Raw genomic sequence first — 57,671 nt, forward strand, 5'->3', positions numbered from 1 at the left:
ATCTGCTGCTCCATTAATCAATGTTGCTTTAAGAAGGGCTGCAGTTGGGATTATTGACTCGTTTTCCACATAGTATTGTCTTACAAGTGCTACAGTACCGGCAGTTAGTGGTGTTGCCATACTTGTACCACTCATAATGACATAGTCAAAAGACGAGTTTACAACATGTGAATTTGTCGATACAACATAAGTTCCTGGTGCAACTAAATCGGGTTTAATTCTTCCATCATCGGTTGGACCACGGCTACTAAAGGATGCAATTTCAGAAGCGTTATCTGATTTTGTTCCTCCAAAAGAATGTAAATTTTCTGAAGCTCCTATTGTAAGACAATTCTTCGCTGTTGCTGGTAATCCAATCGTATCACTTGTTGGTCCATCGTTTCCTGCAGCAAATAAGATCAACATATCTGGATTATTCCACATGAAGCTATCCACACTTTGGGAATCAATATCATAAGATCCATAGGAGCTTGAATTGTTGGTTCCCCAGCTGTTGCTGTGAACTGTTACATTAGATGAGTATGCCTGTTCAAAAATAACAGAAAGGTCGAGGGGAAGAAAAAGACCGGATGTATTGTTATAAGTTGTGTATAATGCCTGGAAAACCAGACTCGCATTAGGTGCTGCACCTGCATAGACACCACTGGAATTAGTTCCATTTCCAATGGCAGAACCTGCAACATGTGTCCCGTGGCCGTCCGGATCCGAAGCGTCAGAATCAAAAAATGGGAATATCTTGTCAATGCGTCCCTGAAGATCATAATGCATTGATGAGTTGTCCTCCCCAATATCAATACCAGTATCTGCAATTCCTATTATTTGTCCACTTCCACTCAATCCATGGGTGCTACGAACATTGTCCACATTAACATTCATTATGATTGTGGCATTGTTGTTTAAAAGAACAGGTGTTTGGTATTCTCCGATCCATTTTACTTCTTCAATAGTTGCAATATCATAAACTTTTGAAGAATCAATTGTTGCACGTATGTATTTTCCTTCTTGGGCATTTACTTGTCCTCCAAACATTTCAATTTCCATGGTCATGTTTGAATTATTCACGGAGTCAAATAATACAACATTAATTTCAACGATTCCTGCACGTGATTGGAGATTTGGGGAAATTTTGTACAATGGTAAGTATGGTCCTATCCATTTCACAAAAGGTAAATTGACGATTGTTTCATAGTTAGACTCAGGAATTCTTACAAGATATGCATTGTTTGGTATATACCCATGCAGGGTTGCATCTTCAGCTTCAATTGCTTGTTTATATTCCGATCTTACATGCCCTTCAAACTGGACAAGGTAATAATCACTTTTCAATATAGGATCGTTGGAATTTGATTCAATGGCTGCAGTTTGAGCAAGTCTTGCTGGAATTTGATTCTCTGTATTAATATGAGCATTCTTAAGCAAAATCAAGTCTGAATCATCCGCAATTTCAGCATTGTCTGACTGTAGAGCTTGCACTGGAATTAGGCTCAAAAAAAGTAAAATACACAATCCAAGAACAAGAATCCCGTTTTTCATATACAAACCTGACTTTTGCATTATCTTTGTAATATAATGTATTTAAAATTGGTTCTACTAAGCTAGATTAGGCTTTTTCCCTGTGTCTCAGATAAGCAAAAGTCGCCATTCCGGCAATTGCTCCTGCGGGTATTCCCAGAAATAATGAGAAAAATATAATATCTGAAAATACTTCGGTAACAGCCGTTCCTATTACTAAGAACACGGCTATTGAAACCAAAATGTTACGTATTTTAACTGCAGCAGAATTCATGGCTCTATAGAATTTGTATCTATTTTCGTAAGCAATCCAGTTTTCCTTAAACCCAAAGAAAATTCATGCGTGGTTATCCTGAACTCACTTTTCTAATTTGATATGATAACGAACGCTTATTTAGATTTGCCGGAGAACCATTTTTCAAGAATCATCGGCCAGAGAAGCAGGAAAATCATAAGGCTTAAGATCAGGATAAAGATAGCCCCTGCAGCAATGTCAACTTCAGAATAGCTTCTAGCCGGATTCCTGTAAACCAATGTCAATACGACAAAGAGCAGGCTAAGGAGTATCGCAGAGATAAAGCTCAACATTGGAGCCCGGTTTGTATTTATTTGTGTTACCATGTCTTCAACGCCCCCTGAGTTTATTTCTTTTCATCAGCAGGGAATTTGTCATTACTGACACGGAGCTCATTGCCATAAAAGCAGCGGCGATTGCAGGGCTTATCAATACCCTTTCGACAAACGGGAAAAGGATTCCCGCAGCAATTGGAATGCCGATTGTGTTATATCCAAAAGCCCAGAAGAGATTCTGCTTGATTTTCCTCATCGTCAACTTACTCAGGGAAAGAGCGTTTAAAATATCATTAACGTCATTCTTAATGAGTACGATATCCGCAGATTCAACTGCGACATCTACTCCGGCACCCATTGCAATTCCCACGTCCGCCTGTGCGAGTGCAGGAGCATCATTGATACCATCTCCGACCATTGCAACCTTTTTTCCTTCTTCCTGAAGGCGTTTGATTTCGGCAGCCTTGTCGGCGGGCAGGACTTCCGCAAGCACTCTTTTAATACCACCCATTTTCGCAATGGCATTAGCCGTCTTACTGTTGTCTCCGGTAAGCATCACTGTTTCAATTCCCATCCCGGTAAGAGATCGGACTGCTTCAGGTACTTCTTCCTTAAGGGTATCTGCAACTGCCAGGATTCCCTTAATCTCGTTTTCAATAGCAAGTATCATTACAGTCTTACCTTCATTTTCAAGGGCATCAATGGAAGATTCCACCTCGGTTATTCCAATTGATTTCTCATCCATGAAACGACGTGTTCCGATAAGCACTTCTTTGCCTTTCCATGTTCCACCAACGCCTCTCCCGGAATACGCCATGAAATTTTCAACCTTTTCAAAACTCACTTTTTCTTCTTTTGCACCATTAACAATAGCTTCTGCCAATGGATGTTCGGAAAGGTTTTCCACAGAAGCCGCTGCTTCCAGAAGCTCTCTTCGCTCTATTCCTGAAAAAGGCTTAACATCTGTCAATTTTGGTTTTCCTGTAGTCAGGGTACCAGTCTTATCAAAGACAATAGTATCAACTTTTGGTGTATCCTCGAGGCTTTCCCCGCTTTTAATCAGGATTCCACGTTCTGCTCCCATCCCTGTTCCTACTATGATGGCCACCGGAGTTGCAAGTCCAAGGGCACAAGGGCATGAAATCACAAGCACTGTGATTGCCGTGAGCAGTGCAAAGAGGAAAGGACTGCTCACGCCTGTAAGTGTGGATACGTCAAATCTCCAGTAGCCAATAAAATACCAGAAGAAGAAAGACACAAGGGCAAGGGACATTACAACCAATATGAAGTGACCAGCTACCACATCAGCCAGTCTCTGGATCGGTGCCTTGCTGGTCTGGGCTCTCTCAACAAGCTTTATGATTTGTGAGAGGGCAGTTTCAGCTCCCACTTTTGTAGCTCTGAATTGAAATGAACCGGTTTTGTTAAGTGTGGCTCCTATGACTACATCATCAATTACTTTCTCAACCGGAATGCTCTCACCGGTAATCATGGATTCATCAACAGCAGAACTTCCTTCCACTATGACGCCATCAACCGGAATTTTCTCGCCTGGGCGGATTTCCACGATATCACCAGCCTGCACTTCTTCCACCGGAACTTCTTTTGCTTCACCATCCACAATAATACGTGCGGTTTTTGCCTGAAGGCCCATAAGTTTACGAATGGCGTCCGATGTTTTTCCTCTGCTTTTTGCTTCAAGGTAGCGTCCGAAAAGAATGAAGGTAATAAGCATTGCAGCAGAATCGAAGTATTTCTGCTCATAGCCGGCACCGAGATCAAATAATGTTGCTGCCGTACTTGCAATATATGCAGCACCTGTGCCTGCAGCTACCAGCAGATTCATATCAGCAGATCCGTGGCGCAGTCCCTTGAAAGCTCCCGTGAAAAACTGTCTTCCCGGGAAAGCAAGGGCAAGGGTTGCCAGTGAAAACTGTACAATATCATTAGCAAAAATATCAGGGACAAGAAAATCAATACGGAGCATGTTTTGCATGGCTCCGAGCATTAGGGGAAATGTAAGAATAAGTGCTGTAATCAGATTAATTCGCTGACTCCGAATTTCTTTTTCACGAAGATCTTTTTCCGAATCCTCTATTACAACATCAGACGCAATAGTAGCTTTGTAGCCTATGTTCTCGATTGCACGGATAAGATCTGCCGGTTTTACGATTGATCCATCATATGTGGCTTCTGCTTTACCAATAGAAAAATTGACAGTTGCTTCTATTACGCCCTCTTGCTTTAGAAGGGCTCTTTCGATATTGTTTGCACAGGAGCTGCAAGTCATTCCTTCTATGTTAAATGTAACCGTATCGTGGCGAACTCCATAACCCAGCTTCTCGACCGTTTTTCTCATTTCCTGCAAACTTGTCTGGCTTTCATCAAAATTAACTGAAGCTTTTTCTGATGCAAAATTAACTGCAGCTCCTTTCACACCTTCCATTTTCAGGAGCCCCTTTTCTATCCTCTGGACGCAGGCAGAACACGTCATTCCAGATATATCAAACGAAATCTCTTTTTTTGCTTCAGGCTGATTATTACTCTCACTTTTTGGAGGCTGATTCTCTGTTTCAGTAGCTATAGCTATCTCCTTATCTTCCACAGAGTAGCCGGCATTTTGAACAGCCTGTTCGAGCATTTCAACTGATACGAGAGTCGAGGCAAATTCCACTTCAGCAGTATTTTTCTCCAGACTTACGTCTGCTTTCTTAACTCCTTTCAGGGAACTAAGCGCTTTCTGAATGCGATCACTGCAATGTTTACAGCTCATCCCCGATATGTGGAGAATTACAGTTTCCATATCAATCCACAGTTTTTATGCTTCATAACCAGCATCAATAACTGCCTTTTTCATGGAATCAACAGACGTTTTGGAAGGATCGTATTCCACATCTGCTTTACCTTCTTCAAGATTAACTGATGCAGATTCCACACCCTCGAGTTCCTTTAAGGCATTCTCAACAGCCATTTTGCAATGTCCGCAGGACATACCTTTAACTTTCAACTCAATTTTCTCCATAATAAAACACCACTACCTATTATCTTCCATTACTTTAATATATGTTAGCCATACAATAGCAACCTTTAGGGACATTAAAAAACGATATTTATATTTCAATTTATATATTTCTAGTGAGACCATGCAACCGATAGCTGAACAGATTCAGGACCTCAAAGAAGAGTTAAATGCCGTTATACTTGCACATAATTACCAGCGATGTGAGATCCAGCAAATGGCTGATTTTGTAGGCGATTCACTGGGATTAAGCCAGCAGGCTGTTAAACAGGATGCAGATGTAATAGTCTTCTGTGGCGTTGATTTTATGGCAGAAAGCGCTGCAATCCTTTCGCCTGATAAAACCGTCCTCCTTCCTGTAAAGGAAGCACACTGTCCGATGTCAGCAATGGCTGAAGCTCCTGCTTTAAGGGAAGCTAAAGCCAAACATCCGGATGCTGCTGTCGTTTGCTATGTAAATTCCTCCGCGGCTGTCAAAGCGGAAAGTGATATTTGCTGCACTTCATCAAATGCAGTTGAAGTGGTTAATTCACTTGATGCTGACGAAATCCTTTTTGTTCCTGATATGAACCTCGGCAACTATGTCTCCAGGTTTACAGATAAGAAAATAATTACATGGGAAGGACACTGTCCGGTTCACCATCAAATGGTCGCAGAAGATATCCTTCTTGCAAAACACGAACACCCTGATGCCGAAGTTCTGGTTCATCCGGAATGTCGTGCAGAAGTCATTGACCTTGCAGATGCAGCTCTTAGCACATCAGGTATCCTGAAACATGTAAGTGAATCTTCTTCACTTGAATTTATCATAGGGACAGAAAACGGAATGCTCTGTGGGCTTGAAGCACAGAACCCGGATAAGATGTTCTACATTGCCTCTCCATTTGCTGTTTGTGTCAACATGAAAATGATCACACCTTCTATTCTTCTTGAATCAATGGAAGAGATGAAACATGTGGTCACAGTACCTGAGGATCTCAGGACAAAAGCAAAATTGGCTCTTGACAGGATGCTGGCAGTAGTCTAATATTCCAGTAATCTATCCACTTTATTTTTTTAATGGCAATTTAAGGAGCTGAGCCTGGCTTTTCAGAAATCAAAATATTTCACCCGGAAATTATTATAAGCCAGTAAATAGAACCTTCATATATGCCACTTAAAGTTCTTTTTCTCAACTGCACACTGAAACGCTCGCCTCAAGTATCGAACACAAGAGCATTGATTGACAAAGCTGTATCCCTTTACGGGGAATTGGACATTGAAAGTGAAATCGTCCGTGTTGTTGATCATAATGTAATGTTCGGCGTTTCCTCCAATGAAGGTCCTGATGACGAGTGGCCTGTTATTCTGGAAAAGATAAAAACCTGTGATATTCTAATTATTGCTTCTCCAATATGGTTTGGAGTAAGATCTGCTGTTGCTCAACTTGTAATAGAAAGGCTTGACGGCACATACGAAGAGAGTAATCCTGAAACCGGTCAATTCCCACTTTATGGGAAGGTAGGCGGTGTATTGGTTACAGGCAATGAAGATGGTGCACATAACGTGGCAGCTCATACACTTTTTAATCTCACTCATTTAGGGTGCACAATACCTCCGAACGTAGATTCATACTGGGTTGGTCCTGCCGGCCCCGGTCCCAGCTATCTCGAAGCAGGTGGTGAACGCCATCTCTACACAAACAAGACTGTGAGATATATGGTGCACAACACAGCATTTTTCGCAAAGCTTCTAAAGGAAAATCCTATTCCAATTAATCTCAACCAGCTTATTGAAGAAGCAAAAAAAGAAAGTGACTAAAAAGGATAATGTGATGCAATCAGGCATCACATTGCATTTTTCCCAATCTGGGCAATTGTGTTATCTATGTCTCTCTGAAGCTCATCAGGAATACCACTGATTCCCACATCAAGGAATCCACGCACTATCATTCCGACCGCTTCTTCTTCGGTAAGGCCACGTGCCATGAGGTATTCCACCTGTTCTCGGGCAATACGTCCTACTGCTGCCTCGTGGGATAATTCGATGTCATCCACATTTGCTTCAAGAATTGGAATTGCACGTTGTGTGCCTTCATTACTCAGGACAAGCCCATGGCATTCAAGATGACCTTTGGATTGTGGGGCATTCCCAATCATTTCACCTCTTGCAGTTATTATGCCACCTGTGGTTATTGTCCTTGAAATCAGCTCAGCCTTCGTATTTGGAGCGTCAAAAATCACACGGCTCCCAAGGTCCAGTTCAGATCCTGGATGTGCCACTGCTATTGTGTTAAAGCGTGCAAAAGCTCCTTCTCCGGTAAGACGTGCTGTAGGGTAGCTCTGGATTGATTTGACAGCTTTGAGTGACACATAGTTGTTTATGAAAGTGGCGCCTTCCTCAAGATGGATAACAGTGCGTGGCCTGACACCAATTTGCTCTGCCCAGTTATGAATCATAGTAAAATTCAGGGTTCCGCCCTTTTTGACATACATTTCGGATATGCCAAGGTGAAGACCTTTCTCAACATCAGCACCGGTCGTGCATCCGGTGATAACATCCAAACGGGCATTTTCTTCGACAATTACAACATTATGTACTGTCTGGGAAACGTCATGTGAGCCCATCATAAGACAGGTTTGGATTGGCATTTGCGTATGGATTCCCTTTGGCGCCCGGATGAAGTATCCGTTGGCATTTTCGAGATAACTCAGTGCAGTATATTTATCCGCATCCACCTGCACAAGATTCCATAGGTAGTCTTTGAGCCATTCATGTTTTTGCTGGGCAAAATGAAGTGGCATCAATTCAATATTTTCATCAGTAACGGAATTGTGGGTAATGGTATTATCAACCATGACCAGACTGCCGATACGACCCTCTCCGCTTGGGACAACTCCCGCATTAAGCAAAGTTCTTTGTGTCTGTTCATCCAGATCTTTTAGGTCTTCAACATAATCCAGATTTGACGGAGCTATCTCGTACTCATCAAGTTCAAAGTTTTCCCCAAATGCAGCGTCCTTGCGGAGGGCTGCTTCCGCTCTTTTCCTTAGAGATTCTTCAGCTTGCATTTGATACACCCTTCATAACCTGTTTCTTTAATGTCGTGGAGCAATTCCCTTGGGTTTCCTGAACACATTATTGTACCGTTGCAGAGTATATATGCGTGGTCTGCTTCAATATAATCCATAATTTGACCGGTATGTGTGATTATTAATGCGGAGTTTCCGTGTTCAATTCGGTCCCCGGCACATCTACAATCCCCATGTATCAGCTCATTGATGGTCTTACCAACAATCTCGATGCTCATGAGATCGACGCCCGATTCCGGCTCATCAAGCAGGAAAAAACATGGTTTTTGTGCAGCCAGCTGGAGCAATTCGGAACGCTTAATCTCTCCACCGGAAAATCCGACATTGACATCCCTTTCCATAAACCTGAGCATATCCAGGGATTCTGCGGTTTCCTCGACGTTTATTTTCTCTTTTGCTACCACTTTCACGAGATCCTTGAGCTTGACTCCAGTCATATTCGGTGGTCTCTGGGTCATTATTCCAAGTCCGCGTTTAGCTCTCTCATCAACTGAAAGATGTGTAATATCTTCACCATTGAACAAAATCTGACCCTTTATTATGTTGTAGCCACTAAATCCCATCAGGGTTCTGAGAAATGCAGATTTGCCCGCTCCATTCGGGCCAAAAAGAACATTGGTGTATCCTTTCTCGACTTTTAGATTTAAACCGTTGAGAAGTATTCTGCCTCCTACTTCAACAGTCAGATCTTTCACTTCTAGCATGTAAGCCTCCAGATAATTGATAGTCTGATCAAATAATGTGAATTTCCGGGAATACGCTTCCAGATATCAACGGTTAACGAACATAAAACAATAAATACTTAAGCCCTTCCATTTTGAAAAGTGGGAGTGGGATGAAAAAATCTGCCCTTTCAGCAATCAAGCAAACCCTATTCCTTATTTGGAAATTGGAATTGTAAAGCTAAATGTGCTGCCTCTGCCAGGCTCACTTTGTACAGATATGTTTCCTCCATGCATTTCTATCAGATTTTTAACAAGGGTAAGGCCTAATCCCGTTCCTTCCGCTTTGGTGGAAGAAGGCACTCCTGCCTGCTCAAAGGGCTCAAAAATCCTTTTTTGTTCTTCTTCGGGGATTCCTATGCCATTATCTGAAACTGATATCCGGAGGAGACTATTCAGGGCTCTTGCTCTTATTTCAATATATCCTCCAGTATTTGTGAATTTTACTGCATTGCTAAGGAGGTTGTATAACACCTGTCTGAGTTTTTTCTTATCTGCTAGAACAAATGGCAGGGAATTATCGAAGTTGATCTTGACATCAAGTTTTTTCTCAGTTGCAAGAGGATAAATCAGTTGGTTGGCCTCTGAGAAAACATCGTTAATATTGACAGGAATCAGGTCAAGTTTAAGCTTACCAGCACTTATTTTGGAAATATCCAGGAGATCATTGACCAGGGCAAGAAGGTGTTTTCCACTTCTTGAAATATTTTTAATATACTTATGTTGCTGATCATTAAGAGAACCAAACTTTTCATCATCAAGTATCTGGGAAAAACCGATTACTGAATTCAGAGGCGTGCGAAGCTCATGGCTCATTTCAGCAATAAACTCACTCTTCGCTTTATTTGCTGCATGTTCTCTGATTAATGTTTCAGAAAGGAGTTGTTCAGATTCTTTTCTTTTTGTTATGTCTTCTACTACTCCTTTAATTTTGGATAAGGAACCGTTGTTATCGAACTCAACAACTTTTCCTTTGATGGAATGCCATTTTATTTCACCATTTTCTAATGTTATCCTATAGTCGAGTTGGAATACGTCCTACTCTTTTTTAATACAGTTTTCAATGGCCGTTGTAAGAAATTCCCTGTCATCTGGATGAATCTGATTTATGTAGAGCTCGTAAGGCATTGGGTTGGTTGAAAAGCGAATTTCATCTTTTATTCCCAACAACCTTTCCAGGGATTCATCGCAACAAATTTCCCATTCCGGGAGTTTGAGTTCCCACCAGCAGAAGTTTCCAATTTTCATTGCATCCTGTATATGCAAATGGTAATCCATCTGATTCCTTTTGGGTGGGTTTAAATCTTCCAGATGATTTAAGAACGATTCCAACAAATTTACATTAAAAGAAGTTGGTAGATCAGGCTTTTTGCTGAAAAGCTGGACATATAGTTTTTCGCCACTTTGGAAAAACACGCTATAATCAAAAAACAATAGTAAATTGGTGGTATCGCCGGAAAGATATTCGCTGTCTTCATATTCTATTTTTGCAACAATACTGTGGCTTTCCGGAAAAACAGCTATTATTCCAGAGGCAAGATCTGGTAAAAAAGCATCAATTTCGCCATTATGTTCTAAAAATTTGTTTACTAGGGTATAAAATGAATTAACAGCACAAATTATGTTTTCTTCATTATCTTTCCCCGAAGTCAGGTTATTCTGTACAAATGCACTTTTACTAAATGAAGAAAGAAAGGATAGTGACTTTATATCCGGAAATATTCCTTTTTCTTTAGGGTTCCCCACCACCATTTTAACCACGTTCACAGAACTTAGTTCGATTAATCTCAAATATATTATGAAATCATGCCATTAATAATGTTTTTGTTATTTTTAGCAAGAGAAAATTTCTTTAGCATAATAGTTCATTCGGGAAATCTATGTATATTCTTCCGACATTTAATTTCTATATGCCAAGGAAAATGAATTTATCTATTTACATTTATGGTGGAAATTGATTTCGTAACAGGTGCAATTTATGGACAAAAAGAAAAATAATGGTCTCATTTTGATGGCGGGAGCTCTTGTAACTATTATGTTTTATTGCTCTTATTGGTTGTATGAATATTTGAAGATAAATCCAAGTATAGATGAATACGTTGCAAGTCCTGAACTAAATTTTTTCGTAATTGTTATCGGAACGCTTATTATTTGGATTCCTTTAATTTACTATCTAACTCCCAAAGAGTAAAGGCGAAGTTTAAACTTTGCCTCACTTTGCACATGGATCTTTTCTATGGGCTTTACAAACTCAAATACTTTCACTTATTTTTAGAAACATAATATGTAGTTTCATTATGTATTCATTATAATGAATATAATTTAAAATAATCTATGTGTATAAAATGTCAAATCAAATTTAGTCATAATTATAGATGACAATATCTGCTTTTTTTCAATTTATTCATAAAGAAATTTAAGCCTCAAAAACTGAAGTCAATCTAATCATTCATCAATGACTAAAATTATGGCAATTAAGAAAAAGGTAGCCCGGCACGGATTCGAACCGAGGTTGCGGGATCCAGAGTCCTGCATGATTGACCACTACACTACCGGGCTGCAATGAAGTGTACTCTACATTGAATAATTTCTATATAAAATTATCGCCAATTAGTCTTCTTCTGAGCCCTGATTCAGGACTGCAGTGAGCCACCAATTGGCCATATCTATGAGATCCTTGCTAAATTGGCTGGATAAGTGGTACTCGCCTTTTTTATTCGTGATAAGGCCGGCACCTAACAGTTTATTCCTCATTGCATAAAAAGAGGAGCGACCGACGTCAAGCTCGTCCATTACGACTTGCCATTCACTTATCTTCAGCGGGTTGCCACTGTGCTGTCTTTCCTCAATCAAATCAAGAAACTTTTGACCTCTTGTAGCAGTAGCATCTTCCTGAAAAATACGCCTCATAAGGCTATAATAGGGATCTCTGGAACGGGTTATTCGTGAAGCAGCATCTGAGCGTACAACTATGGTGGTAGAGGTACGCGGAGCATCTTTTACAGCAACCATGAGAAAATCTCAGGCAGAAACCGGCTCTTTTGATGCCAATACATTTTGAATTAAATCGATATATTCTTCCTTAAGGGAATATACGATTGGAGTCTTGTAGGATTCCTTATGGGAGCGAAGAATTCCAAGTCTTGAGTGTATGTAACCTACCATGGAGGCCACTGCACTGCGTGAAACTTCAAATTCTTTGCTGATGGCTCCGTGGAGTTCATCAACTGTGGACTGCTTTAAATTCAAAATAAGAGATAAAACGTGTCTACGCAACCCACTAACGTCAAGTTCAACAAATTTCTTAAGGCGCGCTTTTATCTTGGATCTTATTGATGTCATTGACGTGTCCATAGAATTGCCCCTCGCTATGTAGTTAATAGTTACTTGACCATTAACCTATTTATATGTTTGTAAAGTAATCATGATGTAATGCAGGAAAATTTAGGGGTGCCTTTAGGAGAAAATATGGAATACAATCCTGAAGAAAACATTCTCTGGATTGCCAATGATCGCTATAAACCTGAAACCTGCGAGATTGGTGACATTGGTAATTGCATTAGATGTGGAAATGAGCTTGAAACTCTCAGTTTTCATGAGGTAACGCCATTCAATGCAATTGCTGCCAGATGTACGTCATGCAATAGACTATTGCTTTCTATTTATGATTCTGATTGGAGTTGGTATAAAGAAGTGGATCTGTCCAGGACTACGAAGGTTGTTGATCAGGATCAAAAACCTACTGATCTGGATGAGCTCTCCGGATTGCAATTATTAGAAGCAATACCCGAAAACGCTTTAAAGACTATTTTTTCCCCAAGGGAGGTGGAGGCCATGTTTTCAAGGGCAAGAGGGGAAAAATATGTTCGTCAATATCTTTATAATGCCCGGAAAAAATACTCTCGTTTTGCAGATGTTTTTGGCATATTGATAGATGTTTGATTCTTGGCAAGTCAACACTTATGTCAGTTGATTGCTGTCCTCTTCATTAAAGTATATTATTAATTATTCACTATCTCAAGTACTTTATATAATATATATTTTTTATTATGCGCTTTCCGTTTGTAAATGTACTATAAATAAATTACATAATAAATAATAGTGAGTTTAAAGGCAACTATCAAAGAATTACGTGTTGTATTAGTCATTTAATCTATTTTGCTTCTCGACAACTTTCAAGACTAGTTATTAAATAATTCAATTTATATCAGTATGTTATAATTATATGGATTTATTTTTATATATTATTTTTTAGAATGAATAGTGTACATTCTCAGGAACAAAAATACATATATTCGCATAGCCAAATAAAATAGCTATTTTCCTTTAGAAAGTGACTTTTTTTAATAAGTTAGTTGACTTCGGCCAAGTGAGTAAACTGACCAAAAGTTGACTTCACTCAACTCATCAAAATCCGAGTAAACTCGACCTTCACAAAACAACAAATTTTAGTCTGTTAGTCGCGGCACTTTTTCGAGTAAAGCCAAAATCCGAAAATAAAATGAAAGTTCTCTATTCCTACATACTATAGTCTATTTCAAATATTCTTGAACTCAACCTATGTTTTTCTTAATATATCTATTCCATAGTTTATGTGAATGGGGTGTATGTCACCTAGCACCCCCACATTTAGTGCAGAAAAATACTGGAAAAGCAAATATTGCACAAAAATTGGATTTTGGATCACATAGTATGTGTAATACTTGTATTTGGTGCTTTATCCCCGGGTGTCTTCATCTAACCTAGGGTCAAATATCATTAAGAAAATTTTAAATTTAATAAAATTTATTCATATGTGTACCTATGTGTTATGCGGAATTTTTGATATGTGTAGTGTAGGGGCTGCGGCCAATATCTGTGTATATAAAAATAGGCACATAAAAACCACTTCGCAAATTATTTTTACAAAATGAGTACACAAAGTTATCTATTTTTATAAATATCTAATTCTAAGTAGGCTTTTATCTCTCGCGAAAACATCGTGATGGGATATATGCATTATGATGTATACGTCATATTATTATGCGGACATAATTATTATATTTTTTCAATAAAATGTAAGAAATATGCTCCATAACATAGCTAATTAATAATCACTAGTATAACATATATTACATATGCCATTCAATTACAATCATTATTAATTAATCACATCTTCAAATATAAATAAACCGTTACTCTACGGCAAGACGTGAGTAACGGATGTCAAGAACGCCATTATTGCATGTTGAAACTGCACTTGAGGGTTCTACAGAACATGGAAGTTCGATTGTTTCTGAATATATTTCATCCGGAAGATCAATTTCAACAAAGACTGTTTCAGGATCCGATTCAAAGGAGACATTTCCTTCATTTTGTCGGGTGTCGATAGTAACATAAACTTCGTCATCGCATTCGACAATGTCTACAAGTGGGTGAAGGCCGTCAACAAACATATCCTTTTTGTCTTCCGGCTCTGATGGTAATACTTTTATTCCAAAAACTGAGGGTTTTTCGCCACCATTCTGGATTACAGAAAATCCATACACAAATGGCTGATCTTCAGATATTTCGGAATTTATTTTCTCAAGGATAAAGCTAATAAATTCGTCAAGTCCATTGAACGAATCTTGTTTATCATCGTCCTTGCGATCGTTTTTATCTATTTCCATTTTTACCACACTCTCCTGATGAACCCAGTAATAAAAAAAGAAAACACAAGTAGTTCGTATTTAGGCGAACATGTTATATAAAGACGATGGTCAAGAAAATGAATATATAAGGTGCTACAACATATGATATTGGGGTTATTTTTATGTCAGAACCAGATCTTTCAGGATCAAAATATCAGATTGCAACTTTTGCTGCAGGATGTTTTTGGGGTGTAGAATCCGCATTTCGTAAGGTTGAAGGCGTTGTCTCAACAACAGTTGGATACACTGGCGGAAGCACGCAAAATCCTTCGTATCAGGATGTAAGTACAGGAAAAACAGGCCATGCTGAATCTATAAGGATTGTTTTTGACCCTGAAAAAGTGAGTTATAAACAATTATTGGACGTGTTTTGGAGCATTCACGACCCGACAACTTCCAATCGACAGGGACCTGATATTGGCAGTCAGTACAGATCTGTCATATTCTATCATGACGCATTACAGGAAAAAGAGGCTATTGAATCAAGAGATACTTTATTGCAATCCGGGAAACATGGATCCAAAATAGTGACTGAAATTGTTTCGGCATCGGATTTTTTCCCTGCTGAAGAGTATCACCAACAATATTTCGAAAAAGCCGGATATTTATGAGCAAAAGTGAGGATGAGGGGCTTTATGGTGCTGCCGATAACGAGACTCTTCTTAAGGGGTTGAAACATCAGGCTTCTCGCTTTAGCATGTTTGATATTATAAAAATAAGGGCCTACATGATTGACAATGTTAAGCATCTGCCTGAAAAATATCAAAAAACCTATTCAGTAGACCTATTTGAGTATCTTTATCGAACATTGCATGAGATAAAGGATGCTGAAATCTCCGACTCAAAAGTGAGTCTTGATCGGGATAAACTAAAAGAAACCAATGCATGTATTGATAAGTTAGCTGCCAACGCAAAACATGATGAAGTAATGTTTACGAACTTTCTCCGGACTGTAGCCCTGTATCTGATCTTCATTGGAAACAAGCCAATTCACCCTCGGGGCATGCAGTTTCCTGGGGGATTGAAAATCATTTTCCGGGATAATGGATATTACTGCCCGGCTAAAGAAAAGCAAAGTGAAATAGAAATGGCCTTGTGCAAATTCTGCATTTGCAAAGACCTTAATGAAATTGAGTGAATCTTAAAAGTTGGCTTTATCCACTGGTCTTTTAAAAAAAGCGCTTGCTACGCCCATGGAATCAATTGGGGTGGCAAACTTGACCAGTTCCCAGCCATCAAGACCCATGGAATTCAGATCCTCTTTTGTTTCTTCCCAGTTCTCAGTTCGTATTTCCTTGATTTCATATTCCCAGCATGCCATACAATTGCACCTCAGATGTTTGTGTAAAATAAGGGTGCATTGGATGGTATATAACAGTTGTTAAAAATTTAATTTGCTTGAAAATCAAGCAAATTTGGTTATAGTTTAGTCCAACATCTGAATGCTAAAGCCTCTAAATTCATTATAGGAGAGGAGAAGTAGCTCTCCACATCCTTCGTAAACAATTCAGTTAAGATTTAGGCCCAGCCGATTTGTTGAAGGGTAATTGTATCGTTCCATATTTTAGTCATATGTTTGATTAAATTCCCTTCAAATTTCATTAAATAGGTATAATCTGCTGCAGCAGCTCTTCCGGTTGGTGGTACAGGACCTCCGGGACCTGTTTGTGTTCCATGGAATATGGCACATGCCGCAACGCTGTTTCGTTCTTCATCCTCCGCAAAGAAGAGCAGTTCATAATGGCCGTCTGGTAATGGTGTCAGCAAATCTTTCATCCAATTAGTATAGCCTTCAACTGTGTCTATTCCCTCAAGCACTGCGGTCTGGGCTGAGAATGCTGCATCTGGATGGCAATATTTCTTGCAACCCTCCCAGCCCTTTCCGGTTTCACATGCTTCGTAAAACTGTCTGGCAGTTTCTAATATTTCGCTCATACTTCAACCTCCATGTTTCCCTAAATTCTACCACATATAAGGGAAACAAAATTTAGTTATTAAAAGGTTGTAGTTCATGGATTATAAACTCATGGGGATAGTATTTTCTAATGCCATTATCTCCATAAATTTCGATTGTTTGCACTCGACAAAAATCGAAACTTCACAATAATATAATTTTGTATAGAAAAGTATAAAGTCAGGCATTAATTACCTGACACATCAATTAAAGTCTCAAGAACATCTTCTGCATGACCCTTTGCTCTCACTTTGTTCCATACATTTGCTACCTTGCCATCTGGATCAATAAGGAAAGTTGTCCTCACGGTTCCCATGTACTCTTTTCCGGCCATCTTTTTTAGCTGCCAGACATCATAGAGTTTGTTAACTTCGACTTTCTCATCCGAAAGTAATGTAATGGTGAGTTCTTTCTTTTCGCGGAAGCGCTGGTGTGAAGCAGTGCTGTCCTTGCTTACTCCTAAGATTACTGCGTTCCTTTCCTTGAATTTGTTTTCAAGGCCTGTGAATGCCATTGCTTCAAGTGTGCATCCCTGCGTATTGTCTTTGGGATAAAAATACAAAACAACCCATTTACCATTGAAATCATTCAGGCAAACCTGGTCTCCATCCTGGTCCGGAAGACAGAATTCCGGAGCTTCCTGTCCTTCTATTATTGAAGATTTACTCATTTAATTCGCCACCATATAACAACTATCTTAAACAAAGAATCCTTTTTATTGTCCATAACATTTGCTGATAATCTGGAGAATTTTCATGGCATCCACACGATTCATTATTACTGTCATAGGTATCGACAAAGTAGGTATTGTAGCAAAAGTAACCGGAATAATGGCAGAACACAGCGTTAATATCGTGGATATCAGCCAGACAATTATGGAGGATCTTTTTACCATGATAATGCTGGCCGAAGCCAGGGAAGAAAACTTTGACTTAAAAGGATTCCAGACGGCCATGCAAAAAACAGGCGAAGAACTTGGTGTTGATATTCGGGTTCAGAATGAAGATGCATTCAGGTTCATGCACAGGATCTAATCGGAGGCTTGCCATGCTTGTACACCCTGAAGAAATCATGGAAACAATCCAGATGGTGAAAACTGAGAATCTGGATATCAGGACAGTAACAATGGGAATTAACCTTCGGGATTGTGTCCATCCTGAAATCTCACAGTTTAATCGGAATATACACAACAAAATTGTAGAATATGCTCATGATCTCGTTTCCACTGCCGAGGACGTTGAAAGCTTGTATGGCATTCCTATTATAAACAAACGTGTTTCTGTGACCCCTATTGCATCCATTGCAGCTAAGTTCAACAAAGAAGATTTCATTTCCATTGCCCAGACACTTGATTCTGCCGCAGCAGAAGTAGGTATCGACTTCCTTGGGGGATTCAGTGCTCTGGTACACAAAGGCATGACTCCGGGGGAAAAAACATTAATCTCTGCAATTCCGGAAGCCCTGGCAAATACGGAAAAAGTCTGCTCTTCTGTAAATGTAGCAACTACCAGGGCAGGAATAAATATGGATGCTGTTGCATTGATGGGCAAGACTATCAAGGAAGCAGCACAGCTAACTGCCGACAGGGGTGGAATCGGATGTGCCAAACTTGTAATTTTTGCCAACGCTCCTGAAGATAACCCTTTCATGGCAGGAGCTTTTCATGGGATCGGTGAACCGGATTGTGTCATAAATGTGGGTGTAAGCGGTCCTGGAGTCGTTAATGCAGCTGTAAGGGAGCTTAAAGATCCTGATCTTGGTGAAATTGCAGAAACCATAAAGAAAACTGCATTCAAGATTACGCGTATGGGTGAAATGGCTGGCAGGGAAGCTTCAAGAAGGCTTGGAGTGGAATTCGGAGTTGTAGATCTTTCTCTTGCCCCCACGCCGGAAGTGGGAGATAGTGTCGCTGCAATTCTTGAAGCAATGGGGCTTGAAAGCTGCGGAACCCATGGGACAACTGCAGCACTTGCTTTGCTAAATGATGCAGTTAAGAAAGGAGGATCTATGGCATCTTCTTATGTAGGTGGTTTGAGTGGTGCCTTTATTCCGGTAAGCGAAGATGCCGGGATGATAGCAGCTGTTGAGAGAGGTTCTCTTGATCTTGCCAAGCTTGAAGCCATGACCTCGGTTTGCTCCGTTGGTTTGGATATGGTGGCCGTGCCGGGAGATACTCCGGCTTCAACTATTTCCGCAATTATAGCTGATGAGATGGCAATTGGGATGATAAATCATAAAACCACCGCAGTTCGGATAATTCCTGCACCCGGAAAAACAGTTGGAGATAGTGTTGAATTTGGTGGTTTGCTTGGAACTGCGCCGGTCATGAGCATTCATGACTTCAGTTCAGAAGAATTTGTCAAAAAGGGTGGGCGGATTCCTGCTCCAATCCAGGCACTCACAAACTGACGCTTATATTATGGTTTGTGCCTTACCAGCAGATCTTTTTTGTTTGTAAGACAGGTAAGAATGCCATTAACGGCATCACCTTTCCTGGAAAAACCCCTGAGATCAACAGTTATGTCAGCATATTTTCGATAGAGCTCGCGTCTTTCCAAAAAGAGTTCTTTAAGCGTTTGATCCTTTAATCCTACAAGGCCTCTTTTGTTTGGATTTCTAATGCGACTTGAAATGTGGGAAAATGAGTCTTCAAGAAGTACGATTGTAGACCACTCCTTAAGGTAAGACATTGCTTTTTCAGAATAGATTGCACTTCCTCCGGTAGAAATAAGATAGTTTTCACCGGGTTTCAGGGATAATATTACTTCCTCCTCTGTTTTCATGAGCCCATCATCGCCGTGTGTTTCAATGAAGGCCTGCAATTGAGAGCCGGTTTTCTTCTTAATGAGTTCATCCACATCAATAAACTCAAGTCCCAGATTTTTAGCAATAATACGCCCTAATGTACTTTTTCCCACACCGGCCATTCCAATCAGGGTAATGCTCATATTTTATGATTAAACGCTCCATACTTAAAATTGTAGCTATAAAGAAATTAATATACGTTCAAAAAGATCAGTCAGCTTTATACATCAATAATGCATATTATAATGATAGCTCTAGGAGGCTGTGGTATGGAAAGAAGTATAATCAATAGCTCAGAGCATCCCAACACTCATGCTGGACATGCATTACAGATGCTGGCAGATTTCAGTGTCGCAACCCCTTCAGGAACAATTCAGGGAAAAGCCGGAGACTATATCCTTAAAGATAACAAAGGATTTGTTTCTGTCTTAAAGAACAATTCTTTCAGACGTCAATATCGCATTGTTCGTCAATAATCACTTTTTATTACTCATTTTCTTTTCCCCTTGAATGCTTCTGAGCGTAAGCTTTTTTGTTTTTACCCCATGAAAATCTGTGAGTTCACTTTCAGTATGCTAGAGTAATAGTTATTAATGAACCAAACCTTTTGAGGAAGGCTTTTGCTCTCAACAGGTGTTAAAAATGGATCGCGACAGGTTACTCATATATCTTTCAATTTTTGTAATAATGGGCCTGTCTGATGCCGTTATTCCCGTACTGCCGGAATTTGCTGATCTCAGTCAGCATAACTCCGGGGCATTTGTGTCTACCCTCCTGTTTTCAGCTTATTTTTTTGGTGCGCTTATTACGATGCTCCCTTTTGGCATCTTATCTGAAAGACTCGGCCACAAAAAGTTACTTCTTGTATCCATGGTTTTAACAGTTACTTCGGGATTTTTGCTTTTTCTTGCCGATAATATAGTATTGTTGATTTTTGCACGTCTTTTAGAAGGTACTGCATGCGGTGCTTTTTTCCCTTCTGCTTTTGCAGTTCTTGCAACTTACAAGAAAAGAAAGCAGTATATAGGGGAATTTTATTTCCTTTTGAATGCCGGTCTGGCAAGCGGAGTTATTATCGCCGGTACACTGGCTTCAATAAATTTCAAATACGGAATTGCTTTCTTTACAATATTATCCATAATCCCGTTTGGAGTCGCAGCATTGAATTTTTATAAAGGGGATCAAATGGCTGCATCCATAAAGAAGGACATTAGAGTGGAATTACGGGATAAAGTTCATTCTTCTTTTAACTTAATGATAAGAGGGCCCTTCATTTACATATGGATAGCAAATTTCGCACTTCTTGGTGCCAATGGTGTGCTCCTTGCTCTTTATCCTGAATATAGTATGCATTTCCTTTCAAAAAATGATTTGGGATTTGCAATTGGAGTTACGTATGTTGCAACCATGATTTCTTCTATTGTATCACCATATTTACCTCTTAAGAATTTAGATCTTGTGCGTATCGGACTGATTGTTGCAGCAATAGGCACCTTCCTTGCAATTTCGATGCCTTTTTCAGGATTTATCCTGCTTGGCCTAGGATCTGGATTTGCGATGGTGGGGCTACCCACAATCCTGTCGTATTTGAGTAATGAACGGGGAATTATCATGGGAGTATACAGTACCTGTAGCTATGCAGGACTTGCGATAGTACCGGTAATTGCGGGATTGTTTATTGTTTACCCTGGATTTGAATTTGTTTTTACTGTTACTGCCCTAATTCTCTTTGCAACAATAGCGGTTACCGGAAAATTCACTTCTCGCTTATAACAAGACTTTTATAGTTCAAATGATTACATCATAATAATAATAATGTGATCTGGTTTCTCAGAAAAATATTGGAGTAAACTTTCGCGAAAGAGTTTATTGAGCTATTATGTAGCTTACCCGGGGATGTTGTATGGTAGAAACACGGCCTAAAATTCTTGTTGTAGATGATGAAAAAGCAAATCTGGAATTAATGGAAGCATACCTGTCGCTTGATTACGATCTAATCTTTGCAAGAAGTGGAACTGATGCATTTGAAAAAGTACACGAAGATCCAGATTTGATTCTTCTTGACGTGTTGATGCCTGAAATGAATGGTTTTGAAGTATGCAAGCAATTCAAGAGATCTGAAAAAACAAAGCTGATCCCAATAGTTCTGGTTACTGCTCTTGAAAAACATGAAAATCTTCAGAAGGGAATTGAAGCAGGTGCCGATGAATTTCTCACAAAACCTGTTGATATGTTTGAACTTAAAATCAGGGTAAAATCCCTTTTGAGAATTAAAAGGCAGCAGGATATCATTATTGAGGAAGGAAAAACCACAAAAAAATACCTTACTCACTTAAACCAGTTGCTTGAAACATCACCAATTGCTATTCTTTCACTTGATTTAGAACAGAATATTACTTTGATAAACAGAAGTGCACTTCGGCTTCTAGATTATGAGGAATATGAACTGATCAATCATCCCCTGTCTCAAATCATGGAGCAGGGTGAAAGAATCAAATTTGAAGATAGGATTCATTTTCCTGTCAATTTCCTCAAAAAAAGTGGAAGTCCAATTTCGATGAATGTTTCCACATCCGTTATAGAAGAAAATCATATGGAAACGGGACTTATTGTAACATTACAGGATATTTCAGCCCTAAGAGGGCTTTTCATAACTCCACATAAGGAAACTTTGAGTACTGGTTCAGGAAAAAAGCTGCTTGAACTCCCAAACGGTTTTATTTTTGCAATGGATAACGGGGATTTCAATTCTGGTTATGAACTTTTTGCAAACCATGTTAAATCCGGATTTGAAGGCTTATGTATCACACGTATAAATCCTTCAAAGATACGTGAAGAATATTCATTGGAATTTACACCACTTGTATGGCTCACACAAAACAAAATACCGAATGTTCCTACGATTGATCCGAATGAAATATTTAAGCTACATCCTACCATTAACAATTTTATTTCGAAGGCTGAAAAAGGAATTGTTTTCATTGACGGGCTCGAATATCTTATACTTGAAAACGATGTAAAATCAGTAATTAAGTTAATGGAACAGATAAATGATACCGTTATGGCATCTTCATCTAAGCTCATCGTACAGGTAGATCCGGAGGCTTTTGACAGGAAAGAGTATCACCTGTTTAAAAGATGGATGAAAAAAGTACCACATGAACATAGCAGTATTGAAAGCTAACTCTAATATAGTCATAGATATACAATTATACACAAGAGGATTACGTTAAATGGAAGTCGAAGTCTCATACATATTGGACCTTCCACAACTACTTACTGTTATGAATAGTGACGACCTTCAATGGCAAAAAGGTCGCGTAAATTTTGAAGACAATGGGATATGGTTTAAAACCGATAATGGATGGGAACCTATTCCCCTTCAGGCAATAGGAATAATTGGAAGAGACTTGCCTGAATCCTTTATTTCAAAAGCACGCAGTGCAACAGGACAACCTTCAGAGTTTGCTGTTGACTATAGTAAGAAAACAACATTTGGTTCCACTTATCTTATATCCACAATTGTATTTGCCGGGAGTGCAGAGGATATCCTCAAAATAAAGACATTCCTTGAGCAAAAACTTGGATACCCACCTTCAAACAATGATCCATTAATGAAAGAAGGATATCTCCAATTGGTCTCACTGATTGCTGGTGGAATTACAGATCAAAAATATCTCTTATCGATATTCAGAGGTAACGTAACCAGCTTAAATGAAGCCCTTGTGGATTTACGATCACTTGGAATGCTTGGCGAAGATAATTTGCTAACTGAAGAGGGTATTAAAAATTTTAATAATTTCAAGGACATTGGCGCCGTTCAGGAAGAAATAAATTCATCTTTGGAAGAAGAGACGGAAGAGAAAGATGAAGAAATTGATTCCGAAGCCTTATCATCCTTTAATGGGGATGCAGTTGGTATTACATTAAATTATGGCAAAACCATAATCAAAAGTGTAATTCATGAGGATGAGCTAACCGCTCTTCTGCCATCCGGGAAAATTGAATCACTGGATCTCAGAAATGAAGGTATCCTTATACTTGATGTGTTTACCGCTTCTGGGCTCCAGATGGAAATTTTTGCGAGAAAGGAAATCATTTTGTCTCTTTATTTAGCGCTGTCAAGAAAAATGGATATCTATGACAGGATTCTTGCCTTATCTTTTGCCAAAATCAGCGATTTTTCAATGTTTTCCGGAATGCTTGAAAGAGAGCAGAAAAACGTGCGAAGCTGTATCAGCAAATTGCAACATTTCGGGTATCTGGGAATGGATGGGAGAATCGAAGCACGTGGATTGGACAGGCTAAGTGGCCAGTTTGCTAATATTCCTGTTCTGGAAAATGACTTTAGTGATATTGATCTGACAAGCCACGACACAATTGAAGATGAAAACGAAATACGGCTTGTTTTTGAGAGACTTGTTAATAATGGCCACATTAAAAAGAAAGTGGAAGATCAGTTTCCGGGAATCACAATTTCTGAATATGATTTTGACAGCCTTGAGTCACCGGAATCGAAAAACCATGATGATAACGATAAGTGGTTAATTTTTAAGCAACTAAAGGAGCAGGGGCGCATAAGGCATGATATTAAGGAACAATTTGCAAATGCCCAGATACCTGCCGGCATCCATTCAGCAAAATATGGTATATTCAACGATGAAGCTGAAAGGCAGGCAATGTTTTCAAAACTCCTGAATAATGGCTATGTTGAGAGAAATGGAAGAGTTGAGCCTAAAGGGTTTAACAAATTAAGGGAAAAATTCACTAATCTGAAAGTACCGGAAGATGTTGGAAAATATTCTGAAACAAGTGATTTTACCCCTGCAGAAGATGAAAGTGAGAAAAAGCGAATGCTTGATCAAATAGGTGGTTTGAAATGAGGTTTATTGATACAGTTGAGGGACTGAACAACATTTTTAATTCCGATATTCCAAAAGGGAGCATAGTTCTTGTTACAGGTGTTGCAGGAGGCTTGAAATCCGGCCTTACTTTTGCTATGTTGTCAAAATACCTGGAAGAAACAGAAGAGAAGGGGCTATACATAACCCTGGAGCAAAGCAAAGACAGCCATCTGAAAAATATGAAAAGCATGGGAATGGAATTGTCTGAAAACCTGCAAATTTCTGATTACAGTGATTACCGTTTAAAATTTGATGAGTATTCAGAGGATCTCCTTGATGTTATTGGAACCAACATCATGAAATATAAGGAACAGGAGGGAGAGAGTCTTTCCTGTGTCGCACTTGATTCCCTTGGAGCTCTTTATTCTCTTATGGGTGTGGAATCAATTGATTTCCGAAAACAGTTGTACCACCTGTTTGAACCATTACGCAGGGAAAACCTCACAACATTTGTTATAGTCGAGACGCATGACACGTTTGGTGGCAAAGTCGGCATGGAGAGTTACCTTGCTGATGGAATAATTGAGCTTGGAATACGTACAAAAGACAATTCGACTAAACGTTACATTCAAGTCAGGAAAATGCGTGCGACCTCTCACAGCATGGACCCGTGGATTCTTACAGTTTCTGCTGATGGAATACAGATTTACAAGGATACTACATAATCATTATATTTTGCAACAAAGCAAATTATTAGTATTTTAATTTTTAATTATAGTTGATGAGTTCAGCTTCTGGAAGAATTGGTAAGTTGCTTAAACTTAGTTTTTTGATTTTTATCTTACTATGGGGAAGTAGTACAACAAATGCTTTAGAAAACCCAACCGAACTTAATTCGAATAATATCGTTTTCTTGATAGTTGATGGTTTGGGAGCATCCTACATTTACCCTGAATACCAACCAAGGGCTCTTGATGACAGCATCCTGCAAAAACCCAACGTCAAAAATCTTTCAATTATCTCATCTGAAAGTATCAGATTTTTAGATGTAAGCACTATCGCACTTTCCGGAAATTCAGGACACAACTCATTGATAACCGGAAATCTGAATGCAGACGAAAAAATGGTTGCCTACCCGAATACGACTATTTATGATGTACTTCACAACCGTGGATATGTTGCAGTTGCTATAATGGAAAAAGGAGATTCTCCAGAGATAATTGCGGAACAGGACATTGTTCTTCATGATACTACCAATTCAATTAATGACGTTAGTATGGAAGTAAAAACAAATAATCCGGATATAGTTCATCTTTCAGGAATTCGGAACATTCTTGAAACACATGCTGAAATTGCTCCTGAAGCTGTGGAAAATGAAAAAGAAGGTAGCATCAGCAGATACTATGCATACAATGAAATTGTTTTTGATGGTGCAGAAGATGTCATTCTGGAAATGGAAAAATCTGAAGTTCCCTATATCCTTACACTAAATGCAGGAGCTATTGACAATGCCGGACATTACAGGGGAAATGAAGGATATGTGCAAACTATTGAACATCTGGATAAAATGATCCTTCCTCTTTATGAGCTCTGCAGAGACAATGGTATTATTCTTGTCATTACTTCTGACCACGGAATTGCATTTCCTGATCCTGACAGCAGGGGCGGCGTGCAGTCCGGAGATTACTTCGAAACAGCTGAAGTAAAAAGAATTCCTTTAATCATCTATTCTCCTGATCTTAAACCCCAAATCATAGAATACCCCGCTGATCAGCAAGATATCGCTCCCACAATGCTTAGTATACTTGATATTCCTGAAAATCCCCACTTTTGTGAAGGAAAGCGTTTTCACATAAAGGAATATGCAACACTCGGAATAACTACGGACACAACCAGCAGTATACGTGTTTTGAATGAAGGAAGAACCCTGTATTCAAGCAATTTAGGATTTAATCATAATTTCAGAAAACTGGAACTGGATACAAGCTACAGGCTTGTAATATTTGACATTCAAGGCTAGGTTCTTGAGGAAACGGATTTTACCCTAAGCAAGGATACGAAAATGCACTTTTCGTTTGAAGATACTGCGCCGGATATCGTTGGGAAAGAAAGGATTGATCATTTTGGATATGCATTAATTGCATTAATTAATTTGACAGGACTAGTGTTGATTTTTAGAATACTGAAAAGTTAAGTTAATCACAAGGTATTTTAAATAGCAAATAAGTATAAATTACAATGAATACTGGTACATTGGGCCCTCAACAATCTTATTCTGAAAAGGCCACTAGGGTATGGCTTGGTTTATGTGACATGGATGGGGAAAACATCCATTTTTTTGCTGATATCCCGGATGTCTTCACAGCACTTGATGGAGGAAACATTGATGTCGGGATTGTTCCGGTTGAAAATTCAATAGAGGGATCGGTTGGGGTTACTCTGGATCTTTTGCTGGAAAAAGATGTCAGTATCATTGGAGGTGTTGTCGTTCCAATCAGCCATTGCCTGATTTCAAAGGGTAAGGTTGAAGATATTCAGGTAATTTTATCACATCCTCATGCTCTTGCGCAATGCAGGCAATTTCTCAGGGAAAACTTTCCTAACGCTGAATTGAGGACTACGGGTAGCACATCACATGCTGCACGTCTTGCAACAGAATTTAATGAAATGGCTGCTATTGCTTCAGAATCGGCAGCATCAACATATGGGCTTGATGTTTTACTTTCAGGTATTCAGGATTGGGATAAGAATGAAACACGTTTTGTTGTAATGGTTGCCGGGAAAAATAAGAAGTGTCTGCAAGTCCCACAGAAGGTACCAAATAACACTAAAACATCACTAATTATTTATCTTGATAGTGATCGTCCAGGTGCATTGTATGAAATCCTGAAAGAATTCGCAACAAGAGACATCAATCTTACAAGGATCGAATCAAGACCATCAAAAAGATCCCTTGGGGATTATTTGTTTTATATTGATCTGGAAGGAACCATTAACGATGCAAATATCAATGATGCGATTAATCAGATAGGTAAGAAAACTAAAAATTTGAAAATGCTTGGCTCTTACGGGGAATATCTGGCCTGAGAGCTGAGAAAGCAGAGGGGATCATATGGAAATGAGTGCAGAGCTGGAGCAGTTTCTCCAGTCTAAACAGCATGCTGTCAGTAAGTATAGGCGTCTGTTACTAATTGGAGACGTAATTGCCCTTACTTTACTGTTGTTTTCATTTCTCCTGTACTTCAATATGGATCAAATTTTTTTCGTATTCAGCAGTCTGGAATCCTTTGCAGACACAAGTTATCCGGTTGGTTCATTTGATATCGGATTAACCACTATTGTCTTGCTTTGTTTTTCTTTTCTTTTGTCTTCTATAGTCACGTTTTTTTGGAGCCGTCGCTCAAACAAACAAATAATTGTAAAAACAATTGAGGATAAATGTCCACCTCTTAAAGAAAGGCTCAGGACTGCTTATGACAACCGCGAACTTACAAATGTAATTGCAGTAGACCTGCTAAAATCAGTCGTAAAATCTACTGAAACGGTGACCAATTCGATACTACTTGATCGCAAACAACTAAAAATAACTGTAGTTTTTCTCCTGGTTTCCATTTTATTGGCAAGTGGTGCACTGTTCACAGATTTCAGGTCGGAAATCACACCTCCCGACATTCAGGAAACACTTGAAGATCTTCCTTTTTTGCCAAACGGAGAGGAAATTACACCTGAAACTTCACCCTTAGATGATGGGAATGGCCCATCAGGGGAAACAATCATCGGTGATCCATCGGTGATAATCGTTGAGGGTGAAGAAGTTGATTTAACGTTGCCACCGGGATCAGAACAAGGTTTTGGTGATGCCGGAGAAGATGATAGTCTTCCACCGGATTTCAAACCCTCTTCTTCCTATGATGTTGGCAGGATGTCATCATCCGCCTATTACGAAGATTTGCCTGAAGGGTATGAAGATATCATAAAATCATATTTTGAAGAAATTACAAAACAATAATATTATCAAAGGAGTAACAACAATGACCGAGGGTTCAAATACTGAAATGGCAGAAGCATACAAAGGCTCATCGGATGCGTTTGCCAACCTTTTCACTGAAATTTCAAAGGTGATAGTAGGACAGCGAGAGACTGTTGAACAGGTAATTGCAGCAATTTTGTCCAATGGCCACGCATTGGTAGAAAGTAATCCGGGACTCGGGAAAACCCTGATGATTTCCACAATTGCAAAGGCCATGGATTTGAGTTTCAGCCGTGTTCAGTGTACACCCGACCTTATGCCTGCAGATATTACAGGTACACACATAATTGAGGAAACAGGTGGACATAAGGAATTCAGGTTTGAAGCAGGGCCTATCTTTGCAAATATTGTACTTGCTGATGAGGTAAACAGGGCATCCCCGAAAACCCAGTCAGCTCTTCTTGAAGCCATGCAGGAAAAACAGGTGACAATCGGAAATGATACATTCATTCTGGACAAACCTTTCTTTGTACTCGCAACCCAGAACCCGATAGAAATGGAAGGAACATTTCCCTTGCCTGAAGCACAACTTGACCGTTTTCTCCTGAAAATACTTGTGGATTATCCTGCTATTGAAGAAGAAAAAGAAATTGTCCGTCGGTACACAATGGTGGACATTCCGGAAGTCCGCACTGTCCTTGACAAGAAAGCTGTCCTTAATCTCCAGCGCCTGACACGTGAAGTTCCAATTGCTGACGATATCAAGGAATATGCAATAAAACTGGTCGTAGCAACCCGTAACTGGTCGGAACATATTGAATTCGGTGCATCCCCAAGGGCTTCAATTGGCCTGATTCTGGCTGCAAAGGCACGTGCCCTTATCAAAGGAAGGAATTACGTCAGTAAAGAAGATATTGACACAATGGCCTACCCTGTTCTCAGACACAGGATTATGCTCACTTTTGAATCCGAAAGGCGCAATATCACACCTGATCAGGTAATATCCGAGATAATTAAGCGCAGCAGTTAATCCCATCATTATGATGCAGGACTTTAAATGAAAGAAAACGATGATAAAATCGACCTGAAATTCCTCAGGCAACTGGACCGCTTTTCCTTGATGGTTCGCAAAAGGGTATCCACATCATATGCCGGTAGCCGAAGGTCCGTAAGAAGCGGTCGAGGCCTGGACACTCTGGGTTATCGTGACTATCATGCGGGAGATGAGTTGCGTACAGTGGACTGGAATGTGTATGCACGTACTGAAAAACTCTATGTTCGCCAGTTTGAGGAAGCAAAATCAGTTACCACTCACATCCTGCTTGACAGCAGCAACAGTATGGCTTATCCCAAAGGCGGAATGACAAAGTTCCATTATGCTTCTATGGTTGCTCTTGGTTTTGCTTATCTTGTAACAAGAGATAATGATAGTTTCACAATTTCCACATTTACCGATGATGTTGAAATACGTCGTCCTAGAAGAGGACGCAGACACCTGCTGGATTCAATTGACAGGCTCAATTTTGCAGAAGTTGGCGGGGACACAGATATTGACAATTGTATTAAATTGTACGAAAAAGCCATTCATTCCCGCTCATTGATAATAATAGTATCAGATTTCATGCAGGATCTGGAGGCAATTGAATCAGCAATATACAGATTATCAGCACATGACTTAATGCTCATACAGGTTCTGGATAAAAGCGAACGTGAGCTTTCATTGCATGGACACTCAAGACTCACAGACCTTGAAACTGAAGATGAGCTAAAAACGTACATTAGTAAGAGTTTCCAGAAAGACTACAATCAGGCTTTGGAAGATCATCTTGCCTACATACAAAATATATGCGACCATGTAGGGGCGGACTTCTACACTGTCACAACGGATAAGCCGATTTTTGACACATTCCTTTATACACTGGGAAGCAGGAGGCGCTGGTAATGGCGTTTGAATTTGGAACACCCCTGGCACTGGCAGCTCTTGCGAGCCTTATTCCACTAATTATACTTTACCTGCTGCGCCCTAAACCACTGGTAATTAAGATACCTTCCTTGATGTTCCTTATGAGGGTGGAGCAGAAGAAGAGATTCTCTTCAATCAGAAAACTTTTCAGGGACCCGATTTTCCTGATACAATTGCTGGTTTTAATATTGCTTTCAACCGCTGCAGCATCTCCTTTCCTGACATCAGAAGAAGATCTCAGCGGAGAACATACGGTGATAATTATCGATTCGTCGGCGAGTATGCAGGTTGATGGTCGTTTTTCTGAAGCAACCCGTCTTGCTGAAGGATACGTAAGCAAGGAAAACACCATTATCCTTGCAAAAAATATTCCGGAAATTGTCCTTCAGGAAGGAAATTCTGGCGATGCCAAGTCACAACTGGATGAAGTGGAAGCAACTTCCACTGTTGCAGACCTTTCAGCAGCAATATCGGAAGCCATGCGCATTCTCTCTGAAAGAGGTGGAAGGATAGTTGTGTTATCCGATTTTGGAAGCTGGGATGGAAATGATCCTGTTGAATCCAAGCAGCTTGCTGAATCCTATGGTCTTGATGTGGCTTTCATTCCTGTGGGCAGTCCTGCAGACAATATTGGAATCATTGACGGCTGGATCGAGCAGACAGCAAACGGCTATGAATATAACTGTATAATCAAGAATTATGACAGTTCAAGAAAAACAGTTAATGTCGATATTCAAGCAGGAGATTATTCGGACAGGGTTTCACTTAGTATACAGGGAAGAGATACGGAAGCATTTAAGCTCAGCAATCTCGGAACCGGAATTACGGAAATCAGTATATCAAATCAGGATTCTTTCGATGCCGATAATAAAGCCTATGTTTCAATTCCTACAACCAGTGTGATTCCCTGCCTGATAATTACGGATACCCAGAAATTACCTTCTTCTCTGGCACTTTCCCTGCTTCCGGGAGCAGAGCTCAGTACTTCAACAGGAGTACCTTCTGTTTCTGATCTTAATAACTATCGCGTTGTTGTTGTTTCCAGCAAGGATATTGCATTTACAGCCGAGGAAGTTACAAGGCTCTCAACGTTCCTCAATTCCGAGGGAAATGTTGTTTTTGTTGCAAGTGAATCATTAGATCCAGCTGTGTCTGATAATGTGCAGAAGCTTCTTCCTGTTGAAATAACTGAAATTGATGAAGACCAGAGAGGGACTGAGGTTGAAGTTACGCAGGAAACACGCCTTACTGACGACATAAAATATGAGGAGATTTCACTGTATACTTATCTAAATTCCACATTGAAGGAAGATGCAGTAGCTGTTGTTACAACCGAAGATGATATTCCTATGCTTGCGTATATGGAAAAAGGCGATGGAATAGTCCTGTACATCGGTTTCAATGACAGGCTGGAAGAACCTGTCTGGAATAATTTCCATAACCTGCCTGAATATCCGGTTATGTGGGCTCGTATCCTTGCATGGCTTGGCGGAGCCGGTGATATCGGGGACTATAACCTTGAAACCGGAACTGTGACTCCACTTACCGGAGAACGTAATGTCCTGACACCTTCCGGTACTGTAACCACAAATCGCGTTTATTTCGAGGAAACAGGGATTTACGAAATTGGTAGCAATTCAATTGCTGTTAACCTCTATAGCGACCCTGAATCGGATACAACTGTTGATCCGGATGAATTGGTTGAGCGATCTATGACCACCGATGAACCAAGAGTTGTGAGAGAAACAACATACACATCTGAGAATCATCTTGAGGATTACCTGATTGCAATCGTTATTCTGCTTGCAATAATTGAAATTCTTATTATCAGGAAGAGAGGTGAACTCTAATGGTTTCCTTTGAGAATCCGCTTTTGCTTTTACTCATAATCCCGGTAGTAGCCGGAGCAATTTATTTTGTGATGAAAGGTGGCAAGAGAAGCCTTATACTTTCCCGCATGATAGTACTTTCCCTGCTTGTGGTTGCCATTGCAGGGCCATATACATTCATCAGTGAGGTTACACAGGAAGAAAATCCACAGCTTGTCATTATTTCGGATAATACGGATAGTATGCAGCTCTTTGAAAAAGAAGTAGGAGACGAAATGTATGAAAGTCTTACAGCCAAAACCCCTACAACCTTCATTGAGATTGACGGGGATCGGACACCTCTGGGCGATGCAATTATGCAGTATTCCACCGGAGACAGGCAAATTGTTCTTGTAACCGATGGTAACAGCAATTATGGTGCGGATCTCGAAGAAGCATTTGAAGTTGCAAAAGAAACCGATACAACGGTATATGCTATTGTTCCTGAGCTCATGTACAATGATCTCAGCGTTAAGGTCGAAGGGGATAAAACAGCAGTACAGGGTAATGAATACAGGTTCAACCTTATTATCGAGCAGGCGGAAGAAGAATTTACAGAATATGATTTTTCGGTTTATGCAGACGACATCCTGATAAGAGGAGGTTCCAGATCACAGTCTGAAAGACAAAATACTCTTTCAGTTACCCACACATTCAATACCCTCGGTGCTCATACCCTGCGTGTTGAACTGGATCCAAAAGACGAAGATTTTGATAGCATAAACAACGAGTTCTACAAGGCAATTTACGTTGTTCCACGTCCTGAAATTCAATATGTTACCGATGAAACGGATGCTCCGCTTTCAGAGATTGTCTTCAACCTCTATGATGCATCCTATTCCTCAGGTTTAAAAGACCTGGATACTGAAAAAGCAGTAATTATTGACAACATACCTGCAACCCGCCTTTCAGAGCAGGATGTAGCCAAATTGACAGATTTTGTTTCCAACGGTGGCGGTTTGGTTGTTGTAGGTGGGGAACGCTCCTATGAATATGGGGATTACCTGAATTCCTCATTTGAAACACTTTTGCCGGTAACCTCGGAGCCAACTGAATGGAGAGGTGGTAGAAACATTGTCTTGTTGTTAGATGTTTCAAATAGTTTTGGACAAGGAGATGTCATTGGAAAAACAGGAGAAACAACATCATTTCCATTCTTTGAAGATATTCTTGGAAACGCAGTCAAAGTTATAGAAGATGAAGATCTGCGGGATTCATACGCTGGAGTTATAGCGTTTGGAACAGATTCAAAGGAAATTTCTGATGGATTGATATATTTGGGTTCATTTTCTAACGTTGAATTCCTTTCAGAAGAAATATCAAAACTGACACCTTCAGAAAATTTTCAAACCACTGGTCTTGATTCTTCATTAGAGGATGCAGAAGATTGGCTCCAAAATGAAGTCGGAACAAAAGATATAATCATTATTTCCGATGGTGGAATAAGAGACAGGTATGATGAAAGCTTAATAATAGCAGAAGAGCTTAAAAAATTAGATGTTAATTTTTATTTTGTACACATTGCAACTACAAGACAGCAAGATGCATACGATGTTGATGACGTAGCTTTTGCACAAAAGTTTATCCAAAACATTGAAGGTAGTACTAAAAATTACTTTTATCTTGAACATGGAGAGCGTGCTAACTTTGACTTTGATGATAACATTGAAGAACAACCTGAAGAAGACCCAGAAGAAACAGCATCTTCATGGGAACTTTTCGAGTTGAACCCAACTCACTTCATCACAGATCAGACTGCAGTTTCTGCGAATATCACAGGATATAATGATGTAACACCAAAACCCGGTGCTGACAGAATAATTGTTGCTTCAAATGGAAAACCAGTGCTAACTACATGGAGATACGGGCTTGGAAGGGTTGTAACAATTACCACAGACAATGGAAAGGGCGGTACAACTCTCTGGAGTCCTCAAATGTATTCAGGAAACAACTCCCAGCTGGTCTCTGCTTCAATAAACTGGGCAATTGCCGATCCGCAGGTTAAGGAAGGAGCCGTTGTGCAGGGAGAGGATACATGGCTTGGCATTCCAGCAGCTTTGACACTCACGATGTATGATGAAGGTACACCAAAGCTCAGCTACAGAGGCAATGATCTTGAACTTTCCCTGATAAGTCAAGATACATATGAAGCAAGCATTGATCCTTCGACCATTGGAGTTCATAGTGTTTCAGGATATCCAATTGCTGTAAACTATGGAATTGAGTATCGCGATGTTGGTGTCAACGAAGAACTTGAGAAATATGTGGTAAGCAGTGGTGGAAAGGTCTATGCCGAAAATGAGGCAAAAGCTCTCCTCCTGAGTGATGCACGAGAAAATTCCTACAAACCAAGGCTCACACAGGTTAGCCAGAAAATGAACTACATCCTTGCAGCCTTGCTATTATTCCTTCTTGAAGTATGCTTAAGAAGAGGCAGAGAGATAATTGAAGCAAATAGGAAAGAGAAGGAATCTGAAAAATGATCTGAAAACATGGAGGTAAAAACATCATAAACGGTTACACGTATCTGGCAGCAGCCATTTTCTTTGAAATATGTGGAACTACCTGCATGAAATTTTCAGATGGATATGCAAATTTAATTCCCACAATTTTAATTTTTGTTTTCTATGGAATCAGTTTCAGCATATTTCCCATTGCACTGAAAACTATTGATGTGAGCATAGCCTATGCCATCTGGTCTGGTGTGGGAACCGCAGCAATAACAGTCATCGGGATTTACTATTTTAAAGAGCCGGCAACTGCAGTCAAAATGGTATCTATTTTTGTGGTAATGCTGGGGGTTGCTGGACTTAACCTCAGTGACAAGCTGGCTTTAATGTACAAAAGCCGGAGGCAAACATGATAACAGGTTATATGTATCTTGCAGCAGCCATTTTTTTTGAGCTATGCGGAACGACCTGCATGAAAGTTTCGGAAGGGTACAAAAATAAACTGGCTACGGTATTGATTTTTGTTTTTTATGGAATCAGTTTCAGTATCTTTCCTCTTGCTTTACAAACCATTGATGTAAGTATTGCCTATGCAATCTGGTCCGGTGTGGGAACTGCAGCAATAACAGTCATAGGAATTTATTATTTTAAAGAGCCAGCAACTGCAATCAAAATGATATCTATTTTCGTGGTAATGCTGGGAGTCGCAGGGCTCAACCTGAGCGATAAACTGGCTTAAACAACCTTAAAAGGAAAAAGTAAGGGGTATTATTCCCCTGAAATATATCTGCAGTAGTTTGTAATATCTGGAAGCTTTGATATTGCATAGCTTTCAGCATCCTGCTTATTGATAGTTTGGGCTATATACTTGGAGCGGTGATAGAAACCTTAATAAATGATTAATCATTATAGATGTGTGCAATGATTAATCGTGATAAATAATCATTAAACACTAAAAATGGAGGTAAACATAAATGGACACATATTACGAAGGAACAATGATGGACGATGAAGACCATATTCTTGAATGGAGAACCGGAGGACTTAGCTCTGATGTCGTTGGTGCATTCATTGTCACACTTGCAGTGTCCATCACCTTGATGGCCTTCCTCAGACTTACATCTTATGTCAGCTTCTTTTGAATCGAGGAAAAGTTCCGGTTCGCCGGAAACTCCGTTCTTTTTTCTTTTATCTTAGTCTCTTTAAATTTTCTTGAAATCGGTAGAAATAACATCGTTTCAAAAGGAACATCTACGGTAATTAAAACGATTCTTGTTTGTAAAAATTATGAAGCTTCAAGGCTTAGCCTCAGCAGTAAATAACCTTAAACAAAAAAAGATGGGAAGGGGAATTATTCCCCTGAAATAAACCTGCGATAGTGTCTTGCCTGGAAACCGTGGTATTTTGCATACCCTTCGGCATCCTGCTGGTTGATAGACTGGCTATCAAAGGAAACAAGTTCTTCTGAATAGAGAGCAAACGGGGAAGTGCGTGCCATCACGTATGCATTACCCTTGTAAAGCTCGATGGTTACGGTTCCTGTAACTCTATGTTGTGTGTTATCAATAAAAGCATTGAGGTCATCGAAGAGCGGCTCATCCACAAGACCATAGTATGCAAGCTCTGACCATTCAGAATCAACATGGGCTTTGAACTTCAATTCAGATCTTGTGAGTACAAGCTTTTCAAGATCCTTGTGGGCTGTGAGCAATACTGTTGCTGCAGGGTGTTCGTAATTCTCACGAGCTTTCAGACCGAGAATCCTGTCTTCAATCATATCAGTGCGACCCACACCATGACTGCCGGCAATGTGGTTAAGTCTCTCAATCAGGTCAACGCCGTTCATGAGTTCCCCGTCAATGGATACTGGAACACCATCTTCGAAGCCGATTTCGATTAACTGGGCATCAGGAGCCAATGCGGGATCAACAGTCCACTTATATATTTCTTCAGGTGGGATGTAACCAGGATCTTCAAGTTTGCCACCCTCAATACTCCTGCTCCAGAGATTCTCATCAATGCTCCATGGCTTTTCAGTAGTAACCGTTACAGGAATATTGTGCTCTTTTGCGTAGTTAATTTCCCATTCACGGGTTAAGTTCATCTCGCGCATTGGAGCGATGACTTCCATGTCAGTTAGCCTGAATATTGCTTCAAAGCGAAGCTGGTCATTACCTTTACCTGTGCATCCGTGTGCAAGGACATTTGCTCCTTCTTTCTCGGCAATCTCAACAACCTTGCGGGCAATCAGAGGTCTTGCAATGGATGTACCCATCACATAGCCTTCATAGTCACCATTTGCCTTGATAAGCGGGAAAAGATACTCATTAACAAATTCTTCCCGGACATCAAGGGTATAGTGCTTATCACTGATTTTCTTCGCTTTATCCTCAGCCTGTTTTACGTCTTCTGCAGGCTGGCCGACATCGACTGCCACAGTGATAACTTCATCACATTGGTATTTTTCCTTAAGAATTGGAATACAAATGGAAGTATCCAGTCCTCCGGAATATGCAAGTACAGCTTTCTTTACCATATTTGGTCCCTCTGGTAGATAAAATGAATAAAATTACAGCAGGACTTTACTCCTGCTGGAGCACTTCTTCATGATACTCATTGATGGATTTGATAGTTACCTTGTCACTCTTCATTGAAGAGATTGCTTCAACCGCTGCTTTTGCAGCCTGAATTGTGGTAATGTAAGGCACCTGATAATCCACTGCAGCACGACGAATATGGTATCCGTCCCTGCGTGACTGTCTGGAAGTCGGGGTGTTAATAATCAGAGCTACGTCACCACGACGGAGCATGTCAATTACATTCGGGCTGCCTTCATGCACTTTTTGTACGGCTTCCATAGCAACCCCGGCTTCTCCTAAATAGCGGGCAGTGTCTCTTGTTCCCATAAGATTGAAGCCCATGAATTGCAGTTTCCTTGCTACTTCCACAAACTCTTCCTTGTCAGCATCTTTTATGGAAATAAACACTGTTCCTGTTAACGGGAGCAGGTTGTCAGCACTCAATTGCGCTTTGAAGAATGCACGGCCAAAGTTGTAGTCAATTCCCATTACTTCCCCGGTACTCTTCATCTCAGGTCCAAGCACAGGGTCTGCTCCGGGAAGCTTGTCGAATGGGAGCAATACTTCCTTAACGGAATAATAATCAAGTGACGGTTCCTTCTCCTGAAGGTATCCGAGATCTTTAAGGGAATGGCCAATAATAACCTGGGCTGCAATCTTTGCAAGAGGCAAGCCTGAAGCTTTTGATACAAACGGAATTGTTCTGCTTGACCTCGGGTTCGCTTCAAGCACATAGACGATGCCGTCCTTTGTAGCCATCTGGAGGTTAATGAGACCTTTAACTTCAAGTGCAAGCGCAATCTTACGCGTGTAATCCCTGACAATTTCAAGAATGTCCTCGGGAAGATCGTAAGGTGGAATCACACAGGCCGAATCACCGGAGTGCACACCAGCTTCTTCAATGTGCTCCATGATTGCACCAATCAGGACATCCTTGCCGTCGGAAACCGCATCTACATCAATCTCAATTGCACCTTCAAGGAAGTCATCAATCAAAATCGGGTGTTCAGGGGACACGCGTACAGCTTCTACCATGTAGCGCTGGAGATCTGCGTCATCATAGACAATTTCCATTGCCCTGCCACCAAGTACATATGAAGGCCTTACAAGCACTGGATATCCAATCCTGTTTGCAACATTAATGGCTTCATCTTCAGAGGTTGCATAGCCAGCTTCTGGCTGGTTTATGCCCATTTCCTGAAGCATCAGGTTAAACTTCTCCCTGTTTTCTGCAACATCCATATTTTCAGGAGATGTTCCCAAAATCTGTGTAGGAAGATCAGTGCGACGTTCAAGCTCCTTCTTAAGTGGAAGGGCCAGATTTACGGAAGTCTGTCCACCAAACTGGACCAATACACCATGAGGTTTCTCACGGTCGATGACATTCATTACATCCTCAAGGGTAAGTGGTTCAAAGAATAGCTTGTCGGATGTATCATAGTCAGTGGAAACCGTTTCGGGGTTGTTGTTGATGATATGTGTTTCAATTCCCTCTTCCCTTATTGCACGTACTGCGTGTACGGTACAGTAATCAAACTCAATACCCTGACCGATACGAATTGGACCTGCGCCGAGAATCAGGATTTTCTTATTGTCAGAGGGCTCACATTCATCCATGGTTTCATAACATGAATAATAGTAAGGAGTTGCAGCAGCAAACTCAGCTGCACAGGTATCTACCATCTTGTACGTGGCATTAATTCCTGCTTCTCTCCTGATATCATTAATTTCTTCACGGCTTCTTGATGTGAGTTCTGCAATACGGGCATCAGTCAATCCCATCTGCTTTGCTGTTCTCAGCAGTTCTGAATCAATGGCACCTGAAACAACAAGAGAACTTGCAAGCTTCTTTTCCGTTTCCACAATGTTGCTCATCTTCTCGATGAAGAAGGGATCAATACCTGAAAGTTCGGATATCTTTTCAATGGAATAGCCTTTCTGCAGGGCATTGTAGATGACATAAAGACGCTCACTGGTTGGGGTCTTCAATAATGTTACAATCTCTGCATCATCCCATTCATCTACTCCAAGACTCATACCATTTTCAAGGGAACGCACCGCTTTGAGAAGGGATTCCTCAATTGTCCTTCCAATGGACATTACTTCTCCAGTACTCTTCATGGAAGTGGTAAGTGTTTTGTCAGCAGTTACAAACTTGTCAAAGGGCCAGCGTGGAATCTTTGTTACAATGTAGTCAATAGTAGGTTCAAATGAAGCAGGAGTTTTCTTTGTAACATCGTTAGGGATCTCGTCGAGAGTCATACCAACAGCAATCTTTGCTGTTACCCTTGCAATCGGATAACCTGTTGCCTTTGACGCAAGAGCTGATGATCTTGATACACGTGGATTGACTTCAACAATCCTGTAGTCCCCATCCTTGGCGGCAAACTGGATGTTACATCCACCCTCAATATCGAGTTCCCTTATGATCTTGATTGCTGCTGTACGGAGCATCTGGTGTTCCTCATCATTAAGAGTCTGTGAGGGAGTAACCACCATGGATTCTCCGGTGTGGACACCCATTGGGTCAAGGTTTTCCATGTTACAAATTACAATACATGTATCATTGGAATCACGCATTACTTCGTACTCGAATTCTATCCAGCCGAGTACACTTTCCTCAATAAGCACCTGGTTAATACGGCTTCGGCGAATACCACGTTCCACAATCTCAAGGAGCTCTTCACGTGTGTGGGCAATTCCACCACCTGCTCCTCCAAGAGTGTATGCTGGTCTGATGATAAGTGGAAGGCCGAGTTCGTCTATGAGTTCTTCAGCTTCCTTTAATGATGAAATGGCTTTGCTGCGGGGTACTTTCTCACCGATCTTTTCCATGGTTGCTTTGAAAAGCTCCCTGTCTTCGGTGTTTTTAATAGCTTCAAGGGAAGTTCCAAGCAGTTTTACACCGTATTTGTCAAGTATACCACGCTCTGCCAGTTCACTGGTAACATTGAGACCGGTTTGTCCACCAAGACCTGCAATAATACCGTCAGGACGCTCTTTCTCAATGATTCCTCCAATTATTTCGGGATCAAGGGGTTCAATATAAACAGCATCCGCAGTCTCAGGATCAGTCATGATAGTTGCAGGGTTGGAGTTTACGAGAACAACCTCGAAACCTTCCTCGCGAAGGGACCTGCATGCCTGACTTCCTGAGAAATCAAATTCTGCTGCCTGACCAATCATAATTGGGCCGGAGCCGATAAGCATAATCTTTTTAATTCCTTCCTTAACTGGCATCAGTTGTCACCTCCCATCATCTTGTTAACCCTGCCAAAAAACAGTTTCTCGGTATCAAGTGGACCGGGATGTGCATCCGGATGATACTGGACACTGAGAACATCCAGATCACGGTGAGCCACTCCTTCCACTGTTTTGTCATTGGCATTGAGTTCCGTAATTGTAAGATCTGTGTGTTCAAGTGAGTCCCCATCCACAGCAAAACCATGGTTCTGGGAAGTAATGTGTACAATGGATGTTGCAAGATCCTTCACAGGCTGGTTTCCTCCCCTGTGACCGAATTTTAGTTTGTATGTATCTGCTCCAAGAGCAATGGAAATTACCTGATGACCAAGACAGATTCCGGCTATCGGAAGTTCGGAAGAGAATTCCTTGACAGCCTTAATGGCCTCAGTAGCGTTTTGTGGATCTCCAGGACCATTGGAGAAAAAGAGCAAATCCGGTTCGTAGCTTGCAATGTCGTTAACAGATGTTGAAGCCGGGACAACCTGCACATTAATCCCTCTTGCAATAAGGCTGTCAATGATTTGAGTCTTCATACCGAGATCAACAAGAACAACTGTTTTTGATTTTTCAGTTGCCCCTATTCCTTTTACAAGATAAGGTGACTGGCATGTTACTTTTGATATAAGATCGATTTCAGAAATCGGAGGAACTTCACGGGCAAGTTGAACGGCTTCATCGCCGTCATCACTGCCTACAATCAGGGCAGCACGCATTGTACCGTGTTCCCTGTTGTTGATAGTGAGCATTCGGGTATCAATACCGGAAATTCCGGGTTTACCCTCATCCTCCATAAGTTTGTAAATTGTTTTCTTTGACCTGTGGTGTGATGGCTCTGGACAGGCTTCCCTGACAACCAGACCTTCTGCTTTTACACCGTCTGACTGGAAGCATTCTTCGCTTACACCATAATTTCCTATAAGTGGATAGGTGAACATGAGAATCTGACCCTTGTAGGAAGGATCGGACAGAGCCTCCTCATACCCGGTATATTGGGTTGTAAAAACAAGTTCTCCACAGACTGTACCTTCGGCACCAAAACCAGTGCCTTTAACAACCGTACCATCTTCTAATCCAAGAACTGCATGCATAATCGGAACCTGCGTATACATGTTAAAGGTCAGCAATAAGTATTTCGATAGAAAAAGGAAAAAGAGTGTTCATTAATAGTATTTTCTTATAATTCCCTGAGGAATAATAATACAAAAAGAACAATAAAGAATGCGACAACCACACCAGCCACAGCTGTTGCATAAATTGGTTCTTCCTCAAAGAGATCTATTATTGAGTCAATTGTTCCCTTTGGGGCGTCTTCATCTGCAGGATCATAGACGATATCATCAAGTTCAAATTCTGCCAGCCAGATTCCATTCTCATCTCCCAGATCGGAAACATATGCTATTGTTCCACCATTCGGATTCCATGAAGGGGATTGTTCGATAGCAGAATCAAAAGTAAGTCGTACCGTTCTGGTTCCTTCAAGGTTCATGATCCAGAGATCAGTGTATTCACCTTCGTCCGAAACAAATGCTATCCATTCCCCATTAGGGCTTACAGATGGAGATTTTTCAGAATATGACGTATTTGTAACCTTGAAAGCAGGACGACCATCAAGATAGGAAATCCAGAGATCGCCGTTCAGGGAATAAATTAAGCTATCCCCGGATGGGAACCAGCTGACTTTCTCTTCAGCACCGGTAGTAGATGTCACCTGTGTCCTGTTTTCCCCGGAAGCATCCATAAGCCAGATATCATTTGTTCCGGATATCTTAGAAAGATAAGCAATATATGTACCGTCAGGTGAAGATACCGGATAGCGGGAGTCTGCATTTTTGGTTATCTGTGTACGGTTTTGGCCGTTAGTATCGATTACATGGATGTTTATATGATCTCCGGTGAACGGACTACGTTGCTGTGAAGCAAAGAAGATTTTCTCACCGGTTACATCAAAACATGGGTCTCCATCCCATGCAAGACTATCATAGACTCGCTTCTGGTCTGACCCATCAGGCTTCATAATCCAGATACTCTGGTCTTTCACAAATGTGATTAAATCGCCATCAGAGTTCCAGCACGGTGAAATATAATTTTTACCTTCGGTGATCTTAATATTATCAGAGCCTGCTGTAAGGCCCACGCTCAGGATGGAAATTAATAATGCAACAAAAATAAATAATGAAATATTACCGATGTTATTGCGGATTATTTGATCACCGGTAATTATATTACTTCATTTGCTATTTAAAAATGTCTCAATTTTCTTTTTAAGAACTTCACTCACAAGCTTGCCATCGGCTTTCCCCCGGAATTGCCCCATAACAATTCCCATGAGAGGGCCTACGGCACCATGTCCTTTTTCCAAAACGAAATCCGCTCTTTCCACAACTATTTTTTCGGCAAACTCTTCAATCTGGGAGACATCAACGCCGGTGAACCCAAGAGAATCAAGTGCATCCTCAAGTTTTTCCCCGGGGTTCTTTGCAAATTCACGAAGGAGGTCTCCAATTCCTTCCTTAGCTGCTTTGCCTTCTGCAACTGCACCAAAAACAGATAGGAAATGCGAATCAGTGAGCCTATCGGTTTCAACTCCGTTACGGCGCAGCTCCGGAATCATCCCTGTAAGGGTTCTGGATATGAGAGTTGGGGTAACCGTATTATCTGAACTGAATTTGTCCATCAGTTCTTCGAAAAGTGGAAGATACTGAGAGTATACGATTTTTTCCGCGAGCTCTTCATTTAGGTCGTATTCCTGCACAAACCTGCCGCATTTTTCCGTAAGCAGTTCAGGAAGTACAATTGAATCGTAGTAATCCCTTGAAATATCAATCGCTGGAACATCTGTTTCAGGATACATTCTGGATGCTCCAGGAAGCGGTCTCATGTATGCGCTATTGCCATCAGGGAGTGCTCGACGTGTTTCCTCCGGGACAAATTCTAGAGCTTCCTGTGCCCTTATTAAAACGCTTTCCATGGCTCCATATGCTCTTTCTTTTCTATCAGCAACCAGAGCTACGGCACCTCCTTCCATTGCACCTACTGCATCCCTGAGAGCATCAACTTCTTCCTGGGTAATGCCATATTTTGGCAACTCATCTGTGTGGAAAATACCTCCCACACCTGATGTTTTTGCCCTGTCGGAAAATTCCGTCCCAAGCCTTCTGCCGGGCTGGACTTCCCTGCCAATCAGGCCGTCAAAACCACGCAGCAGGACGGCATAGACTTTACCTTTCTTAATGGATTTCTTGATGACTTTGGACTCTGTGTCCTTGAAAATGTCAGTTACATCAAATATCTCATCAACAACAGACGCATTTCTGGAAAGCAATTCTTTGCGAATTTCCAGCAGGTTTACCTGGCGTTCAACTTCTCTTTCCACAATGGTTTCAATCATATCAAGTGCCTGTACACCCTTGATTTCAACCCTTGCACCTTCTGCAATAGAGATGTTAACATCCTGACGAATTGTTCCCAAGCCACGCTTCACTCGACCTGTCGAGCGCAGGAGCATTCCTATCATTTCCGCGGTTTCCCTTGCATGTGACGGAGAAATTATATCCGGGGCTGTTCCAATTTCCACAAGCGGTATCCCGAGCCTGTCAAGGGAATAAATAATTGTGTCTCCGGCATCCTCCAGCTTCTGGGAAGCTTCTTCTTCAAGACATAGAACGTCCACGCCTACATTTAATTCGCTTGTCGGGACCACGCCTGCATTTGCAAGGAAAGCAGTCCTCTGGAACCCCGAGGTATTTGATCCATCCACAACAATTTTCCGCATTACATGAAGCTGATCAACCGGCTGCATCTCAAGAAGCTTTGCAACGGTAAGTCCTATTTCCAGAGCTTCGGAATTCAATTCGGATGGTGGTTCTTCATCATATTCTACCAGACAGGTGGTATCATATCCCTTGTACACATAGCGGCGATTCACCTTAAGCTGCTCCACTGCAGCCCTGTCTTTTTCTCCCATTTCGCTTTCAGTAGCGCACAAGTAGCGGAAAAACTCAATGTTGGATTCTGAAGTATCACGAAGAACCGTAGGACAGTGACAAAACAGTTTTTCCTTCGAATCAAGTTGCTGGTGGATTTCCAGCCCGCATTTTAGACCTAATTTCCTGTAATCAATTTCAGCGCTCATGGGAACATCACCGATAATAAGAATCCGCTATCATGGAATTAGAGAAATTTATAGTAAAGTTACAATTACAGTCCATCATTAAAGGTATAGGTTGTATTAAACTTCACCTATTGTTTCAATAAAGCTGTCTGGGAGATTACTTCAACCCTTATTGAAAAAAAGAAAAATATTATCTCAGGTTTTGATATAGAGAGCGTTTTCTACATTTTCTCTGATGGACGGATTAATAAAATATCTCTTGTATTTTCCATCAGATTCAAAATCAATGATTCCTTCATTGTGCATGTCACTTATGTGCCAATGTACCGTGCTTTTATCCAGATTAAAAGTTTGTGTGATTTCTTGATTTGTCATCCCAGGCTTTTGAATTATAGATAGCAAAATCGATTTTCTTGTACTATTTCGCATAGCATGTGCGATCTTCTTTTCAGTATCCGTATATTTACTGGATTTCTTAAAAAGAAGTGTGAATTTACCTTTTTTTGCATGAGTTATTTTGTTGGACAATTGAAGAGTTCGCACATGATATCGAACGCTACTTCTATTCAATCCCATATCTTTTTCGATATCAGTTATCGTGCTTCCAGGATTCATGGTTATGTAACAAAGAATTCGATTCCTATTTTGATTTCCATTATATTTCTTTATTCTTCCTAAAAACAGTGGCAAGAATTTATAAAATGCAAATGAGATTCCCAACAGACCGGATATATAAACAATTTGAAGGGACAATGGAAGCTCAAAAAATGAAAGGTTGGCATCTGCTCCTCCACCTTCATACAGACCTCTTTCAGGTCCAGTATATGGAACTATTTCATACTCGCTTGCATTTACCAAAACAGGACTGCAAACAAATAAAAAAAATAAAAGAGAAATCAGTAATTTACTCATATGTAATAAAAGTATTTTTTAGATATAATAGTCTTCCGTCCCTGTTACACGATAACCATAGACCTCATAATGCCACGTTCCAAGGTCAATTCCTCCGGATTTCTTAATCTCAATATTTATTCTTCCATCGGTGGCACCGTCAGAGCTATCATAAAATGTTCCGACTAGCTGGTTATCTGGATTGTAAACTTTTAATCGGAGTGAATCGCTTGTGTCACCCCAATTCAAATCTATGTGAAGGGAAGTTGCGTAAGAACTGACTGACTTGCTATGCCAGTTTGTTTCTCCCTGTGTAATTGTATCGCCAACCCATCTTGGTGTTATACTGGTATCTGATTTGACAGGAACAACAGTGTACCCGTTATCCTGATTGGCTGTAGCACCGGCAAAGGATACTGAGAAAATCAGCACAATTAATAATATTCCTATTTTCTTCATCATAAAAATTCTCCTATAATTTATCAAACTTTCATGTGAAAAATGTAGGATATAACTTTTGTGACCATATCGTCCAACTGAAAGAAAACAGTTTGATGATTTGGTTAGAAAATTTATATATTGTTTCTTCATAGAGCATTGTGAGCATCTTTATGGTGTTCGGGAGTGGGCTAAGCTATCTGAAATTGGTAGCTGAACTCACAGAATGAGCAGGGGTATGTTTGAGATTTCGATTGCAAGCATAGCTTTGCTTTTGAATGAATTGAATAAATAGAGGAAAATACATGAAAACAAGAGAAACAAGAATTGCATCACTTTTTATGACGATGCTTATCATAGGTATGTTTGCAGTTGTGCCTGCAATGGCTTGTGTACCTGGAGAACCGAGTGGTTGTGAAGGAAGTTTAACAAATGCGGAAGAAACTAATTTAATAGAAATAATTGGTGCAGATAAAGAGAACTTCTATAATATAGCAGTTAAAAATGAACGAGTGAATGAAGTGAAAAGCGATCTTAGTGAACAAGGATTTAAAGAAGCAAACTTTGAAGCCTACGCTAAAGTCATAACACTCGATGACGGATCTATTCTTGAGACACAATTTGGTGTAATTGAGTTTGAATCATCTGAAGAAACAAAGGAATTGTTTTACATTTATGATCAGGAAACTGGTGAAAATCTAGTTTTGCTTGCTTCTGAAACAAATCTTGATCTAAATGAAATGAAGATTGGTGCTACTAATAAAAAGGAATATAAAACAACCGAAGTTAATGTCTATGATCTTTTTAAAGTAAAGCCAAACAAACTTCCAGTTCCTTTGTTAAGGTACAATAATCTTAATACAGATATGAAAACTGATATACAGTCAATTGCTGACAAAGCAAATATCAAATCTGAAGATGAAATCGTTGGTATGCTAGAATACAACAATCAAAAAATAGTGCTTGTTGATTCAGATAATGAAGTAACTGAAATAGTTACAGACGAACAGGGAAATATTATAGCAACATATCAGCTTGAGCCAACATTTGTTGGCAGTACCGAATACATGAACGAAGAAGCCAACATTCCACTGAAAACAACAGTTGACCTATACAAACTAGACATTACAGTTCCTGACAGTAAAGGAAGTCCAGTTCAAACCTTGACAACAAACATCATCACTGCGGAAAATTCAGCATGGAAAGAAATTGTTTGTGAACCATGTAAGTATACTAGCAAGGATATGAATGTTGTAGCGAAAGGTAAGTTTTACATAGACTATGGAAATGAAGTAGAATCTGTAACTCAAATGTCATATTCAGAAACAAATTGCAATATATGTATATCAAAATGTAGTTTTGAAAGATCTACCTCCGGAGGAAGCTATGAAAGACAAGTTGATGCTACTGGAATATGGGCCGTTAATCTAGCACCAGTAACAGCAAATTTCGAAATATCTTCATGGGTTTCTGTTGACAAATATGGAGATATGGATAGTGGTGCTTCAGAAGACTCTTGGCTAACTCCCGGATTTGGATGTTACGGTCCCTGAGTAATAGGCTATGACTAAAAGGTTGCATTTTAGCAACCTTATTTTTTGCAGCAAGAGGAGAGATTGATCTTATGTACAAAATGGTTTCTAAAAAAACAATTGCTATAACAATAAGTATGCTTTTGATTTTCAGTCTAATTTCTGCTTTAGCTACGTTACCTAGGAATCCTGCTCAATCAAGTAATCAGTTCGAGTTTTCAGAATTGTTTAGCTCATCTTTTCAGAAATTTCCAGTTCCTTTGAATAGCTATTCCATTTCACATAATTACATCGATTCAATTATTGATTCCGCATCTTTTACCACTAATCCTCAAAATGTGATCGGTTTCAGTGAGCTTGAAGAGGCGAATATTGTACTTATAGAATCAGATGGAAATATAACGGAAATAGTAGTTGATGACAAAGCCAATATTTTAGAAATAAATACATTTGAGATGAAAACACTTGCTTCAAGAGATTTTTCTGCATCAGGAGAATTAATAGAGGGTACAGTAATAGAATTATATGAGCTTGAAATTCCCCTACCAAACTCAAACAATTCTTCCTTTCTTACTGTAAATGCCCTCGGAATATCCCATGAAAGTTGGAAGGATGAAAACGGTTGTAAGAGAGATATAAATAAAAAAGTACGCCTTAAAGGACTTTTCTTTGTTGATAGTTCTGATAACGTACTTGTTACAGGAAATTCAGAGGTATTCACAAATTGTACTTTATTGTCAGTTACTGAAGCTAAAAGCAAATCACAGAGCGGCGAGATTGTTGGAGAATTCATCAATTCAGTGAAATGGGGAAGTAAAGGACTATTCATAAGTTCTGAATCAGAAAGAGAATCTCACATTGTTGTTGATAAATTTCTGAATATCGAAATCTGGGTTACAGAAGATTCATGGATGGGCTGGAAGTTGTTTTGAAGCTCTAAGATCGTTAGATTCACCATACTTAGAGAGATTTTTTGAATTTGCTTACTACTATAGGAAGGTATTTAAATGAAATTTCAATTTTTCTTAATTTTATTAGTATTATCAATTTCAACTGTAGGATGTGTCGAGAACATTCAACAAGACACTCAGGAAAAATACAATTTGGAATATGATTTCCATAAAGGAGACGTTTTTTCATACCAAATTGATACAGTAATACACAATCAATACAAAAGCGATTCTAAATTAGCTGATATGGTAGTCAATAGCGCAGAAATAAACGATATTATTTTGGATATCTCAAATAGTGTGATAGTAAATGACGACGAGTCGAATGAAAATTATTACCACCTAAACATAAACAACTATGGAGATATTCTAGAGCACAATTCTAGCGACTTAATAATACCTGAAATCGAACCAAAATTCATGCTGATATTACCATTTCCAAAAAAAGAAATCGTTAATGGGGACGTATGGGAATCAACTTTGAATGAAAATAATAGTCATTTTGCAGAGAGAAAAAATATTGAATATCAGTTATTTGCAAATACCACATTCAGATGTCTTGGCAATGAAATAATTTCAGTGAATGCAGGTGATTTTAATTGCGTAGGGATCGAAAGACGCACAAACTATGTTCTTAGTATAAACTCTATACACCAAAATAGAACTGTTTATACCCAGAAAATAACTGGAACCATTATAGGAGCAAGCTGGTTCGATCTAGAAAAAGGATTTCTTGTGGAATCTGAACATGATTTCAATAAAAATATAAAAACAAATTATTTAGAAATCAATGAAGAACTTGGATTTGAAAGTTTATATCAAGAAACTCCTATAAATTCAACTATCGCAATTGAGCTGCTAAATGTACAAGGAGATTAAATATGGAGAAGCAGCTCATATGTTCATTTTTTTTGATTTTTATATTATCCATCCCCACATCTGCCGCACAACCTATTTCCATAGAATATTTCCACCAAACCGGCTGCCATGATTGTGAGGTGACGAACCCTATTATAGACAAAATCGAAAATCAATATGAAGATATTATAATTGTGCGGACTAATGTCATAAATATTGAAGGATTTAACCGGTGGAACCAGTATGGGTTTATTGAAGTTCCGGCCATCGTCATAAATGATGAAACAAAAATTCCAAAGGAAGAAATTACTGAAGAGAATCTCAGGATATCAATTGAAAAATATCTTGAAGAAGACAAAACTGAAAAACGACATATAAACCGTGAACTAAACATCCCTTTTGCTTATTCATTAGGCCTTTTTGCAGGATTGTCTCCATGTTTGATGGCAATACTCGGATTCCTATTAAGCTTTACAGCCGGCACCGGTGAATCTGCGCGTAGCGGTATGGAAAGAGCAGTGGTTTTTGGAATCGGATTGATGGTATCTTACCTTACTATAGGAATCGGATTACTGGTATTCAAAACATCACTCCCTGATTTGAATCTGTTTTCTTTGCTTACAGGGATTATAGTTGTTGGAATTGGGCTCTATCTGATGGGAGTTTTTAACTTGCCATTATCACTTGACAACTATTTCCAAAATACTGCCAGAAAACATGCTGGTACAATTGGAGGATTGTTTTTTCTGGGTATTTTATTTTCCTTGGTAAAGGTACCGTGTACTGTACCAATGCTTCTAGTTTTGCTGAATAAAACCATCACAGAAGGAACAATCGGTGATTTGGGACTGCTATTTGCCTTTAGTTTTGGAGTACTAACACCATTTATCGGAATTGGGTTGATTGGAGGATATACCTTATCCAAACGTATTCGTGAACATAGAAAATATCTAAAATTGATCAGTGGAATATCCCTTGTGTTGTTAGGCATATGGGTGATGATTTAAGAAAAGAAAGGTAATCATGCATGCAAAACAATTCCAAGCAAAAATTCTCACAGTTGTAGGAGGGCTGCTTGGACTTCTTTTTTATTATCTATATATCATCTTTTTGATGAGATTAAAAGCCCATTTTTTTTCTAAGACAGATGAAACGATTTCGAATTTAGTGGTCGTTCAAAACTGGGGACCTGTAGACTACTGGTTAGATGCCGGTTTGATCGCATTCTTTGTTGTAGCTGGAATCTACATCCTAAACAATGATAAGTTACCTGCATCTGAAAGAGCTCGTACTATTGAATTTATAAAGAGTACGCTGATCGGTTTTTTGCTTTATATTCCTATTACAGTAGTAGCTTTTCTTTCAAATTTTATAATATCAACCAAAATTACTATAGCTGGAGGATATATTTTTATCTTAATTATATACTTAATATTCAGAAGAAAAGTGCCATACAAGAATGACTTAAAACGAGGATAATAATGGAAAAGAAACAATTATTGAGACTATTCCCAGTTTTTTTAGTTATTGGTATAGGAATTCTTAGTAGACTTGTAGCTCAAAAGATAGTTTGTGATGCCCAATTAATCCAAATAATTCTCATTGTCTTTTTTCTCATAGGTTTTCTTACATATTGGATTATAGCTAAGCTGGAAAGTTAATAAGGAGATTACATGAAACCCATGAGGAAAACAAAAGCAATGGATTTCTTAATCAAAACACTAGTTTCAATAGCTCTCATAGCTGCATTTTATAATGCGTATTTAGAGTTGTTCAAGGATGATTTTAGCCCATTCCTTCTATACATCACATTGATGTTCGTCTTGATGGCAAGTTTTGCTCAGAAAATAAGAAAAGCAAAACTGAAACAAGTACAATGATACTATTCATACTGTTATTCAATCAAATAAAACTCAAAAATCCAGAGGTGAGTCTGTAAATGGATACAAAACCAATAAAGAAAATGATCCTAGGAACACAAATTATACTTCTAGGGGGATTTATGATAGTAGATCCTTCAACTGACTAGGTGGGTTAGAATATCTCATAATAATTGCCGGATTAGTTATGGGAATAATCGGATTTTCAACTACGGATCTAGCTTAACTTCTTGAGAGTGGATTATTATGGAAAAAAATGCTAAAACTGCTGTAGGTTTCATAGTGCTGTGTGTTGCATTCTATGCTTTCTTTTTGATATTGAATTATAGGTGAATTGAGAAAAAATGATAACTAAGATGAGATGCTGCTATGAACTCAAATTTTACGCAAGTATTTAGCGCACTTTTTATTATTTTTCTATTACTGAATCACATTAATTTATTTGAGCTTACAGTAGTAGCTGTTATCGGTTCAATTTTTATCGCATTGATAGAAGCAGCTATTCCGTCAGCTATTCTGTATATTATTTATCGTTTTGCTGTGAAATCTACAACTTGAATTGAAATATTGGATCAGAGAAACATGAGAAAATACCAAATGAAAAAACGAGCTTTGTAATTCGCTATAGCTCTTATTGTATGCACATTATTAGGCTACTTATCTAATTAATGAATGGAATGCTTGCTGGAGTTCTCATTGGAATAGGACTCATCGCAGGGATGGAGATTACAGGGAAAAGAAAAAAGTTATGAGTTGTTTTGAATTTAGAAAATCTAATTATTTTGTCATATAAACTCACTGTGAACAACCACAGCCACTACCTTCATCAGTATCTCCACGTCCCCTTTGCGTTTTTTCTTCCCATTTTCTTCGGGTGGTTACATTGCGAAGCTTAGGACGCGCTTTATCCATGCGATCTTTCAGAGCCTTCATAACATTCTCATCAGTTTCAGGGAGTTGGATATCAAGGCGTTCTCGTGGAGGTTCTTCCTCGGCTTCGAGCGTACGGGACATGTCCGGCCTTTTCCGTACTTCACCCGAAATTGCTGCAATTGCATCTTTCCACTGGGAAGTCCAGGGTTTATCCGGGATTTCAGAATGGTGGACTTCATCCCTTTTTACCTTCATCACATCATCCGGGCAGGCATTGACACAAGCGCCGCAATATGTGCACATTTCAGTCCTTGCCGCAATGTTGGTCCCATCATCAGGAACATACCACAAATGAGAGGGACAGATGTTAAAGCATGCATGGCAACCTGATGGATCACATTTCTTGACATTGGTGTCTATGAGTGTTAGTTCACCTTCGAAGGGTTTGGAAATATCAACTGCATCGTATGGGCATACAATTTTGCACCACCCACATACCGTACATTTGTCAGGATCAACTTTTGCCTCACCCTTAATTTCAGGTGCCTCGCCTCTTCGCTCTCCCTTCACGGTTATTGCATCCTCGGGGCAGAGATCAGCACACAGGACACAGTAGTCACAAAGATCTTCATCAACGAGTAATTGTTCAAATGGGAAAGGATCTTCCGGAACAGGGTCCTTTTCAAGAAGCAGGAAAGCATCACAGAATCTTGCACAAAGCCCGCACAAAGTACATTTATCCGCATCTATTTCGATTTCCCCTTCTTCGCCTTCCTTAAAAGGTGCAATCTCTTCCTTTTTAGGGAAATCATAATCAACTGAAATTGCATCTTCAGGGCAGGAAGTCATGCAAATATCACAGGGGAGGCACGTTTCATTGAATGAAACATCCCACTCGAGTTTAGGATATTCCTCATCTTCAGGAAAATCTCCTTCTGATTCCATTTTAAAAGCAGAAATCGGACACAGGTTTGCGCACATTGAGCAAAAAGTACACTTATCAAGAACCATCATCACAGGAGGGATTTCCATACCCTTTGCAATATCGTAAATCAGACCAAGTTCAAGTGCTTCCGTTGGACATACATCCACACATATTCCGCATCCTGTGCAGCGTTTGGAATCGTAATCAAGAGTTTTCCTACCCTTGTCGGTTTTCAGGCGGTAGAGCAGGTGAGTGCCTTCTACATCCATATTCCTTGAGACCTCAAGGGATTTCTCCTCATCACTCATCCTTAACCTCCGACAACTCGGAACCAACCGGCCCAAGTTCACTTAACTCATCAACAAAATTCTCAATTGAATGAGCAAATTTCTCGCATTCAGATGCCGAAATCCATTCAACCCTCAACCTGTGTGGATCAAGTCCCATTTCTTGCAGCAATGCGGCAACATTCTTCATTCTCGTTGCTGCGTGATAATTACCGTTAACGTAATGACATTCGCCAAGCCTGCAGCCTGCAACCATTACCCCGTCTGCACCCTTTTCAAGGGAGTGAAGGACAAAGTCAGGATCAACACGACCTGCACACATCAATTTAATAATTCGAATATTTGTCGGATACTGTATACGGGACATCCCTGCAAGGTCTGCAGCAGCATAACTGCACCAGTTGCACAGGAATCCAATAATCAGTGGGAATTCATCCTTGACTTCCAGAGCTGCGTCTATCTGGGCGTAAATCTGTGCATCACTATACTGATTCATGTAAATTGCATCTGTGGGACATGAAGCGCTGCATGTACCGCATCCGCTGCATGAGATTTCATCCACTACTGCTTTACCATCTTTTATTGTGATATTTCCGTAGTCACATACTTCAGTGCAGACTCCGCAACCAATGCATTTTTCATGATTGATAAAAGCAGTTAAAGGATCCGTCTTGAGCTCACCTTGCTCAAGAAGGCGAACTGCACGTGCTGCCGCTGCTGCTCCCTGCGCAATTGAAAGTTGAATTTCCTTTGGCCCGGAAACACAGCCTGCCACAAAGATACCGTTTATGTGGGAATCTACAGGTCTCATTTTAGGATGCGCAACCGCCACAAACCGATCTTCCCTGCATGTAACCTTGAGTTTGCGTATCAGCTCTGAATCCTTGTTGGCTTCCATTGCTGTGGAAAGAACCACCATGTCATATGGATCCTCTCGGATTGTACATTCAAGGGTATCCTCATAACGAAGCAAAAGATCTTCTTTCTCACCGATTACCTCTGCTACTTTACCCCGGATAAAATTGATTCCCATTGACTGGCTTTTTGTGTAATATTCTTCGTACATCTCACCGGAAGCACGAATGTCGATGTAATGTATTGTTATATCAATATCAGGATAGCGTTCCTTAAGAAGCTGTGCGTTCTTCATTGCAGACATGCAGCAAACTCTGGAACAGTAGGGGTTTCCAACGGATTCATCCCTCGAACCCACGCACTGGATAAATGCAACCTTTGATGGAATGTTCCCTGAAGATGGGCATACCACTTTTCCTCTTGTGGGTCCTGATGCATTGAGCAACCTTTCAAGTTCCATGTTTGTGAGTACATCCGGGTAAACTCCATACCCGTACTCTTCTTTGCGGTGTGGATCAAACAGATCAAATCCGGTTGCTGCAATTATTGCACCAACATTTAGCTTAATTTCCTCTGCTTTCTGGTCAAATTCCACTGCATCTGAAGGACAAGCCTGTACGCAAAGACCACATCCAACACAAAAGGCAGGATCAATTACCGCTACAGGCGGTACTGCCTGCGGTATAGGAATATTGATTGCCTTGGCTTTCCCCATGCCCTGATCAAATCTGGAGGGCATTGCAACCGGGCAAACGCGTGAACACTCGTCGATACATCCTTTGCATTTTTCCTCGGAAACATAACGTGGACTGCGTGTTACTGTAGCATGGAAGTTACCTACATTGCCTGAAAGAGCGGTAACTTCTGACAGTGTATAAAGATCAATATTCGGATGGTTCTGGACATCAGTCATCTTCGGACCCAAAACACAGATAGAACAATCATTAGTGGGGAACACTTCATTAAACAGTGCCATTTTCCCTCCGATTGTCGGTTCTTTTTCAACCATGTAAACGTGATATCCTGAATCCGCAAGGTTAAGGGCAGCTTCGATTCCTGCAACCCCTCCGCCTACAACCAGAACTTCCCTGATTACAGATGTCTTCCGAATCTGGAGAGGAATCAGATTGCTAAGTCTTCCAATGCCCATTTTGATAAGATCATATGCTTTTCTGGTTGCAATCTGCGGGTTTTCCATGTGCACCCATGAACATTGTTCCCTTATGTTTACAATCTCAAGCATATATGGATTTAAACCAGCCTTTTCCATCACTTTCCTGAAAGTGGTTTCATGAAGTTTAGGAGTACATGCTGCAACCAGAATACGGTCAAGCCCATGTTCTCTTATGTCCTCTATCATGCTCTCCTGGCCGGAATCAGAACACATAAACTGGATATCTTTTGCCACTTCAATATCGGGAACTGATTCAAGCATTTCCATGAGCTGCCTGATATCAATAACATTTGCAATATTGAGCCCGCAGTGACAAATGTAAACTCCAATTTTCATTATAGCACTCCTTCTTACGAAAAGATGATACTCATTTAGACAAATTATAGTTTTGGATTAGCTTTTGCTGCTTGGAAAACTAATAATAAAGATGAGAATTATAATTACCTGTTGAACATTTTGTAAAGGAGAGTTGTGATTATGGGTTTGGGAGATGTAGTTGCTAAGATTCTTGGAAAAGAAACGAGTGCTGAAAAAGCTGTTCCACAGGTGGAACAGATAAATGATAACCTGCATATGATAAACGCAGCTGCTTTTGATGATGAAGTCCTGCAATCTGAGTTGCCTGTAATCGTTGATTTTTTCTCTAAAACATGTGGACCATGCAAAAAAATGGCTCCGGTATTTGAGAAAATGGCACTGGAATATGATGGAAAAGTTAAGTTTGTTAAAATCGAAGTTGACAAATCAAAGGATCTCGCAAAGGGCTACGGGCTTATGGCAGTACCGACACTTATGCTTTTTAAGGATGGTGAACTTCAGGATAAATTAATAGGAAACATGCCTGAAGATAAAGTAAAGGCAGGTCTAGAAAATACCTTTGGAATAACACTATAATTAAACATTTACAATCAGGCGATTTACCATGACAGAAAAGGATGAGATTAAAAAACAGATGTATGAATGGACTGCAAAATACGCAGAAAAAAAAGGACTACGGGTAAATCCTGATGCTGAAATGCTGGATCTTGTGATAGAAGGACTCACCAACAACAAGATGAAACACGGAAAGAATTACTGTCCCTGCCGAATCTTAAGTGGTGACGAGGATGAAGACAGGAAAATAATTTGCCCCTGTGTATACCATCTTGACGAAATTGAAAATGATGGTAGCTGCCATTGTGAACTTTTCTTTAAATAATTAATAAGAACACCCGGAAATGGGTTTTTGGAGGATTAATGCCCAGTGCAATGGAAATCTATCAGTTTCTTCCACGCACCAATTGCAAGGAATGTGGAAAATCAAGCTGTATGGCATTTGCTGCAGCTTTGCTTGCAAGGGAAGTAACTGTGGACGATTGTCCCCCTTTGAAGGAAGAGAAGCATAAAGCAAACTATGAAAAGCTAATTGAACTGCTGCCACCTACGGAATCTGCTTCTGAAACCGGAATGATAGTGCATACTGAACTATGTACCGGTTGTGGCAATTGCGTGGTAGCATGTCCTGTAAATGTCGCAGAAGATCCCCATGGTGCAGGCTCAGGAAAAGCACCTACCAGTGACAAAATCATACTTAAGGTTGAAGACGGAGTTGTAAAGCTTTCAAACGTGGAGTCTTGCAGACGTTTTGGTCCCAAGGGCCGCCCCTGCACAGGATGTATTGCAACCTGTCCGACGAAAGCTATTGAATTTGTGTGACCCACAGGATGATGCTTGAAGGAGGCATGGCGTGGAAATCAAGGATTTTGTGTGCACCGGATGTGCACTTTTATGTGATGATATTGGCGTAAAAACCAATGGGAATACAATTGAAGAGACATATAATACCTGTCGCAAGGGTGCCGCAAGAATAAGGGGCGATAAAGAAAGGCTCAAATGTACTATAAAAGGCAAAGAAGAAACTATTTATAATGCAATTGGTGAAGCAGCTGCCATTTTATCAGGGGCAAAGAAGCCATTAATATACGGTTTTGGGAACTCCACCCTTGAAACACAGGAAAAAGCCATTGAGCTGGCAGCTAGTCTCAATGCCTATCTAGATGATACCTCCTCTTTCTGCCAAGGACCGGTAGTTGAAGCAATCCTTGAAGGCAAAGTTCCGACATGTACACTCGACGATGTCCGCCATCAGGCCGATGTATCCCTTTTCTGGGGTTGTGATCCTGCAAACTCCCATCCAAGACACCTGTCAAGGTTTTCCTATTTCCCACGTGGTGAAAAAAGGCAGCGTGGGTGGGAAGACGACAGGACGGCTATAGTCATTGACGTAAGAAAATCAGATACCGCTGAAATCTGCAACAAGCACTTCTATAGTATACCGCCTGGAAGTGATGGGGAACTGGTTGAGGCACTTACCTCCGCCCTTACAGGAAAAATCCCGAAAGTGTCCTTCAATATGAGTTCAAAGGAAATCCTTGAACTTGCCAATCTCCTGAAAAAGGCGGAATTCGGAGCTATTTTTGTTGGACTCGGATTGGTGTATTCATTACCACAAATTGAACCAATTCTCAAGCTCATTGAAGCACTAAACAAATCATCAAATTTCCATCTTATCCCAATGGTCGGGCAATATAACATGAGAGGCTTTGACCACCTGCTTTTTGAGAAAACAGGTTACATAAACCGTGTGAAGTTTGACGGGGAAAAAGTTGATCA

General features: G+C 40.1%; 57 protein-coding genes and 1 tRNA gene (2 of these 58 running past the window's edge). 32 read left to right on the forward strand and 26 right to left on the reverse strand.

The window, feature by feature from the left end:
• The 5 genes from J2755_RS02395 to copZ form a co-directional block, all read right to left on the reverse strand.
• Positions 1–1,488, reverse strand: partial view of a S8 family serine peptidase gene (locus J2755_RS02395; RefSeq protein ID WP_209679157.1) — the 5' portion only. Its footprint begins 1,911 nt before the window's first position; the window shows 1,488 of its 3,399 coding nt (coding positions 1–1,488); it begins with the start codon at positions 1,486–1,488; its stop codon lies beyond the left edge, outside the window.
• Positions 1,489–1,600: 112 nt separating this feature from the next.
• A complete protein-coding gene (locus tag J2755_RS02400; protein WP_209679159.1) occupies positions 1,601–1,786 on the reverse strand; it encodes a hypothetical protein in 186 nt (61 codons plus the stop codon).
• 116 nt (positions 1,787–1,902) lie between these two features.
• Entirely contained in the window at positions 1,903–2,133 is a 231-nt protein-coding gene (locus J2755_RS02405; RefSeq protein WP_209679161.1) for a hypothetical protein, read from the reverse strand.
• 4 nt (positions 2,134–2,137) lie between these two features.
• Positions 2,138–4,885, reverse strand: a complete 2,748-nt coding sequence (locus tag J2755_RS02410) for a heavy metal translocating P-type ATPase (protein WP_209679163.1) — start codon at positions 4,883–4,885, stop codon at positions 2,138–2,140.
• Between the two features lie 15 nt (positions 4,886–4,900).
• Complete coding sequence (gene copZ, locus J2755_RS02415) at positions 4,901–5,104, reverse strand: copper chaperone CopZ (protein WP_209679165.1); 204 nt, start codon at positions 5,102–5,104, stop codon at positions 4,901–4,903.
• 121 nt (positions 5,105–5,225) lie between these two features.
• Here copZ and nadA point away from each other — a divergent pair, with 121 nt between their 5' ends.
• The gene (gene nadA, locus J2755_RS02420; RefSeq protein ID WP_209679167.1) at positions 5,226–6,128 is read left to right on the forward strand and encodes a quinolinate synthase NadA; all 903 of its coding nucleotides are present in this window, start codon (positions 5,226–5,228) and stop codon (positions 6,126–6,128) included.
• 122 nt (positions 6,129–6,250) lie between these two features.
• A complete protein-coding gene (locus tag J2755_RS02425; protein ID WP_209679169.1) occupies positions 6,251–6,901 on the forward strand; it encodes a flavodoxin family protein in 651 nt (216 codons plus the stop codon).
• A 26-nt stretch (positions 6,902–6,927) separates the two neighbouring features.
• On the opposite strand, the gene J2755_RS02430 is transcribed toward J2755_RS02425, so the two are convergent.
• From J2755_RS02430 to J2755_RS02460, 7 genes are all read right to left on the reverse strand, one after another.
• Positions 6,928–8,151 (reverse strand): SufB/SufD family protein, encoded by a 1,224-nt coding sequence (locus J2755_RS02430; protein ID WP_209679173.1) that lies wholly within the window; start codon positions 8,149–8,151, stop codon positions 6,928–6,930.
• Entirely contained in the window at positions 8,130–8,876 is a 747-nt protein-coding gene (locus tag J2755_RS02435) for an ABC transporter ATP-binding protein (RefSeq protein ID WP_209679176.1), read from the reverse strand. Before J2755_RS02435 ends, J2755_RS02430 begins: the two co-directional genes overlap by 22 nt.
• Positions 8,877–9,050: 174 nt before the next feature.
• Positions 9,051–9,908, reverse strand: coding sequence for a sensor histidine kinase (locus J2755_RS11510; RefSeq protein ID WP_342591049.1), 858 nt, complete (start codon positions 9,906–9,908; stop codon positions 9,051–9,053).
• 24 nt (positions 9,909–9,932) lie between these two features.
• Positions 9,933–10,685, reverse strand: coding sequence for a hypothetical protein (locus J2755_RS02445; RefSeq protein ID WP_209679180.1), 753 nt, complete (start codon positions 10,683–10,685; stop codon positions 9,933–9,935).
• Positions 10,686–11,380: 695 nt separating this feature from the next.
• A tRNA-Gln gene (locus J2755_RS02450) sits at positions 11,381–11,453 on the reverse strand.
• Between the two features lie 51 nt (positions 11,454–11,504).
• Positions 11,505–11,906, reverse strand: a complete 402-nt coding sequence (locus J2755_RS02455) for a hypothetical protein (protein ID WP_209679182.1) — start codon at positions 11,904–11,906, stop codon at positions 11,505–11,507.
• A 9-nt stretch (positions 11,907–11,915) separates the two neighbouring features.
• Positions 11,916–12,236 carry a DUF2551 domain-containing protein gene (locus tag J2755_RS02460; RefSeq protein ID WP_209679864.1) on the reverse strand — a complete coding sequence of 107 codons (321 nt, stop codon included), beginning with the start codon at positions 12,234–12,236 and terminating at the stop codon, positions 11,916–11,918.
• Between the two features lie 126 nt (positions 12,237–12,362).
• Here J2755_RS02460 and J2755_RS02465 point away from each other — a divergent pair, with 126 nt between their 5' ends.
• Positions 12,363–12,836 carry a hypothetical protein gene (locus J2755_RS02465; RefSeq protein ID WP_209679184.1) on the forward strand — a complete coding sequence of 158 codons (474 nt, stop codon included), beginning with the start codon at positions 12,363–12,365 and terminating at the stop codon, positions 12,834–12,836.
• 1,232 nt (positions 12,837–14,068) lie between these two features.
• Here J2755_RS02465 and J2755_RS02470 read toward each other — a convergent pair.
• On the reverse strand, positions 14,069–14,545 hold the full coding sequence (locus tag J2755_RS02470; protein WP_209679186.1) for a hypothetical protein: 477 nt from the start codon (positions 14,543–14,545) through the stop codon (positions 14,069–14,071).
• 143 nt (positions 14,546–14,688) lie between these two features.
• On the opposite strand from J2755_RS02470, the gene msrA reads away from it, so the two are divergent.
• Positions 14,689–15,177, forward strand: coding sequence for a peptide-methionine (S)-S-oxide reductase MsrA (gene msrA, locus J2755_RS02475; RefSeq protein WP_209679189.1), 489 nt, complete (start codon positions 14,689–14,691; stop codon positions 15,175–15,177).
• Positions 15,174–15,704, forward strand: a complete 531-nt coding sequence (locus J2755_RS02480; RefSeq protein ID WP_209679192.1) for a DUF2115 domain-containing protein — start codon at positions 15,174–15,176, stop codon at positions 15,702–15,704. The genes msrA and J2755_RS02480 overlap by 4 nt, the downstream gene beginning before the upstream one ends.
• Before the next feature lie 3 nt (positions 15,705–15,707).
• Here the strand turns inward: J2755_RS02480 and J2755_RS02485 are convergent, their stop codons facing one another.
• The 3 genes from J2755_RS02485 to bcp form a co-directional block, all read right to left on the reverse strand.
• Entirely contained in the window at positions 15,708–15,887 is a 180-nt protein-coding gene (locus J2755_RS02485) for a hypothetical protein (RefSeq protein ID WP_209679194.1), read from the reverse strand.
• Between the two features lie 197 nt (positions 15,888–16,084).
• Positions 16,085–16,501, reverse strand: a complete 417-nt coding sequence (locus J2755_RS02490; RefSeq protein WP_209679197.1) for a nuclear transport factor 2 family protein — start codon at positions 16,499–16,501, stop codon at positions 16,085–16,087.
• Between the two features lie 206 nt (positions 16,502–16,707).
• A complete protein-coding gene (gene bcp, locus J2755_RS02495; RefSeq protein WP_209679199.1) occupies positions 16,708–17,190 on the reverse strand; it encodes a thioredoxin-dependent thiol peroxidase in 483 nt (160 codons plus the stop codon).
• Between the two features lie 85 nt (positions 17,191–17,275).
• On the opposite strand from bcp, the gene J2755_RS02500 reads away from it, so the two are divergent.
• Together J2755_RS02500 and J2755_RS02505 are read left to right on the forward strand one after the other, a co-directional pair.
• Positions 17,276–17,554, forward strand: a complete 279-nt coding sequence (locus J2755_RS02500) for an ACT domain-containing protein (protein ID WP_209679202.1) — start codon at positions 17,276–17,278, stop codon at positions 17,552–17,554.
• A 13-nt stretch (positions 17,555–17,567) separates the two neighbouring features.
• On the forward strand, positions 17,568–18,929 hold the full coding sequence (locus J2755_RS02505) for a PFL family protein (protein ID WP_209679866.1): 1,362 nt from the start codon (positions 17,568–17,570) through the stop codon (positions 18,927–18,929).
• Between the two features lie 8 nt (positions 18,930–18,937).
• On the opposite strand, the gene J2755_RS02510 is transcribed toward J2755_RS02505, so the two are convergent.
• Positions 18,938–19,468 carry a shikimate kinase gene (locus tag J2755_RS02510; protein WP_209679205.1) on the reverse strand — a complete coding sequence of 177 codons (531 nt, stop codon included), beginning with the start codon at positions 19,466–19,468 and terminating at the stop codon, positions 18,938–18,940.
• A 126-nt stretch (positions 19,469–19,594) separates the two neighbouring features.
• Between J2755_RS02510 and J2755_RS02515 the strand changes: the two genes are divergently transcribed.
• The 15 genes from J2755_RS02515 to J2755_RS02585 all read left to right on the forward strand — a co-directional run bounded on the left by J2755_RS02515 (position 19,595) and on the right by J2755_RS02585 (position 35,562).
• Positions 19,595–19,801, forward strand: a complete 207-nt coding sequence (locus J2755_RS02515; protein ID WP_209679208.1) for a hypothetical protein — start codon at positions 19,595–19,597, stop codon at positions 19,799–19,801.
• Between the two features lie 166 nt (positions 19,802–19,967).
• Complete coding sequence (locus J2755_RS02520) at positions 19,968–21,098, forward strand: MFS transporter (RefSeq protein WP_209679212.1); 1,131 nt, start codon at positions 19,968–19,970, stop codon at positions 21,096–21,098.
• A gap of 130 nt (positions 21,099–21,228) precedes the next feature.
• Positions 21,229–22,509 (forward strand): DUF835 domain-containing protein, encoded by a 1,281-nt coding sequence (locus tag J2755_RS02525; protein WP_209679214.1) that lies wholly within the window; start codon positions 21,229–21,231, stop codon positions 22,507–22,509.
• A 49-nt stretch (positions 22,510–22,558) separates the two neighbouring features.
• Positions 22,559–24,208, forward strand: a complete 1,650-nt coding sequence (locus J2755_RS02530; protein ID WP_209679217.1) for a hypothetical protein — start codon at positions 22,559–22,561, stop codon at positions 24,206–24,208.
• Positions 24,205–24,894 carry an RAD55 family ATPase gene (locus tag J2755_RS02535; protein WP_209679220.1) on the forward strand — a complete coding sequence of 230 codons (690 nt, stop codon included), beginning with the start codon at positions 24,205–24,207 and terminating at the stop codon, positions 24,892–24,894. Before J2755_RS02530 ends, J2755_RS02535 begins: the two co-directional genes overlap by 4 nt.
• Before the next feature lie 56 nt (positions 24,895–24,950).
• Positions 24,951–26,189: a sulfatase-like hydrolase/transferase gene (locus J2755_RS02540; protein ID WP_209679223.1), complete on the forward strand. Its 1,239-nt coding sequence runs from the start codon at positions 24,951–24,953 to the stop codon at positions 26,187–26,189.
• A 218-nt stretch (positions 26,190–26,407) separates the two neighbouring features.
• The gene (gene pheA, locus J2755_RS02545; protein ID WP_209679226.1) at positions 26,408–27,256 is read left to right on the forward strand and encodes a prephenate dehydratase; all 849 of its coding nucleotides are present in this window, start codon (positions 26,408–26,410) and stop codon (positions 27,254–27,256) included.
• A 25-nt stretch (positions 27,257–27,281) separates the two neighbouring features.
• A complete protein-coding gene (locus tag J2755_RS02550; protein WP_209679229.1) occupies positions 27,282–28,178 on the forward strand; it encodes a DUF7502 family protein in 897 nt (298 codons plus the stop codon).
• A gap of 22 nt (positions 28,179–28,200) precedes the next feature.
• Positions 28,201–29,169: an AAA family ATPase gene (locus tag J2755_RS02555; RefSeq protein WP_209679231.1), complete on the forward strand. Its 969-nt coding sequence runs from the start codon at positions 28,201–28,203 to the stop codon at positions 29,167–29,169.
• 27 nt (positions 29,170–29,196) lie between these two features.
• Complete coding sequence (locus J2755_RS02560; protein ID WP_209679233.1) at positions 29,197–30,081, forward strand: DUF58 domain-containing protein; 885 nt, start codon at positions 29,197–29,199, stop codon at positions 30,079–30,081.
• Entirely contained in the window at positions 30,081–31,952 is a 1,872-nt protein-coding gene (locus tag J2755_RS02565; RefSeq protein WP_209679235.1) for a DUF7408 domain-containing protein, read from the forward strand. The genes J2755_RS02560 and J2755_RS02565 overlap by 1 nt, the downstream gene beginning before the upstream one ends.
• Positions 31,952–34,453 (forward strand): VWA domain-containing protein, encoded by a 2,502-nt coding sequence (locus J2755_RS02570; protein ID WP_209679237.1) that lies wholly within the window; start codon positions 31,952–31,954, stop codon positions 34,451–34,453. The genes J2755_RS02565 and J2755_RS02570 overlap by 1 nt, the downstream gene beginning before the upstream one ends.
• Positions 34,454–34,497: 44 nt before the next feature.
• Positions 34,498–34,833: a DMT family transporter gene (locus J2755_RS02575; protein ID WP_280954372.1), complete on the forward strand. Its 336-nt coding sequence runs from the start codon at positions 34,498–34,500 to the stop codon at positions 34,831–34,833.
• Complete coding sequence (locus J2755_RS02580) at positions 34,830–35,159, forward strand: DMT family transporter (RefSeq protein ID WP_209679239.1); 330 nt, start codon at positions 34,830–34,832, stop codon at positions 35,157–35,159. Before J2755_RS02575 ends, J2755_RS02580 begins: the two co-directional genes overlap by 4 nt.
• 235 nt (positions 35,160–35,394) lie before the next feature.
• Positions 35,395–35,562 (forward strand): hypothetical protein, encoded by a 168-nt coding sequence (locus J2755_RS02585; RefSeq protein WP_209679241.1) that lies wholly within the window; start codon positions 35,395–35,397, stop codon positions 35,560–35,562.
• A gap of 209 nt (positions 35,563–35,771) precedes the next feature.
• On the opposite strand, the gene J2755_RS02590 is transcribed toward J2755_RS02585, so the two are convergent.
• From J2755_RS02590 to J2755_RS02620, 7 genes are all read right to left on the reverse strand, one after another.
• Positions 35,772–36,956 carry an argininosuccinate synthase gene (locus J2755_RS02590; RefSeq protein ID WP_209679243.1) on the reverse strand — a complete coding sequence of 395 codons (1,185 nt, stop codon included), beginning with the start codon at positions 36,954–36,956 and terminating at the stop codon, positions 35,772–35,774.
• Between the two features lie 46 nt (positions 36,957–37,002).
• Entirely contained in the window at positions 37,003–40,239 is a 3,237-nt protein-coding gene (carB, locus tag J2755_RS02595) for a carbamoyl-phosphate synthase large subunit (protein ID WP_209679257.1), read from the reverse strand.
• Entirely contained in the window at positions 40,239–41,333 is a 1,095-nt protein-coding gene (gene carA / locus J2755_RS02600) for a glutamine-hydrolyzing carbamoyl-phosphate synthase small subunit (protein ID WP_209679871.1), read from the reverse strand. The genes carB and carA overlap by 1 nt, the downstream gene beginning before the upstream one ends.
• An 86-nt stretch (positions 41,334–41,419) precedes the next feature.
• The gene (locus J2755_RS02605) at positions 41,420–42,379 is read right to left on the reverse strand and encodes a TolB family protein (RefSeq protein ID WP_209679259.1); all 960 of its coding nucleotides are present in this window, start codon (positions 42,377–42,379) and stop codon (positions 41,420–41,422) included.
• A 93-nt stretch (positions 42,380–42,472) separates the two neighbouring features.
• Positions 42,473–44,377 (reverse strand): Glu-tRNA(Gln) amidotransferase subunit GatE, encoded by a 1,905-nt coding sequence (gene gatE, locus J2755_RS02610; RefSeq protein WP_209679261.1) that lies wholly within the window; start codon positions 44,375–44,377, stop codon positions 42,473–42,475.
• A gap of 174 nt (positions 44,378–44,551) precedes the next feature.
• The gene (locus J2755_RS02615; RefSeq protein ID WP_209679263.1) at positions 44,552–45,268 is read right to left on the reverse strand and encodes a winged helix-turn-helix transcriptional regulator; all 717 of its coding nucleotides are present in this window, start codon (positions 45,266–45,268) and stop codon (positions 44,552–44,554) included.
• A gap of 18 nt (positions 45,269–45,286) precedes the next feature.
• The gene (locus tag J2755_RS02620) at positions 45,287–45,709 is read right to left on the reverse strand and encodes a peptidase domain-containing protein (RefSeq protein ID WP_209679265.1); all 423 of its coding nucleotides are present in this window, start codon (positions 45,707–45,709) and stop codon (positions 45,287–45,289) included.
• 281 nt (positions 45,710–45,990) lie between these two features.
• Here J2755_RS02620 and J2755_RS02625 point away from each other — a divergent pair, with 281 nt between their 5' ends.
• The 6 genes from J2755_RS02625 (at position 45,991) to J2755_RS02650 (ending at position 50,905) form a co-directional block, all read left to right on the forward strand.
• Positions 45,991–47,238, forward strand: a complete 1,248-nt coding sequence (locus J2755_RS02625) for a hypothetical protein (RefSeq protein ID WP_209679269.1) — start codon at positions 45,991–45,993, stop codon at positions 47,236–47,238.
• Positions 47,239–47,309: 71 nt separating this feature from the next.
• A complete protein-coding gene (locus J2755_RS02630) occupies positions 47,310–48,149 on the forward strand; it encodes a hypothetical protein (protein WP_209679273.1) in 840 nt (279 codons plus the stop codon).
• A gap of 75 nt (positions 48,150–48,224) precedes the next feature.
• On the forward strand, positions 48,225–49,046 hold the full coding sequence (locus tag J2755_RS02635) for a hypothetical protein (RefSeq protein WP_209679276.1): 822 nt from the start codon (positions 48,225–48,227) through the stop codon (positions 49,044–49,046).
• Positions 49,047–49,165: 119 nt separating this feature from the next.
• Positions 49,166–50,032, forward strand: a complete 867-nt coding sequence (locus tag J2755_RS02640) for a cytochrome c biogenesis CcdA family protein (RefSeq protein ID WP_342591041.1) — start codon at positions 49,166–49,168, stop codon at positions 50,030–50,032.
• Positions 50,033–50,048: 16 nt separating this feature from the next.
• Positions 50,049–50,504 (forward strand): hypothetical protein, encoded by a 456-nt coding sequence (locus J2755_RS02645; RefSeq protein ID WP_209679279.1) that lies wholly within the window; start codon positions 50,049–50,051, stop codon positions 50,502–50,504.
• A gap of 194 nt (positions 50,505–50,698) precedes the next feature.
• The gene (locus J2755_RS02650) at positions 50,699–50,905 is read left to right on the forward strand and encodes a hypothetical protein (protein WP_209679283.1); all 207 of its coding nucleotides are present in this window, start codon (positions 50,699–50,701) and stop codon (positions 50,903–50,905) included.
• Between the two features lie 795 nt (positions 50,906–51,700).
• On the opposite strand, the gene J2755_RS02655 is transcribed toward J2755_RS02650, so the two are convergent.
• Together J2755_RS02655 and hdrA2 are read right to left on the reverse strand one after the other, a co-directional pair.
• Complete coding sequence (locus J2755_RS02655; RefSeq protein ID WP_209679286.1) at positions 51,701–53,011, reverse strand: 4Fe-4S binding protein; 1,311 nt, start codon at positions 53,009–53,011, stop codon at positions 51,701–51,703.
• Complete coding sequence (hdrA2, locus tag J2755_RS02660; protein WP_209679289.1) at positions 53,004–55,355, reverse strand: CoB-CoM heterodisulfide reductase HdrA2; 2,352 nt, start codon at positions 55,353–55,355, stop codon at positions 53,004–53,006. Before hdrA2 ends, J2755_RS02655 begins: the two co-directional genes overlap by 8 nt.
• 141 nt (positions 55,356–55,496) lie before the next feature.
• Between hdrA2 and trxA the strand changes: the two genes are divergently transcribed.
• The 4 genes in view from trxA to J2755_RS02680 are tightly spaced (at most 38 nt apart) and all read left to right on the forward strand, a layout consistent with a single transcriptional unit that may run on beyond the window.
• Positions 55,497–55,913, forward strand: a complete 417-nt coding sequence (gene trxA, locus J2755_RS02665) for a thioredoxin (RefSeq protein WP_209679291.1) — start codon at positions 55,497–55,499, stop codon at positions 55,911–55,913.
• A gap of 28 nt (positions 55,914–55,941) precedes the next feature.
• Positions 55,942–56,217: a ferredoxin-thioredoxin reductase catalytic domain-containing protein gene (locus J2755_RS02670; RefSeq protein WP_209679293.1), complete on the forward strand. Its 276-nt coding sequence runs from the start codon at positions 55,942–55,944 to the stop codon at positions 56,215–56,217.
• A 38-nt stretch (positions 56,218–56,255) separates the two neighbouring features.
• The gene (locus tag J2755_RS02675) at positions 56,256–56,714 is read left to right on the forward strand and encodes a (Fe-S)-binding protein (RefSeq protein ID WP_209679295.1); all 459 of its coding nucleotides are present in this window, start codon (positions 56,256–56,258) and stop codon (positions 56,712–56,714) included.
• A 31-nt stretch (positions 56,715–56,745) separates the two neighbouring features.
• Positions 56,746–57,671, forward strand: the 5' portion of a protein-coding gene (locus tag J2755_RS02680) for a formylmethanofuran dehydrogenase subunit B (protein WP_209679297.1). It continues 319 nt past the right edge of the window; the window shows 926 of its 1,245 coding nt (coding positions 1–926); the start codon lies at positions 56,746–56,748; the stop codon falls past the right edge of the window.

This window comes from Methanohalophilus levihalophilus, assembly GCF_017874375.1.
GTDB lineage: Archaea > Halobacteriota > Methanosarcinia > Methanosarcinales > Methanosarcinaceae > Methanohalophilus > Methanohalophilus levihalophilus.

Bases quoted from the DNA above. Each gene is read 5' to 3' on its own strand.
- J2755_RS02400 (WP_209679159.1), bottom strand. From the start codon at position 1,786: ATGAATTCTGCTGCAGTTAAAATACGTAACATTTTGGTTTCAATAGCC.
- J2755_RS02405 (WP_209679161.1), bottom strand. From the start codon at position 2,133: ATGGTAACACAAATAAATACAAACCGGGCTCCAATGTTGAGCTTTATC.
- J2755_RS02410 (WP_209679163.1), bottom strand. From the start codon at position 4,885: ATGGAAACTGTAATTCTCCACATATCGGGGATGAGCTGTAAACATTGC.
- copZ (WP_209679165.1), bottom strand. From the start codon at position 5,104: ATGGAGAAAATTGAGTTGAAAGTTAAAGGTATGTCCTGCGGACATTGC.
- nadA (WP_209679167.1), top strand. From the start codon at position 5,226: ATGCAACCGATAGCTGAACAGATTCAGGACCTCAAAGAAGAGTTAAAT.
- J2755_RS02425 (WP_209679169.1), top strand. From the start codon at position 6,251: ATGCCACTTAAAGTTCTTTTTCTCAACTGCACACTGAAACGCTCGCCT.
- J2755_RS02430 (WP_209679173.1), bottom strand. From the start codon at position 8,151: ATGCAAGCTGAAGAATCTCTAAGGAAAAGAGCGGAAGCAGCCCTCCGC.
- J2755_RS02435 (WP_209679176.1), bottom strand. From the start codon at position 8,876: ATGCTAGAAGTGAAAGATCTGACTGTTGAAGTAGGAGGCAGAATACTT.
- J2755_RS02455 (WP_209679182.1), bottom strand. From the start codon at position 11,906: ATGGTTGCTGTAAAAGATGCTCCGCGTACCTCTACCACCATAGTTGTA.
- J2755_RS02460 (WP_209679864.1), bottom strand. From the start codon at position 12,236: ATGACATCAATAAGATCCAAGATAAAAGCGCGCCTTAAGAAATTTGTT.
- J2755_RS02465 (WP_209679184.1), top strand. From the start codon at position 12,363: ATGGAATACAATCCTGAAGAAAACATTCTCTGGATTGCCAATGATCGC.
- J2755_RS02470 (WP_209679186.1), bottom strand. From the start codon at position 14,545: ATGGAAATAGATAAAAACGATCGCAAGGACGATGATAAACAAGATTCG.
- msrA (WP_209679189.1), top strand. From the start codon at position 14,689: ATGTCAGAACCAGATCTTTCAGGATCAAAATATCAGATTGCAACTTTT.
- J2755_RS02480 (WP_209679192.1), top strand. From the start codon at position 15,174: ATGAGCAAAAGTGAGGATGAGGGGCTTTATGGTGCTGCCGATAACGAG.
- J2755_RS02485 (WP_209679194.1), bottom strand. From the start codon at position 15,887: ATGGCATGCTGGGAATATGAAATCAAGGAAATACGAACTGAGAACTGG.
- J2755_RS02490 (WP_209679197.1), bottom strand. From the start codon at position 16,501: ATGAGCGAAATATTAGAAACTGCCAGACAGTTTTACGAAGCATGTGAA.
- bcp (WP_209679199.1), bottom strand. From the start codon at position 17,190: ATGAGTAAATCTTCAATAATAGAAGGACAGGAAGCTCCGGAATTCTGT.
- J2755_RS02500 (WP_209679202.1), top strand. From the start codon at position 17,276: ATGGCATCCACACGATTCATTATTACTGTCATAGGTATCGACAAAGTA.
- J2755_RS02505 (WP_209679866.1), top strand. From the start codon at position 17,568: ATGCTTGTACACCCTGAAGAAATCATGGAAACAATCCAGATGGTGAAA.
- J2755_RS02510 (WP_209679205.1), bottom strand. From the start codon at position 19,468: ATGAGCATTACCCTGATTGGAATGGCCGGTGTGGGAAAAAGTACATTA.
- J2755_RS02515 (WP_209679208.1), top strand. From the start codon at position 19,595: ATGGAAAGAAGTATAATCAATAGCTCAGAGCATCCCAACACTCATGCT.
- J2755_RS02520 (WP_209679212.1), top strand. From the start codon at position 19,968: ATGGATCGCGACAGGTTACTCATATATCTTTCAATTTTTGTAATAATG.
- J2755_RS02525 (WP_209679214.1), top strand. From the start codon at position 21,229: ATGGTAGAAACACGGCCTAAAATTCTTGTTGTAGATGATGAAAAAGCA.
- J2755_RS02530 (WP_209679217.1), top strand. From the start codon at position 22,559: ATGGAAGTCGAAGTCTCATACATATTGGACCTTCCACAACTACTTACT.
- J2755_RS02535 (WP_209679220.1), top strand. From the start codon at position 24,205: ATGAGGTTTATTGATACAGTTGAGGGACTGAACAACATTTTTAATTCC.
- J2755_RS02540 (WP_209679223.1), top strand. From the start codon at position 24,951: ATGAGTTCAGCTTCTGGAAGAATTGGTAAGTTGCTTAAACTTAGTTTT.
- pheA (WP_209679226.1), top strand. From the start codon at position 26,408: ATGAATACTGGTACATTGGGCCCTCAACAATCTTATTCTGAAAAGGCC.
- J2755_RS02550 (WP_209679229.1), top strand. From the start codon at position 27,282: ATGGAAATGAGTGCAGAGCTGGAGCAGTTTCTCCAGTCTAAACAGCAT.
- J2755_RS02555 (WP_209679231.1), top strand. From the start codon at position 28,201: ATGACCGAGGGTTCAAATACTGAAATGGCAGAAGCATACAAAGGCTCA.
- J2755_RS02560 (WP_209679233.1), top strand. From the start codon at position 29,197: ATGAAAGAAAACGATGATAAAATCGACCTGAAATTCCTCAGGCAACTG.
- J2755_RS02565 (WP_209679235.1), top strand. From the start codon at position 30,081: ATGGCGTTTGAATTTGGAACACCCCTGGCACTGGCAGCTCTTGCGAGC.
- J2755_RS02570 (WP_209679237.1), top strand. From the start codon at position 31,952: ATGGTTTCCTTTGAGAATCCGCTTTTGCTTTTACTCATAATCCCGGTA.
- J2755_RS02580 (WP_209679239.1), top strand. From the start codon at position 34,830: ATGATAACAGGTTATATGTATCTTGCAGCAGCCATTTTTTTTGAGCTA.
- J2755_RS02585 (WP_209679241.1), top strand. From the start codon at position 35,395: ATGGACACATATTACGAAGGAACAATGATGGACGATGAAGACCATATT.
- J2755_RS02590 (WP_209679243.1), bottom strand. From the start codon at position 36,956: ATGGTAAAGAAAGCTGTACTTGCATATTCCGGAGGACTGGATACTTCC.
- carB (WP_209679257.1), bottom strand. From the start codon at position 40,239: ATGCCAGTTAAGGAAGGAATTAAAAAGATTATGCTTATCGGCTCCGGC.
- carA (WP_209679871.1), bottom strand. From the start codon at position 41,333: ATGCATGCAGTTCTTGGATTAGAAGATGGTACGGTTGTTAAAGGCACT.
- gatE (WP_209679261.1), bottom strand. From the start codon at position 44,377: ATGAGCGCTGAAATTGATTACAGGAAATTAGGTCTAAAATGCGGGCTG.
- J2755_RS02615 (WP_209679263.1), bottom strand. From the start codon at position 45,268: ATGAGTAAATTACTGATTTCTCTTTTATTTTTTTTATTTGTTTGCAGT.
- J2755_RS02620 (WP_209679265.1), bottom strand. From the start codon at position 45,709: ATGATGAAGAAAATAGGAATATTATTAATTGTGCTGATTTTCTCAGTA.
- J2755_RS02625 (WP_209679269.1), top strand. From the start codon at position 45,991: ATGAAAACAAGAGAAACAAGAATTGCATCACTTTTTATGACGATGCTT.
- J2755_RS02630 (WP_209679273.1), top strand. From the start codon at position 47,310: ATGTACAAAATGGTTTCTAAAAAAACAATTGCTATAACAATAAGTATG.
- J2755_RS02635 (WP_209679276.1), top strand. From the start codon at position 48,225: ATGAAATTTCAATTTTTCTTAATTTTATTAGTATTATCAATTTCAACT.
- J2755_RS02645 (WP_209679279.1), top strand. From the start codon at position 50,049: ATGCATGCAAAACAATTCCAAGCAAAAATTCTCACAGTTGTAGGAGGG.
- J2755_RS02650 (WP_209679283.1), top strand. From the start codon at position 50,699: ATGAAACCCATGAGGAAAACAAAAGCAATGGATTTCTTAATCAAAACA.
- J2755_RS02655 (WP_209679286.1), bottom strand. From the start codon at position 53,011: ATGAGTGATGAGGAGAAATCCCTTGAGGTCTCAAGGAATATGGATGTA.
- hdrA2 (WP_209679289.1), bottom strand. From the start codon at position 55,355: ATGAAAATTGGAGTTTACATTTGTCACTGCGGGCTCAATATTGCAAAT.
- trxA (WP_209679291.1), top strand. From the start codon at position 55,497: ATGGGTTTGGGAGATGTAGTTGCTAAGATTCTTGGAAAAGAAACGAGT.
- J2755_RS02670 (WP_209679293.1), top strand. From the start codon at position 55,942: ATGACAGAAAAGGATGAGATTAAAAAACAGATGTATGAATGGACTGCA.
- J2755_RS02675 (WP_209679295.1), top strand. From the start codon at position 56,256: ATGCCCAGTGCAATGGAAATCTATCAGTTTCTTCCACGCACCAATTGC.